This window comes from Methanococcoides methylutens (assembly GCF_000765475.1).
In the GTDB taxonomy this organism is placed as follows: Archaea; Halobacteriota; Methanosarcinia; order Methanosarcinales; family Methanosarcinaceae; genus Methanococcoides; species Methanococcoides methylutens.
This window is the reverse complement of record NZ_JRHO01000010.1, coordinates 57490-115160: the sequence shown is the minus strand read 5'-3', so window position 1 is coordinate 115160 and position 57671 is coordinate 57490. Positions and strand designations below refer to the sequence as shown.

Here is a 57671-nt window from a genome sequence, read left to right as displayed (position 1 = left end):
CTTGGTTTTGATACATCAAAGCTTGAGGGAGCGGTCACCAATATTCGTACATCCATGGAAAAAGTGAACACCGCCACCAGTATGATGACTTCTTCAATGGATGCCGCTATGAACGGAGGTTCAGAACTCAGCGAAATACAGGATTCACTCAGGTCTGAGTTACTGGCAGAACTTAGCACTGACACATCATCCAAAGATGAACTATCAAAGAAGATCAAATCAGAAATGGCCGAGTCAGAATGATCCAGCAGGATCATACTGACCTACAGATACTTTGGAGGTGCAAATCTGGGATCTGCAAGTTCACTGGCAGCACAGGCAAGGGGTTATGCAAAAGCTGCTAAGACATTGGAAGAAGAGAATGAAAAAGAGAGAGCAAGGGAACTTTATCTCAAGTCTGCAAAGCTCTACAATGAAGCTTCAAAGCTCTCAACTGACAAAATCGACAAGAATACACAACATGACCTTGCAGAACATCTTTTTGCAAAGGCGCAGTCATTCAAAAGTTCAGGCGTCCAATATTCTGGCTCAGGCACAGGAACAAAAGAGGATACCGACGAATCATCATTATCAAAAGATGACCTGATAATGACAGAAAAGCCTGATATCGGATTTTCGGATATCGGAGGCCTTGAGACTGTGAAAGAGGATATCAGAAAAGCCATCATATACCCATTCACCCACAAGGAACTATACCAGATGTACGGACAGAAGGCCGGTGAAGGAATACTACTGCACGGACCTCCTGGTTGTGGAAAGACAATGATGGCAAAGGCAGCTGCAAAGGAGTGCGGTGCTGACTTCATCAGTGTAAAGACCAGTAGTATTGTAAGCAAGTGGGTAGGTGCTTCCGAGAAGAACATAAAAAAAGTCTTTGACACTGCCAGGGAATGTGAGAAAGCGATCATCTTTTTTGACGAGATCGATTCTATTGCAGGCAGAAGAAGCGAAGCAGAAGACTATGCCAAAAGGGTGGTCAACGAACTGCTTGCCCAGATGGATGGAGTGGATACAGCCGATGACAACCTGCTTGTTCTTTCAGCTACCAACGAACCATGGGCCATTGACCCCGCACTTCGCAGACCGGGACGTTTCAGTAAACTTGTATTCGTACCGGAACCTGACCTTCCTGCAAGGATCGCTATTTTTAAACTTAACCTTAAAAAAAGGCCGATCGATAATGATGTTAATGTCGATAAACTTGCAGAGATGACCGGATCATATTCCGGAGCAGACATTTCAGCAATCTGCAAAGAAGCTGCTGACATTCCTCTTGGAGAGGCACTTCGTGGTGCAGAGCCCCGGAAGATAAAGATGAATGATTTCATCAAAGTACTTGAGCAAAGGAAACCGTCCATCACTAGCTGGTATTCCGAAGCACAGCGTGAAATAAAGAAGAGCGGCGAAGAGGAAGTCTTTAGCGAGCTATTCCACTGATAACAGAGAGTGAACGATATGGATCTGGAATCCCATCCCACAACATTGCAGGAAGAGAACAGGAAAAAAGTGCATGAACTCTTGAAGAGCACGCATTCACGTATAGAAAAACTGATCCAGAAGACCTATCAACAAAAGGATTCAGCCGCGACATCACAACTTCGACAGCTTCGGACAAGAATAACAGGACTAGTATCAGAAGCTGAAAAGAAAGAACTTGACTCCTTCGGAAGTCACGAAGGCAATATTGATGATTTCTACGAGAATGAAGAAAGATTCGTAGAAACATCTAGGATGCTGCTTCAGGAAGTGGAGAATGCACTTGCTACCGGCGAGAGTATCGATGTTTTTACCATCAGTGACCTTGTGGATAAAATAGAGATGGGATTTAGCCACAGGATCGAACTTACAAGCAAGAACCTGAGCGAATATGAGAACAGGATCGTAAGTAAAAAGCAAGCTCAAAGAGAGGAAAGGGAAAGGCAGGAAAAGGAACTAAGAGAGCAGGACCAGAAGGAAGCTGAGGAAAAAGCCCCTGCAGAAGACAAAATCGAAATGTCTGAGACATCTGAAACATTCCCCTCCGAAACCAAGACCAATCCAGCTGATGATATTGAAGATGAAACATCAGCCCGGTATGACATACAGGCCCCTGCTAAAAAAAGTGAACTTGATACTGAAACCCTTTCAAAACTCTACCGTTACATTAATACCCTGGAGCAAAAATTTGAGAAACAACATCCTGAGGTATCTTATAATGGAGAATATATCGCAGACAAGCAATGGAAGGTCGAACTTTCAAAAAGAAGTGTCCGTGGTTCCATAAAAGAAGGCAGGTTCAAAACTCCAATGCTTATCGTAGACAATTATTGGAAATCCATAGACGACAAGAGAGAAATCATCGAGATGATACAGGCAAAAGCAAATACCATCGAACAAAACCAGTATATGAGCCTGTGTTTTATCAACAGTTCCTGGGATCAAAGTATAAAGGATTGGGCAAGGACATATTCACATCAGAGACTGGGATTTTTCCTATACGATCTAGTGGAAGACGATCTTATATACAATGAAACTGATGAAAATAATCGGAAATTCGCATTCTGGCATTCCTCAAATGGAACCCGGACCAAATTGACAGAGATCGTGGATCAACTCATTGAAGAGGAAGAATACTTTGACCTCGGCGAGGTTATGGAATATTCCGGGCTTAACTTGACCGGGGCTAAAAAATTCATAGATGGTCTTGTCAAGAAGAAAGTGCTCATCGATGTTGGGCTGGGCACACCAAAATATACAAGATCAAAATAATGCAAGGTCAGGCATAAAGAATCAATCAATAGAACATAACTATTGATGCTTTACTTTTTCTAACGAAATGAACTTGTTGATAGATTTAACTATTGGATTAAATGAATTAAATTAAACGAGTTAAATTCGATAAGAGCTAATAAATAAACTAAAATTAAAAAAAGATAAGAAAAGAGTGAAAGGATCACTCTTCTGCAGGTGCTTCAGCTTCTGCACCGCCACCGAGGATGTCCTCAATGGTCTTGTCACCGTATGCAGTAACCTTTGTGTTGATCTGGGTAATATCGGTTGCGACTTCCCTTCCACGAAGGAACTTTCGGCGGCGTACACCTCTTGCTTTTGGCGTGTAACCGACGCCTCTTGCAACAAGGACCTTCTGTCTCTTAGAACCAGGAAGGTCAGGGCTCATTACGAAACCACTGTCATCAGTACCGCCTGTGATTGTCAGGGTGTATCCATCCAGACCTACTGTTGAACCATCTACGGTCTGGCCAATAGCCTTACCGATGAACTGGTTTGATTCAGCACCAGTGATATCGAACTGGTAGGTCTTGGTTTTTGGATCTGAAACTACAACTTTAAAATCTGCCATGATTTGCCTCCAAATATTAGTAATATTTATCTATTGTTTAATTAATTTGATCTGGTATATGTCTAACAGACATATATATTATATTTATTTCGCCCAGAAGGGGTTGCCCCTTCTTTTGATCTCAAGAAATGCATCCATTGCGTCTAATTCGTCCGCCGAAAGTGAATCGTAAAGTTCATGCTCAAGGATCTTGGCATGTCTTTCAGGTATATTAGCATGCAGGACGTCGCCTTCGTGTATCTGTCGCCCCACTGTTGGGCCTTCGAGACTCATAGCAACTTCCATCCCAATACGTGCTTCGCCAACATTCTCCCCTCTGGATTGCAGGCCTTTTATAGTACCAACAACAATGCCATCTTCATTGGTTACATCTACCTTGGTCTTTACAACACCGCCAATGACCCTTACACCTACAACAGCCGGTTTGCTCTGCCTGAATGTACAATCAGGCATGATAGTGAACATTCCGGGCTTGATGATGGTCTCGGAGATCGTTTTCTCAGAAAGTGCACGCTGCTCTTTCACCCAGTCCTTATAATCGTCAATAAGACGATAGATGACATCGTTCATGAACAGTTTGACATTTGTAGATTGTAACTTCTCCTTTGCATCAGGAAGAATATTAACATTAAATCCAACTATCACAGAGTGGAATGGGTCTTCAATAGCTGAAACTTCCACAATATCCCTGTTGGAGATATCACCCACATCTGCTTTGCGAATAGGAATATCTTCTTTCTTCAACTCATTTACGAGAGCTTCAAGAGATCCGATAGTATCTGCTTTGATGGCTATACCGCTCTGGTCAGTATCGATCTGAACATCCTCAACCTCACTGCGAACTTCCTCAACAACCGTCTCAAGGGTCTCAGGAGTTGCTACTCTCACAGACCCGCCTGAAAGGGCTCCATCAAGATTAGGAGCTGAGATCTTTACACCTATAGCGGCTGTTACTTTGCTGACCTGTTTGAACTTGTCCTCCACATTGATCTCGGAAAGGACACGAGGTTTCAGCACCGCACGCACTTTTGTCTGTATAGGCTCATCCAGGCTTCCAACTACGATAGTATCGCCTTTTTTCAGCGTTCCGTCATAAAGTATAAGATCAACAGTGGTTCCAAGACCGCGTTCTTCCTTTACTTCAAGCACGGTTCCGACACCCGGACCAGTTGCATCGTAATGGAGGTTGGATTCCAGAAATCTCTGTGCCAGTCCCAGAAGCACCATCAAGAGGTCAGGTATTCCTTCCCCGGTGATAGCACTGATAGGTATGACACCAATATTATGCTGGAAATCGGCCACCCGATCGTATCGGTCCGAGCTGAATCCATGATTATAAAGCTCACCGATAACCTCATAGAACTTGTTGTCCAGACTGGTCCTCACATGCTCGCTTTGCTTGTTGTAGGATGCCATGAAAGGAGAATCCTTTTGTGGATTCCAGCCGTGTATCTTGTCGATCTTATTGGCAACCACTACAAAAGGAGTTTTGTGCTGCTTCAATATATGCAGGCTTTCAATGGTCTGGGGCTTGAAACCCTCATTAATATCCACTATAACAACAGCAAGGTCCGCAAGAGCTCCGCCACGACTCCTAAGGGTCGTAAAAGCATGATGCCCGGGAGTATCAATGAACAAAAGACCTGGAACAACAAACTGGTCCAGTAAACCGGGATTTCCACATTTCTCCACAATGGATCCTATAGGAACCTCGGTTGCACCGATATGCTGGGTAATAGCACCAGCCTCTCCGGACACAACCGCACTTCCGCGGATGTTATCGAGCAGTGAGGTCTTTCCGTGATCCACATGCCCCATTACACATACGATAGGGGTCCTTAAGTCATCCTTTACAGCCATAGTGCAGCTCCCTTTGGAATTATCTTATTGATCAGATCAGTGATAAAAAATATATTCAGGGCCAATATGACCCTTTGAATATGACGTCCACGACAGGCCGGAGCTGGTCCGACCTGACGCTTCAGAATATCATTCATTTGTTGATGGTTCGATCCTTTTAGGCTTACTCGTAAAGCTGCCCTTCATCGATCCTGGAATAGCCTGTGATCTCAAACTCTTCAAAGTGAAGAGCGATCTCACGCTCTGCTGATTCAGGAGCATCTGATGCATGGACAACGTTCCTTCCGGTCTCGATAGCAAAGTCACCACGGATGGTGCCAGGTACTGCTTCTACAGGATTTGTCGCACCGTTGACGGCACGCATGATCTTGATAGAATCCTTGCCTTCTACAACCATTGAAACGGATGGCCCTGAGGTCACATATGAAACGAGGGAACCAAAGAATGGCCTCTCTGAGTGTTCTTTATAGTGCTCCTTTGCAGTAGCCTCGTCCATTACGTTCATCCTCAAAGCTGCGAGCTTAAGGCCTCTCTTCTCGATCCTTGAAAGGATCTCTCCGACAAGACCGCGCTGAACGCCATCAGGTTTGATCATAACATAAGTTCTTTCCATCAGAAACACCCGCTTATGCTTTCTTCAGGTATATCCTACCCTGTTCTGTCCAGACAGTACGTCTTGGAAGTCTTCCAAGATCGAAGTTGCCCTTGCACTTTGAAGAACAGAAATAATAGGAAGAACCATCTTTCTTTGCGAAGAGTAAGCCGGTTCCCGGCTCAAGTGGCTCACCACAGAATGAACATTTTCTCTGTTCCATTATCATCACCTGGTAGTTAATTTCTTAGCCTCTCTTGATGTCTCCATAAGCATGAAAACATCGCCTATCCTTACCGGACCGACACAGTTTCTTGTAATGATCCTGCCCTTGTCACGACCCTCAAGAACCCTGCACTGGATCTGGCTTGCTTCACCATGCATACCAGTGTTACCGATAACATCGATAACCTCGGCTGCAAAGCCCATATCATCATCTGCCATTTGAGATGCCTCCGGTTACCGTTTATTTGAGTGCACTGATCTTCTGTGCAACGTCTTCTACAAGTTCGCCGCCCTTTCCTGCATCAGTGATCACAACAGCTGCACAGCCGACACCTATGCCACAGGCTGCACCAAGCTCTTTCTGCTGTTTTACAAAAATGTATGGTGTGTTCTTTTCCTCGCAAAGAGCAGGAATGTGAGCAACAACTTCTGCTGGCTCAATGTCATCTGCAATGACAGCGAGCTTTGTAATGCCTCTCTCGATAGCTTTTGTTGCTTCGTTTGTACCTTTCTTGATCTTTCCGGTGTCTCTTGCGAGTTCGATTGCTTCAAGTGCTTTATCTGCTAATTCGTCAGGAACGTCAAATTTTGCCATATTAAATTCTCCTTCGAAACCGCTCCTTATGTCGCGGCTTGTCATTATTCATTGTAATTCACTTAAACGCAGCAAGCTATTTTTCCCAAATGGAACAACACTTACATACGCCGAAGTATTTGGTATGAATCGCCACAGTCACATATATAGCTTGCGCCAAACCCCAGCGCATATTGCAGAAAAGATATCAATAAAGAAAAAAAGGTGAGAAAGGATCTCACCATTGAGGTTCCATAGCCAGAGAATAGATGTTCGAAGCATCGGAACTTACAGTAACTTTCAGTATATCATCCTCTGAATAGACATCATAGAAGAGAGCGCGTTCTGAACTGTTAGCTGCAAGAGAGGTCACGTTATTAATGGTACCTTCTGTTGGGTTCAGATAGACCGTGGTCCTTGAGTATGACATATCATCCTCAAGTTTCATCTCGAGATAATATTGGTCAGCAAAACCATCTTCCACTACAAGCAAACGCTGCATTTCTGCCCCAGGTTCTACGAATTCAAGTATCCGGTCAAACTCGGAATTTGGTGCAGATTCACCTTCAATTGCATCCAGAACAGATTCCAATTGAGCTTTCTCACCGAATAACATTGGTTCACCGACCACATTGTACACATCGTTACCACGAGATAGAATCTGGTACCCATTGTATAGGTCCGGTGACAGGTAATACTGGAAAGCAACGACCTGCGGAGAGATCTCATGCATATTAAACCAGGTTCCGTCAAGATATTGTGCAGTATACACCTTATTAACCTGTGAGCCATAGATGCCATCAAGCTGGGACGTGTTTCCCATTATCAGCTCAAGAGGAGTTCCTCTGACCGCCTGTGCATCATAATACTGAACAGCAACAGCACCATCTGAAGTCACTGCAAGCCCATCAGCAACAGAGTTCAATTCATAATCTACGTGTTTGCCAGGTATGGAATCAAAGCTGGATGATTCTATGGATGAACTGTCCCCATTTGCCTTATTCGAATTTCCAGTGAAAAAGAAAGGCAGTATGGACATTACCATAATGACCGCCAAAAAGATCGCTATATATTTCTGATTCATTTATACACTCCAGGATAAATATTAGAGGTGCTTTAATAAAAGCACTTTTTAAAAAGTTGGAACATCCTATCTACATACTCATATATAAGGTTCTTTGTTTTGCCCCAATACAAAAAAATAAGTTTGAAGTTTATTCTATCGCCATATAGATCAAAACTTAATCCAGAAAACGTGATGTTGCCATCACACAAGGGTGACCTGACCATTCACCACACATCAGTCTTGTCTCAACTCTATGCAAAGAACCTTTGGCACCAAGCATGGATGTCTCGAAAACTATCGTTTTCCCAACCTTCACTTTCGACAAGATCGAATCCAGCCGATCCCATTCAGAATCCGGGTGCAATTCCAGATAATGCATACCAGAAAGATCATCTTCCAAAAATCCCAGGTAGTCCACTACTGCCCTATTGGCATAAAGGACATAACCTTCCATATCCGTCACTACCAATAACTCATCCATCATATCAACGAGAGACCGAAGATCTTTATATTTCTGAGCAATACCGGATGAGGATCGCATTTTAGAGATGGCAATACCGATCTGGTTAGCTATCGTTTCAAGGGAACTACGCGAATTATCAGGGATCTCATATTCACTGTGTGATGAAAGACAAAGCGCTGCTATCACATTACCTTCATGCTTCACAGGAATGATGGCAGTACCATGAAGGCCTTCGTAACGGAGTTTCTCCCCGGTACCAATAGCATTCAACTCGGAATGATGTTTGTAAACAGGCTGCCCGGTCATGACCAGACGGTTCTGGACAGAGTTCCTAGGGAAAACGGAAGTATCTTTAACAAATCGCTCCGACAGGCCTTCGTGTGCAACAAGCTTCAGGTCACCCGTTACATCGTCCAGAAGATAAAATCTGCCGGAATCCACCGGATCAACCTTCAAGCTGAAGCTCAGCATCTGCTCAAATGTTTCCTCAATTGTGTTTGCAGAACTAAGGACCGTATCAAGGTCAAGCTGCACATGCATGAAATCATCTGAATGTTTCCGGTCAGTTACATCCACAATAATACCCTGCAAGTACCTTACATTTCCCGCCTCATCATGTTTTATGAATGTCCTTTCATCAACCCAGCGTACGTCCCCGAACTTAGTAAATATGCGATACTCCTGATTAAAGTCCATGAAGCCTGCATCCACCCTTTTGGCAAGCTCTTTTTGCACACGCTCCAGATCATATGGATGGACTATATCTCCATATACAAGCTTCCCCGAAATAAAATCATCAACCGAATAACCAAACTGAGCAACATTCTCGGATACGAACTCAACAGGCCAGTTTTCCTCAGCACGCCACAGGAACACAACTGCAGGACTGCTTTTGATCACATCACCCAGGATCTTCTGAATGTCAAGAGAGCGACGAAGTTCCGCATCCGCCTTTTTGTGTAACAGAATATTCCACATCCCATTCATTAGAAGTGATACCTGCCTCACATCCGAGAGGTCATAATCCTCGACTTTATTGCCCAGACCAACAAGAGCAACAACATGATCCCTTTCAAATATTGGAATACTCAGGAACCTTGTGATATTCATGTGTCCTTCAGGATAGCCTCTTTTGGAAGGATTCTCTGCAGAATAATCATTGATGATAATAGGCAGTTTCTGCTTTAGAGATTCAGTCCAGAGACATTTATGATCAAAATGGGATCCTGGCTTCTTATCTTTGAGGGAGCATTCCCCCATCACTTCCCCGGACCATGAGTCTATCGTAACTGTAGTTTCATCCACATCCACAAAAGCAAGATATCCAACATGGCTTCCGGTCAGCTTTACGGCTTCTTCCAGCGAAAAATCCATGATCTCCTGAACGGATGAATCGGTCATCTGATAAAGGTTCAACACTGCCTCGATACGCATCTCCTCGGTGTGCAGCACATTTTCGATCTTCTTACGTCCGGTGATATCAACGATAATACCCTGGAGATATGTGACCTCACCCTTTGAATTGTGATGAAGATGTGTCCTCTCGTCCACCCACCGGACTTCACCCGATCTTGTCAATATCCTATATTCCTGGAAGAAATCAGAGTAACCGCCTTCAGTAGATTTCGAAACCCCTGCACGAACCCGACCGATGTCTTCAGGGTGTACAATGTCAGCATAAACAAGCTCCCCCGAGGTGAACTCTTCCACAGAATACCCGAACATATCAATGTTCTTCGAGACAAACTCAACGGGCCAGTCTTCTTCAGCACGCCATAAGAAAACAACCACAGGACTGGAATTTATGACAGATTCCAATGTGTTCTTCATTTCCAGTGCACCATCAAGCAGTGCAATATCACCCATTCTCTGTTCAGTTATATCAACAACAATCCCATGATAGAACTTGAGCTTACCAGAATCATCATAATGGACAGATGTCCTTTCATCTACCCACCTGACATCCCCTGATCTGGTGAGAATACGATACCTTAGATCAAAGCTTGTATCTTCCTTGCTAACATGCCGGGATGCTTCGGACATGACCATGCCTGCATCATCAGGATGTAAAATATCAACATATCGGACCTTACCGGAAGTAAACTCATCCGGATCATAACCGAACTGAGAAATGTTCTCTGAAACAAAATCCACAGGCCAGCCTTCATCTTCCCTCCAGATAAAGACAACTGCAGGACTTGAGTTGACCACGGATGAGAAGACCTCTTCCATAGATTCTGAATCAAGAAAAGGCATTTTTGCCTTATTTACATTCGTTTTTCCTGCAGTAATGTAATCAACCCCAAAGGTTTGTAACTATCAATTAGAGATTGAACCTATTTATACATTAATACAAAGAAGATACAAAAATTCATTTTGTTCTTTATAAGTATGTTGTATTTTAGAAAACAATTTGCCTTAACCGGTCAAAATTGGATAACTGGTACAATAACTACAGATAACACAATAATTACAACACAAGAGAAACAAGAATCGAACAATAACTAATACAAGATTACCAAGGACAGAACAATGACTAATACAAGATTACCAAGGACAGAACAATGACTAATACAAGATTACCAAGGACAGAACAATAACTAATACAAGATTACCAAGGACAGAACAATAACTAATACAAGATTACCAAGGACAGAACAATGACTACAATAAAAGATTACCAAGGATAACACATTAATTACGATTGATACAATAAACATAGCCAACAAGACATAAAACAAACACTATTCTGCAAAAACTATATCAACAGACATATTCTAATTTAATGTATGGGAATTTTCAAGGATATCTTTAGTCAAACATCTGACAAACGAAAACTAAAGCAGATGGAAAAAACAGCAGACAGCGTATTTGGAAAAGGTTACGTTCTTTTTGAAATGGGACGCTACGAAGAAGCACTGGAAAGATACGATGAAGCTGCATCCATGTTGAAAGAAACACAGCAGATGTTGCTTGAAAGTGACATGGAAGATGAATCAAAAAGGCTCGAGAAAAAAGCAAGAGATGCCCGGTTCAACAAATGTTTTATTCTTTTCAAACTTCAACGATATGAAGATGCACTTGAGATAATCGATGAGACACTAATTGAAACTCCCGAAGACCCAAAGATCATTTTCAGCAGAGGCTTTGTTCTTTTCAGCATCAGCCGATATGAAGAGGCACTAGAGGTACTTGATAAGGCCATTGAGATGCAGCCGGAATTACCTGATGCATGGTACTGCAAGGCGAATGCTCTCTACCAAATCGAACGTTTCGAAGATGCGCTTGAAGCATATGAGAAAGCCATCGAATATGCAGGCATAATGAATTTTGAGTTCCCACGCTATTCCCTCCTGAACATAGATCCCGACCCCACATTAAAGACAAATGCTGCCGGAGTGTGGTATGCCAAAGCAAATACCCTTGATAAGATGGGAAGGCAGGAAGAAGCTATCGAAGCATACAAAAGCGCTCTTGAAATAAAAAAAGCATTCCCTGATGCATGGTATTGTCTTGGCAACTGTCTTGCAGAGTTAGGAAGGAATGAGGATGCATTAACGGCTTTTACTAATGCAATTCATATCGAACCGGATTTCAACGCTGCACGTGAGAACAAAGCAGAGATACTCTTAAAACTTGGAAGGGCGGAAGAAGCAAAAGAAACGCTTGAATATGAGCCGAAAACCGATAGATGATCAATACATCATCTTATCCGGTTTTTCCTCCCATTCATCCAGCAATTTACGGCAGCCTTCGCATTCGACATTGGTTTTTTCCAATACGGATGGGGAAGCACCTTTTTTTAATATGTCATAGATCATGCCATCATCAAAACCTATGGAAGCAACTTCATCGGTGCTGGTCCCATAATATACTTTCCTGATGCGGGCCCAGCATATAGCTGAAAGGCACATTGGACATGGCATGGTGGTAGCATATAACTCACAACCTGAAAGATCGAAGTTCTCAAGAATTGAAGAAGCTTCCCGTATCGCAACAATTTCAGCGTGTGCAGAGGGGTCATTGGTGCCAAGCACCTTGTTGTGTGCCTTTGACAGGACCTTTCCATCCTTTACAATAACAGCCCCAAAAGGCCCACCTTCATTATTTTGCATGCCTTTGCGTGCTTCCTCCACAGCAATTTCCATGAAGTTATCAGACATACGTTACTTTTTCCCCTCAAGGTAATTTAGAAGAAACTTCATTGCATCCTTTTCAGCTTTACCACCACATTTGTTCACAGTGCAGGAATAAGCCTTGATGAGCCTCATATATTTTTCATCATTTGTCAGCTCATAACGTGTCGCATGCACACAAGATTCAATAACGAGATTGAAACCGCGGTTTACCGATCTAAAAACATGTTTGTTCATCCGCGCATGGAGAGGTTTTAATTTTGCCACCAGAGCTTCAGACGTTTCCCTTATGTCAACACATTCAAAAACAGCCCATGAGACGGCATCCTTGAGTACTGCAAACCCTCGTTCATCGTGAGTGAAAACATCGAATTCGGAATCATCGAGATCACCAAACGTTGTACGCACAAAAAGCAGAGGATCATAGACAAGATTTGCCACGAGCCTGTGCTCTGCCAGAACATTGCTATATGTTGTAGAGCCTTTAAAAAGTCGCACAAGCAACTCATCATCCTTACGAATGATACCCATCGGAGCAGCATTTGGAGACCAACCCTGATAGGTAGTAACTATCATTTCACTAATGCCTTCATTTATACCAAACGTATCAAGATCAATTTTTGCCATTAGAATCTCAAACCCCCAAGCAACGCTATGAAAATGCCTGCTATTACCATATCTGCTGTAGACCCGGGATTTAATCTGCAATCAAGTAAATCCTCATCGAAAGTTTCGATGTCTCCCCAGAATAAAGACATTTTGTAATCGTTATTCTCTATTTTTGAAATAATATACTTTGCTTGCATAGAAACATTTTCCGCTGTTTCTATATTAGTCTTTGTCTGGATGAACGTGTCCGGAGTTTCCGAAAGCAACTTCAAGAATGTGTAAACGATGGCCTGATTTATGTCAGGGATCGAAAATTCACCATCCTGAGCAGTCATTAAGCGAGTGATGGTCTGTGCACAGTATGCACATGTTTTAAAACCATTGACCCACTCATTCGCGATCTGGTCATACCCCTGTGATATCACCATCAGGTCGTATAATGTAACTCCTTTTTCCTCCAATGAGCCCAGGGACCCTTCATCCTGAAGGTCGAACTCATCTACATCATTCACTCGCACGCCCGCGGAACTGAAACATTTGTAGAAATCCAGGGCATCCTCTGTGCCCGTTGACATTACGATCTCATGGGCGCGACTGATAAGCTGATCCACATCGAAAGAACCATCCTTTTCCAGAAGTTCCCCTGCAGCCATGGAAAGCGGTATAAGGAGAAGAAATGCACCAAAATGTGTGTTACCGCCAGCCTGCCAGGAATTGCTCTGGCAAACAGCATCCTTTAAGCTCTCACCAATACCTGTGCATCCCCTGGTCGCATCTTCAATTACAGGAGAGATGCTTACAGCAGATGCAAGAAAATGCTCATACCTGGTGTCATCGTAATCATGATGACGGTCTATGTTTCCCGGCTTGGGAGAAGCTGAGACCTCCAGGATCATTGCAAGTTGGGCACAACGCGCAATATATGATGCTACAGACTTCCCGCTGCAGCTCAGTCCATTGGATGTTGTACCTTGATAATTAAGATTCATTCACAGGTTTTTTAGCATTATCTAATATATAAGTTGCAAGGTCTTTCTTCAGTTTCATGTAATCTGATGCAGAAAGATCAAGCAAATCAAGAACTCCATCCCTTAAATAACAGGGTTTTGAGATTTTACAACACCAAACAAGACTGCCAAAACAGGTACTATCCCCGAACTCAAGAGGGGTGCCTTTTGCAAATTCCATCTTGACATTGGCAAATTCCTTAGGACTGTATCCAAGCTGTCCTGCCTTGTTATGAACAGCACACGGCTTAACAGGCAAACAACAGAATGCAAGTCCCCGAAGGTCCCCTTCGCCACGGCAAACATGCTTGGGTGAATTGTACCAGCCCATCTGCTCCTGAAGCAGGGTAACTTCCTCAACAAGATGATCAATAAGATGCGCGTCCTGAAGCACGCCTCTTGAGACAGAGACCATGTCAGCACCTTTTGAGAACATCTCTTTAGCATCATTAAAATCAAGAATAGAATTGTTTCCTATGAGGAACATCCTTGTAGAATCACGTACACGCAATATAGCACCAAGATCCGCACCTGCACCTTCCATCATAGCATCCAGATGAAGTATATCGGCACCAGCATTTTCAATGGTCCTTGCAAGAGCAATATCGTCGACCACATTTGCCCTTACCTTTACAGAAAGAACAACACCCGTTTCCTTGATCTTAGAGATCCAGTCTGCAAGCCTTGGCATGTCCTTCATCAATGCTTCACCAACACCGATGGATACCATTTCATCCTGCCTGCAATGAGCATCCAGCTCAAGGATCCCACCGGCATTTTTTATGATCTCAGCAGCTTTGAGCAATGGTTCGAGAGTCGTACTTCTTACATTGAAGGCTACAGCACCGTCAATATTGATAGCTTTAGCCTCATTTTCCAAAAATTCCAGTGGAGTATCGGTTATGAACTCATCCCGACCGTTCTCAACAAGCGCCTTAGCCGCTATATTAGTGTCCCCATCCAGATTATAGCCGCCGATCACAGCAAGACCGGCATTCTTTGCATAATTGTTTGCAAATTCACTGTTAGTAACACCTGCCATTGGTGCAAGAGCTATAGGGTTGCTGAATTTGACATAACCAATCTGCAGATCAAAAAGTTCATCACTCACAATAATAGCCTCATTAGAATTTATTTAGCTTAATTTGGGCTGTAAAAGAAAGTAGTTCCATATTAATGTAACGTTACAGAACAAATTGATATATACAGAGAGCAAGAGAATCAGTCTAAAAGTAAGAGAGGATATCAAGTGAAACCTATAAAAGCCGCAGCCATCCAGATGGACATTTCCCATTGCAAAAAACAGGACAACATCAACAAAGCACTCATGCTGTCTGAAAATGCAATATCACATGGTGCAGAGCTCATAGTCCTTCCTGAAGTTTTCTCTACCGGATTCTGCTACGAAGAACTTGACAACTCAGGAGAATCAGAACCCTTCCCTACCATCGAACAGCTGAGAGATTTCTCAAAGCAGAACTCCTGTGTTATGATCGGATCCATAATACAGAAACACAACAATGAAGAAGTACAAGAAAGTGAAAAAAGGGAAAGAGAAGGAGGAGAAGGAGAAGGAGAAATTGATTTAAAAGGAAAAAGGAGAGAAGGACGGGGAAAAAACAACTTCACGAATATGGGTTTCTGTATCGAGAATGGCGATATTGCAGGAACATACACCAAAACACATCCATTCGGAAAGGAAAAGAACTATTTTACACCCGGCGACCAGATAGAACCGATCAACCTTAAAAGCTATGACCTTACCATCGGACTGGAAATTTGCTATGAGATGCGTTTTCCGGAAATTGCACGGAAGTTAGCGATCGACGGTTCTGATATACTTGTAACCATTGCAGAATTCCCAAACCCAAGAGAATACCAGTGGAGGTCACTTGCCACAGCACGTTCTGTTGAGAACCAGATATATCATATTGCCTGCAACAGAACTGGTGCAGACCCCAGCTCTACGTTCTTTGGAGCCAGCATGATCCTTGACCCCCTTGGAAACGTTCTGGCAGATGCAAAAGATAAAGAATGCTTCATCATTCACGAGATCGATCCTGAAATGATGAAAGATACAAGAAAAGCAATACCAGTCTTTGATGACCGGAGACCTGAACTTTACTAAGATCAAGATCAGAAACTAAAATTAACATCAAGTCCGAGTATGCGACCTGCACCACCGGCAATATCACGGGCGATCTCTGCACAGCCAATAGAAGCACTCCATTTGCCAAGTACAGCAGGTGTAACGCCCATATGCCTTCCGATCCGGCCTACGACATGATCCTCTTCACCCATGGAACCAGCAAGGAAAACCTCACCTCTTGCCCCATGGTCCTCCATCAGGACCTGCATTGCAGCGATCTCCATGGCTGCAAAAAGTGAAATACGGTCCATTGCAAGTACAGCCTCGTCCTCTTTGCCCTTCAGAGCCTCGAGAAGCTCATTAACACTTGAATAGGGGCTACGGCTCAATACACCGGCATTCATGAAAGCATCATTTGCACTGCATTTGCCTGCATCGACATCCCTGATAGCTTCAAGGTCAAGGGGTCCATGTTGAGTTCCCGGAGCAAATATGCAGGCATCGATCGCACCTACAAGCTTTCCTCCACAGACACCTACGGTCACAGTATTGGAACTGATATCAGAAACTACAAAATCATCCACGCCTCTACAGTAAGCATTGTATGCGATCCCGATCTTTTCCGGGCTCGTTGAATGTGAAAAAACGTTCATGCGGGGGTCAGTGTTGCTTTTAGAATGAATACCGGGAATCAACACTGCAGGTATTACGGACTCCTTGATAGCATCAAAAATACGAGTACCTGCACCGGTCTTTTTGCCGACACCCTCAATACTGATAACTCCTCGGGATGATACATCCTTAAGGTCTTCAATGGCAGCTATGCCATCACCCATAGAATAGGTAACAGCAGCAAGTTCAATATCCGAAATATCAACACCCAGATTGGAAGTGAACGAATCAAGGATCTCCGGTCCGGACATACTTGCTACTTCTGAACGCGGGAGTTCAAAAGTTTTTACATCGCCTTTACCGACCCCGGCAAAACGCATTGCATTGGTACCGTGATCAACCCCGATGAACATTATTAACACCTTGAAATATTAGATATCAAAAAGCATGGCGTTAAGCTCTTCCATCACACGCTCACCTTCATCGTGAGTAGCAACTGTCGTAACGATCCTTATTTCCTGTGAGGAAGTACCGTGGGACAAAAGCATGCGCAGGTTACCCCTTTCATCAGGACGCAGGACCTTTGCAGCAAGATTCCCCCCAGGTGAGCTCTTTCCTTTGACAGTTATAACGGATGGAATAATGCTTTTTACCTCTTCGTGCTGGCTTATGATACCGAGGATCTTTTTCCCCTGACGTTCACCTATAACAGTGGAATGAGCACCATGAAGTTTCCCTTTTAACGATGCTTCCCAATTTTTAATCGAATTATCTTCCATGCACGAAATTTGAAAAGCTGATATAAAAACATTACTGACATATATAAGTCAAGAATAAATAGATGGGGAAAAAGTAAGTTAGAGTGAACTGAAAGAAAAAAAGAAATAAAAGGGATATGCACCGTTCGGTGCCTTAATCCACTTAAATATCATGCACGTCGCCCATATCGAGCAGACGGACTTTTGCGTCATCAAGAGCCTTGACAGCACCCCTGATATCATTTACGCGTATGATAAGGAATGCTTTTTCGGTCTTTGTGACAAAGGCATAAGCATAATCGATGTTGATGTCCTTTTCACTGAGAACATCTGCGATCATGGCGAGCTGCCCGGGTACATCCTCCATTTCAACACCAAGAACATTTGTCTCGGACACAGTGAATCCTGCATCATGGAGCACTTTATGAGCTGAATCGGGATTATCTACAACCATCCTAATTATACCGAAGTCTCCGGCTTCGGCAATAGTAAAAGCGCGAATGTTGATGCCGGATTCCTTAAATTTCTCAGCAATGTTTGCAAGCCTTCCCGGCTTGTTCTCTGCAAATAATGAGATCTGTTTGATCATTTTCTCTTCCATGAGATCAACCCCTTAAGTTCTATTAGAATGACTCCTTCTAAAGTTTTATATCTTTCTGTTATCGATAACTTTCTTTGCCTTGCCCATTGAACGTGGCAATGACCCATGCTCGACAAGCTCCACTTTGACAGCAAGGTTCAGCACGCCTTTAAGAGCTGCACCTACCTTCTTTTCAAGGTCTATTATATCAGTGACCTTGTCGCTGAAAGCAGCGTCATTCATTTCGATCTGCACTTTCATGATATCCAGTTCATTGACCCTGTCAACGATGATCATGAAGTGCTCGCCAACCTCAGGGATGTCCATCAGAACGGATTCTACCTGTCCCGGGAAGACATTGATGCCACGAACGATAAGCATGTCATCAGCACGACCCAGTACACGCATGATACGTGGATGTGTACGACCACATTCACATTCATCCCAGTTCAGAACAGTTATGTCACCGATCCGGTATCTGATAAGCGGCAATGCTTCCTTCACAAGTGTTGTGATCACAAGCTCACCGCGTTCACCATTTGCCACAGGTTCACCGGTATCAGGGTTGATGACCTCTACAAGGAACTGGTCTGCCCATATGTGGATACCATTCTGAGACTGACATTCAGTGAAAAGAGGACCACTAAGTTCGGACGTTCCGAATATATCATAGGCCTTGATGCCTGTGGAATCCTCGATCCTTTTGCGCATCTCTTCTGACCATGGCTCGGCACCCAGTACACCTAGACGAAGCTTTGTATCATTCTGGAAGCTGATGCCGGCATCCCTTGCAGCCTCGATCATGAACAAAAGGTATGATGGAGTGCAGGCAATGACAGTGGACCCAAGATCCTGCATAAGTTCGATCTGCCTGTCAGTATTTCCAGAGCTTGTCGGAAGAACAGTACATCCGGCTTCCTCTGCACCATAGTGCATACCAAGGCCACCTGTGAAAAGACCATAGCCATAACCTATCTGCATGACATCATCTCTTCCTACACCAATGGATGTCAAGGCACGTGCAAGGGAAGTTGACCATGCTTTAATGTCATTATCAGTGTAACCGACCACAGTAGGCTTACCCGTAGTCCCTGATGAAACATGGAAACGTACAAGCTTGTTGTTAGGAACACAGAACATACCTGTCGGATAGGTATCCCTCAGGTCTTTCTTGAATGTGAATGGTAGCTTTGTAACATCATTCAGTGTCTTTATGTCCTCAGGTTTTACACCCGCATCATCGAATCTCTTTTTGTAAAAAGGAGAATGCTCATAAACATATTTTACGAGCTGGCACAACTTCTGTTCCTGTACTTTTTTTAACTCATCAACAGGCATTCTCTCGATCTGTGGATTCCAGTATTCTATCATATTTATCACGCTATTGTTGATTAATATTGATGAGGATTCGTCATAACCACTTATAAACTCAACGGGTTTTTCTTATCCTTCAAAATTTCTCTAACCGACTCGACACATTCGAAAAGAACAGTGTCCATATCGGCAATGACATCGATGCCTGCTGCACCTGCATGGCCTCCACCGGTACCTTCATAGTGACCGCTGATCTCTTCCATGATCTTTCCAAGATTTACCCCTGCATTTACAGCATCACGTTTTGCACGACCACTAACCCTAATGTTATCGCCACGGGCAGTACCAACAAAAGCAACATCCCCGCCAATATTGATCAGCATGGATGATGCAGAGCCGCCAAAGGAACTTACATTAGACGTTACCACAAGCCAGTCATTGATACGTTCTATACTTGCACGTGAAGCAGACTTGAGCATTGCGATCCTCATTGAGACATCCTGAGGAGTTGAAGCCATCAGGTCAAGCACTTCTGCATACTCCACACCACTTGACTCGATTATCTCACCAAATGTCTTGAAGGTCTTGCTTGTAGCATGCTTGAAATGACCGGTATCCGTAACGATCCCTGCCATCAGGCCCAATGCAAGTCGATGCATGATAGGAGCACCCATGCAGGTTAGTACATCGTAGACGATCTCCGCCACAGATGTTGCATTGCGGTGAAGGTAAAAAGCAGCATTTTCCGTAAGTGCAGTAGTTGCATGATGATCTATCACGCAGTAATTAGAAAGTTTGATATCATTTAGCTGTGCGCTGGTAGATGTATCTACTACCACTACCAGATCATAATCTTCTGGATTTGGACTTTCTACTACATCGATATCCAGCTTATCAACAAGAAGGGATGCAACTCTGTTGCTACCATCTACCAGACCTACGGTCCCCCCTATTGCTTCAGAGAGTGCAAATGCACTACTTATAGCATCGGGATCGGCATTGCGATGGCATAGATATAAGATGTTGTGATAATCCAGAAGTCGATTGTAAAAGCCAACTTCATCAACCTGCATTTCTACCTCTCATCTTTCCCAAAGAACATCGATTCTTTGAAAAGATAATCGGTGGGTTTACAAGGATTACTGTCCCTGCGTACCCATTGCCTGCTGAAGTTGTTCCTGGAGCTGGGTAAAACGCTTTGAGATGCGCTCTTCCTGACGGGATAGTGACTGAAGTCTCAATGAAAGTGTATCAAGTCTCTCTTTGAGCTTTGTTACGGTCTCTTCCTTGGTGGACTGGATCTGAAGGTCTCCTACAGCCCTGTAAACAACAGCATCATCTGAAAGCTTTTCAAGCTCCTCAAGCGCCATTTCGGACTCTTTCTGCATAGAAGCCATCTGGTTCTTCTGCATTGCAAGAGACTGCGCCTGCTGCTGAACCTGCTGCAATTGTGCAAGCTGGTTCTGTACTTGTGGGGGTATTTCTGAACTCATTTTGGTTTCACCTGACCAGTCAATAAACCTGAAATGATTTTAATGTTTCTATCATGAAACAAGGTAAAACAAAAAGCAGGCATCTCATATACCTTTACAGGCATTCTTGCCGACCACACAGATATCATGTGCGATCTGCACAAGGCGGAGCCACGTATTCAATGTGGAACGCATGGAAATTATATCATCGGCACTTACGCGCATCACGAGAGAAGAATTCCTGACCCCTACATTGACAGAAGACCTGTCAGTTACAGTGGTCTCCAGCTCAGGCAGAATAGACCGGTAGACAGCTTCGGCATCATCCATCATTATAACAGATTCCGAAAATAGCTTCAATCAGCTACCTCCGGTACCCTGTAGCTCTTTACGTTGAGTCTGAATAGTAAACTGCCTGAATAAAGGAACTCCATCCTGTCATCTTCCACACGGATGCACTTTGCTATCCCATCACATTCATACTGAGGAATGCCAAAGTAAAATGACAGCATATTTCCAAGTTCACTATCCCCCATTAGAACAGGTTCCATGGATTTTAGGTTAGAAAATTTGTAGCCATCCGGATAGAAAATGCTCAAACGAATGGACAAAAGCTCTGCTCCATCTTTATCGTAGAACATGAGGCTTCCGGGACTTCCATGATAATCACCAACGACTAATACATTACTATCGTCGGAACATGATATAACATCAGCAAGACCCATTTTACCCCGGGTCAAATATGCACAATTAAAAAATGATGCCAAATACTTACACAAAGTGCGAGTATTGGCAGAAGGTTTGCGAGAAGAAGTTATCAACATGACTTCTTACTCGGCTTTGACTGTTTTGATCGATGCCTGCGGCCTTTCCTTTACAAGGATCCTGTGTCCACAATAAGGGCAGCGGATACCTGTATACTCATAGTCGATCTCGACTGGGCGCTTGCATCGAGTGCACTTGTAGTCCATATGATTACTCAACCTGTTCAGTGGCTTTCTTAACAGACCTCATTACAGTACTACCTACTGTAGTAGTTGGAAGGTATGTGCCACCTGCAAAGGTATATCCACACTTTTTACATTTCCAGATGCCAGTCCCAACTCTCTTTACAGTCAGGCGTGCACAGTTTGCACACTTGTGTGGCATGTGCATCTTTTCTTCAAGATCCGCAACCAACTTACGGTCTCTTCTACCATAGCGTGTGCCGAACCTTCCTGCAGACCGGGACACACGTCCTTTCTTCGTGTATTTTTTTGCCATTATAATCGTCTCCTTGATGTGGATTCCTTAATAATCGAGCTTATAATGATCGGATAAATCGTCATGAACTGCTACGATGAGCATCGATCAAACTCATATGTTAAGGAGGTATTCCTCCCTTATCTTAGCGCCTATTTCACGTGATTTTTCAACAGCTTCCAGGAACTTTGCCTCTGAAAGTGAGCCTGCGCCGCTCTTCTGCATTGCACAGATCGAACCATCCTGATTGGAAACGATAGTGACCTTTGTATCACAGATCGACTCCTCGTTGTTGCTTGCATCAATGAAATACTCACCACCAACATTAACGAAGGTAAGTGATACAGGCATCTCACGAATAGGCATCTTCGTATCCTCTCCACGGCCTTCGCGTTCTGCCGGGATTGTTGCTGTCATGAGAGCTGCAATTGCACCAAGTGATGCTGCATCCAGCAGGTTTCCGCAGTCGTTTAAGACATGGACGTCTAAAAAGACCATCCAGACCTCTTCTCCTTCCGTAATACACAACTTGTTTAAATCAATTGCGCCTGATTCACGGATACCACGGTCGACCACGCGTGCCATTTCAATAGCTTTAGGCCTTGGAGGACCTGCCTCAAAGTCTGGTGAAGCGATCGGGTTCAATTCCATGCTGGTGATTATGACACCTTTATCAGCAGAATCCGGGAAAGGTGTACCGACCTGAAGCTTTACACCTACAATAACCTGGGTATCGCCGTAGCAGACCTTTGCAGAACCTTCTGCTTTGTCTATAACATTGGTCTCAAGTTTGATGTCACGCATCTCATCGAATGCACGACCGTCCTCACGCTGACCCTTGAGAGCCAGATTGAAAATAAAATCTTTTTTCAGCCTTGATACAGCTTCATTGCTCATATTTGTCACCCTCTTCCTCATTGGACTCAATGTCCTCTGACTCTGAAGTGATTTCTTCTTCACTTACTTCTGTCACTACTACTTCGAGCTCTTCTCCGTTCTCTTCCTCATCATCTTCAAATTCAGCGACGTCTTCTTCGAACATGGTTTCAGCTTCTTCGACCTCTTCGTCTTCAGGGACTTCGGTCTCCTCTGCAGCAGCCTCTTCTACAAGCTCCTCTACTTCTTCAACAGCTTCAGAAACATTTTCCTCGGAGGATATCTCAGCCTGAAGCCCAGCGTCTTCAAGGACCTCATCCTCTTCAGCAGTTCCGAACTTTTCCAGAAGAGCAGCTTTCTGTATTGCAAATATCTGCTCACAGCCTGCCTTGACCATCTCGACACCCTTGTTGATCTCCTCAACAGTCAGGTTTCCGTCCATCTGTAAGAGAGTTATCTCACCATCTTCAGTCATTGCAATAGGCAGATCAGCGTCACCATAGTTGTCCTCAGGTTTATTAAGATCGATCACAAGCTGACCATCCACCTTACCGACAGCACAGGCAGCCACCAGTCCCTTCATAGGGATACCGGCATCCACCAATGCAAGTGTTGCAGCATTGATCGCAGCTGTTCTTGTTCCGGCATCGGCCTGAAGGACCTCTGCGAACACATCAATAACAGCTGATGGGTAAAACTGTTTCATAACAACAGGTTCGAATGCCTCTCCACTTACTTTGGATATCTCGGTGCTCCTCCTGCTTGGACCAGGACGTATGCGGTCCTCAACAGAGAATGCTGCCATATTGTACCTGTACCTTACAAGCGCCTCACCTGGGCGCTGAAGCCTGCGTGGGTGAAGTTCCCTTGGGCCATAAACTGCAGCAAGAACCTTATTATTACCCCATTCAAGATAACATGAACCATCTGCCCTTGAGAGTACGCCCATCTCAACAGTCATGGGGCGAATCTCATCAACACGCCTACCATCAAGGCGAATCCCGTTTTCATCAATAAATTTTTCCGGTTTATCACTCATATTCAATCTCCAATTTCATCTCTTTTCTCCCATAGTTCAGCAGGTCCTGTTCATGCCTCATCCACTTCATCATCAAGAAGGGCATCGACCTTACGACAGGTTTCTTCTGTAACGTTGTCTTCTTTTGCGGGCAGAGTTGACCTTTCTTCCTCTATCAGCTCATCCGCATCCGACTCCGCAACCTTTTCCGGTTCATTTCTCAGGAACCTGCCCACTTTATCCGTCAAACCGGATATATGAGATTCACGTTCGATCATTTCAATAGCATCCGCCAGATGATCCATATCACCGGATCTTCCGTTGATCCAGATACGGCCGTTCTTTCCTACGAACACATCACAGTTCGACTCCTTCTTAAGGATCGAGACCATGGAACCACTATGACCGATCACACGAGGGACCTTTGCAGGTGCAACATCGATGATACGACCTTTTGTCAGCACTCTCGTACCAGGCTCACGCATGGTAAGTTCCACTTTCATGGACTTGCTGACATCTTTTACACGAACAATTACGCAATCCCCGATGCTCATACATCCCCTCATTTCTGAGGAATCTACGCGCTTTGGATATTCGGAAACATGAAGCAATCCGTCATAAGGAGAACCAGTTTCCATTATCCAATTCGAAGGAGTTACATCAATTACAGTACCGATTATGAAATCCTTGCGTGAAGGATAATACTTTCCTGAAAAAGGTACAACTGAAACTTTGTTCTTGACGTTTGCAATTCCATAAAGCAAGGAATAGACCTTGCCGTCCTTTACATATGTTCCCGGTCCCGCCGTTTTCTCCTTATCAGAAAGGAGTTGTCCGGGGATTACGATTTTCCGATCCATGAATTTACCTCTTACAAAAGTTTGGTTTCAGCGTCCCCTTTTGTCAGATGGTTTACAAGACCGTAAAAATCATTCTGCAATCCGGCAGGCATCTTGACCACAGCAACCCATGATCCATCATTCTCCCACCTATCTTTGAGCATAGTGCCGAACTTTGCAATATCCCCATATGATTTACCAGCATAGTCTGCAGGAATCTTGACCTCTACCTCCACTTCTTCAAAGCGAATTGGTATAATTGGCCTGATTGCCTTCATCACAATGGTGACCTGTTCATCGACGCTTTTCAATGGGTCAATGTGGACCTTTGCCTCTTCCATAGCCTTCTCGATACGTGCCGGTGGATGAGGAGTCCTTGTCTGTGGATTTATCGCATTCTGTGCAATAGTGGAAATTACCTGCTTGGTCTTTTCTTCAAGAATGTGTTTTCTCTGCTCTTTAGTAAGCTGAAGTTCACCGTGCTTTATAATATGTGCTGCGATCTCGAACACATCAGTGGTCTCGAATGCATTGGACAGATCGGACTCAGACGCGTGGTATCCTTTGCCAGCATCCTCAAAGATGGCCTCAACTGCAAGAATATCCTCGATCTTTACCTTGCCACCTTTCTTGAACTCCAATGCTCCATCAGGATCCACAAGTACTTCATACTGTACGCTGCCTTTCTTTAACCTTGCAACCAATGATTCATCAAGTGATACCATACTCTACTCCCTCCTGTTTACTTAGCAATGCTGAAAATACATTACTCTTCCTGCTGTCCCTCTGACTCTTCCTTTTCGTCGTCTTCTTTGTGCTCTTCAAGAATGCGTTCCACAAAGGATGCGACCTCTTCTTCAGGACATTTTCTGAACTGGTGGTCTTCAAGAGTTACCATACCCACTTCAAGTGTGGATGCATCCAGTTTCATATCTGTTGCTCTGTAAAGTGCTTCCATTCCAAGCATAACAACTTCATCCATGGTCATGTCATCGCGGTGTTTTTCCTCGAAGGTTTCCATGAAGGTATTCCTGCCTGCTCCAATAGCAGTTGCCTTGTACTCAAGAAGTGCGCCGCTTGGATCACTTTCGAATAACCTTGGTTTGTTGTCATCAACGCCTGCTATCAAAAGAGCGGTACCGTACGGGCGAACTCCGCCATATTGAGTATAGGTCTGCTTATGGTCGCAGATCTTCTTGGAAAGGACCTCTACACCTATAGGCTCGTCATATGTGACCATATTGACCTGAGCTTCGACCCTTGCGCGGTCTACAAGTGCACGTGCATCTGCAACAAGGCCTGATGTTGCAACACCTATGTGCTCATCTATCTGGAAGATCTTCTCAATTGACTCTGCCTCTATCAATCTGCTTGTGATCCTCTTATCTACCAACAGAACCACACCGTCCTTTGCTTTTATGCCAGCTGCCGTAGTACCTCTCTTGACAGCCTCCCTTGCATATTCTACCTGGAAAAGCCTTCCATCAGGACTAAAAACAGTAATTGCTCTATCATAACCCATTTGTGGTGCCATTTGCATGATCTTTTATCTCCTAATATTTACTTTCGTGATGCTAAAAAACGTATGAATAGAGTTTCTGCACATTCACCTAGTTCACTTATAACTTATTTAAATTATTCTATAAATGGATGTTCATGGTTTTTCTTCAGGACTATATACCGTGCATTCTTCTAAATACTTTTTTGTTGCCCCATGAACAGTACCCGATATACCCAGAACATGAACAATAACTGGTTTACCATTGACTGAACTCACAGAAGCAAGAACTGCACGTGTCATATCAGTCCTTTCCCTGAGGCAACGTACAACGCCTTTGGAATCCTCAAAATCAAGTAACCTTATATCACATTCACTTGACCCCTGATCACCGATAAGCGACCCTGCACACGAAAATATTTCGCGAAGGAGGTCACTCCGATCCACACCAGCCCCACCTATAAGTTCAAAAGCAAAGTACCTTTTATTAGTACGCTGTGTGGGAGGAAGTATCTTCATTTATCCTCACCTTCCATACATGAAAGATCATCTTCAAGTATCTCCACACCTTCGCAGATGAAGTTATTACCACGACGAACTCGCCTAATGATCTCTGCCGGAGTATCGCTCAAAGCCATTAAGGTCTCGTCGCGCTCCATTCCAAAAAGTGTTGCCAGAGCCATCATCTCTCGCGGAGCACGCATACCATAAGATAATGATGCATTATTCGTAAGCAAGAAAGGAACATCATATTTCCTTGCAAGTGACAGGACCTCCCTAAAATGGGAAAGAGTGTGCACGCGCCGGCCTCCGCGTAACATTATCAGGGAAGCCATATCGAATGCAATTGCGACATTATTATCACTTGCAGACTTTGCAAGCACATGGTTCAATCCACAGCCCTTTGGAGTGCCGGGATGTAAAAGTATATCCACATTTGGATTTTCCACCGCTGCACGATTTATTCCATCATCGCCGCCATGTACAGCAAGTATCTCCACTTTTTTGCGATATTTTCCCACAAGCCCATGAAGCTTTGAAGGATTGGAGGAGACCAGCTCGACGCCTCTTAAAATATCAAAGCCTTTGTCTGAACTGCCTTTTGGAAGGGAATCAGAATTTGAATGATTAGTTAGTGCAATGCCACCAAAACCCAGATGTTTTGCCATTGCAACCATTTCTTCCTGAGTACTTTTGCCATCTGGTGCGCAATGAACACAAAGATCATAGAACACAGGATCAGCCAAATAATTCCTCCACGATATTTCCAGCCTGCTGGCGGTCCTTTGGGTATGTTTCGATCTTCAACTTCACAATAATAGCATCAGAAGAAGAGGAAAGTTTTACCTTGCCATCATATGCCGCCTGCTTATCGAACCTTAAGTGGAACATCTGGTCTTCATCCAGCCTGTCAGGCATTTCACTTCTAAGCAGTTCCACGTCCTCAGGAGACATGTTACTACGAACAAATGTTGCAAAAGCACGTGTATCGGGTTTTCGTTTGATGGTAGCGCTCAAAAGGGAAATGGGGTTACCATGATAACCTTCGACATTAAGTACCTCAACATACTTCCCAGTATCAGTACATTTGCCTTTGTCAAATGAATTTAATAAAAATAGGTCCAGAGCATTTCTTACTCTGGACTCATCCTCAGTAGCATGTGCGGTTACACGCACAGAGATATAGTGAATCACTTTCTGCTGCTGTTGATGTTTGATCTGATGCTTGGCCTGGTCTTCTCGGTACCAGTACCTCGGCTCCTCATACCTCTGCCTTTGCGACCTGCACTGGTCTTTCCACGGAATGCCCTTCCGCTGTGAGCCTTGTCACAGATCCAGTTGAGATTCTTGTCGCTTTTGATAACAGGGTGGCTTGGGTCAACAAGGATAACTTCGTACCATTTCTGTTTACCGTCTTCGCCAACCCAGTAAGAGTTAAGTACTTCCATGTTAGGGAATTTCCTGCTTGCACGCTCTTCAGAGATCCTCTGGATGCTCTTGCCGACAGTTATCTTGTTCTTACCTGTGTGCTGAGTACGCCTACCACGGATGTAGCGTGACTTTCTCATGCTACCCCTTCGTACCTTTACACGAGCTACTACGATACCCTGCTTTGCCTTGTAACCAAGTGCTCGTGCACGGTCGATACGGGTTGGGCGCTCGATCCTTGTAACTGAGCCTTCCTTTCTCCATACCTGAAGTCTTTCCCACCTGAGATCACGAACATATGAATCTCCGGGGTTCTTCCATGCGTCTCTTACATATCCATAAAATGATTTTGACAATTTATTCACCTTGTTTCACGTTAGTTTCACGGTTCAGCCAAAGTTACTTCGGCCACACTCCTACGGGACTCTCATCCCGACAATGAAACATCGGTTAGTACATACAACATAGCATTTAAAGCTTTGTATGGAAAGAAAACCAAAAGATGCAGAGCTACTCGATTTGAAAATTAAGAAAATAGAAAGAAAGGACGTGGGGCTGGTGAGATTCGAACTCACGATCGACGGGTCTCTCCGAACACTGCCATTACGACAGTAAATGTTCTTAAAGAACACACATCAGTGCTCCAACGGTTCCTCACCGACCTACCCCGTCGGGTAGATCTCAGCAGACCCGTTGTTCATCATTTATCCGCTGGAGCCCGTCGCCATTCCTGGCTAGGCCACAGCCCCGCAACCTTGCGATTGCAACCCTCAAATACATCTCATTAATGATATAGGTATCGGTATGAGGGGCTGATAAATCGGATTTAGAATGTACCGAAATACATTCACAACCACGATACTATCAATTATTCTGCATTTATGAGATCAGCAAGCTCGACACAAATGTTCTCGATCTCTTCACGAATGCTGTCCACAGATACACCCAGAAGGCCTGCAAGGTAAAGTGCACCACCTGCACCGACCCCTTCCTTGACATACCCAAGCTCATACTGCCTCAGGCCCTTGTGGGAAGAACGACCGAATCCGGGATCAACAGCATGCATATCTGCACCAAGTGCTCCAATGATCTCTGTGAAATTAGCGCTTTCATCGTCTGCAACATAACTGGTTGTAACAATGGAAACGTTGCTGAGGTCAGTACCCATGTGTTTCATGAAAGCATAAACGGCTGCCATCTGAGTACCACCTGCAAGGATGACACGCTTGCCTTTAAGACCCTCCACAAGACCTGCAGTTGCAGGCATCATAGGATCGCCAAGACAGGAAACCGCCCGTAGAGGGTCTGACTTCAGGCATCCTTTTGTAATACCGGATACAGCCATTGCCTCACAGACAACTTTCTGCTTTAAGTCAACAGGGTTCTCGCAAGAACTGCTGCTCACATGACCGTCATACCCAAGTGCATTGAGTACGCCCATTGCAGTAGTGGTTCCGGCAGGAGTACTTTCTCCGATCACGAACATATCATGATCATCACGTACTTTCTCACCCACCTCACGTGCACGCTCAATAATAACCTCAACATCATGAACCGCGATCTCCTTACGGATATCCTCACCAGGCTTTGCCTTAAGGTCCTCAAATGGAACCTTAGGAGCGATCTTTAAACCGGAATTAACGAATAGATGAGGAACATTTGAAAGCTGTAAAGATGCACGTGTGATAAGACCCGGAGTCGGAGTATTGTACGGAGGGGTCATTGGGATCACCGGAGTACTGATGATGCCACCGGTCTCCACAAGTTCTGCATCCCCTGTCGGAGTATAGTCCGTCAGTTTGGCAGTCTTTCCTGCTGCAGATATCTTTTCAATGTAGGCAGTTTCAGTATTTGCCAGCACACAAATGAAAAGTGGCTTTTCAGGTTTCTTATCATTAGCTATCAGAGATTCCATTATTGATCACCCTCCCATGTATTTACAATATTAGTAGGTCTTTGCAACGTAAACCCTTATACTGGTATCTTTGCCACACATAGGACACTTATAGTTCCCTTCTTCATCCTGATCTGTAGGAATTCCAAGTATACCTGCACCAACCTCTTCATCCAGTTCAAGTCCGCATTTCTCCTCGCCACACCAAGGGACATGTGCAATACCTTCAGAGACCTTCTCTTTTATCTCTTCTATAGTATTACAATCGAATATACGTGCTTTAAGGTTCTCTTTTGCATTCTCCAGGAGAGAGAACTGGATGACAGCGAACCTCTCGATCACTTCATTAGCAATAGATGAAAGAGGTACCTGTTCTTTCTCACCAGTATCACGCCTTACAAGCATGGCAGCTTCCTTCTCAAGGTCCTTAGGACCGATCTCGATCCTTAAAGGAACACCTTTCATTTCCCATTTATAGTACTTGGAGCCAGGACGCTTGTCACTATCATCGATAGTAACACGGACACCTGCAGCTTCAAGGGTTTCCTTTACATCATTACATGCAGCCAGAACAGCTTCAGGTTTCTTGAACAGGATAGGAATAATCACTGCCTGGACAGGTGCAACCTCAGGCGGCATGATAAGCCCCTTGTCATCACCATGGATGGAGATCAGAGCAGCAATGCAACGTTCAGAAACACCATAGCAGGTCTGGTGAGCATAGACCTGTTCCCCAGCAGCATCCTCATATTTGATATCGAAGGTCTTTGCAAAATTGTCACCCAGATGATGAGCGGTTCCAACCTGCAATGTCTTGCCATCAGACATCAGTGCATCCACTGCGATCGTATAATCAGCACCCGGGAACTTATCCCAGTTAGGTCTCTTTGAAGGCAGAACAGGAACTGCGAGCCTCCTGTAGAACTCAGAGTAGATCCTTATGGCCTCATCCACCTGTGCCGCAGCATCGTCCCATGTAGCATGTACCGTATGTGCTTCCTTGAAAGATGTGATCTCACGAAGGCGTATAAGTGGACGGGTATGCTTTGTTTCATATCTGAAAGTGTTGACGATCTGATACAATTTTAATGGAAGATCAGCATGTGAGCGAACCCAGAGACGGTACATAGGGTAAATTGCGGTCTCACTGGTAGGACGAAGTGCAAGCTTCACATCCAGAGGAGTTGTGCCTCCGTTCAATACCCAGTAAACCTCATCCTCGAAACCCTTAATGTGCTCAGCTTCCTTCATGAACTCATTTTCAGGTATCAAAAGAGGGAACATCGTTTCCTGATGGTCCTTGTCGAGAAGTTCACGAATTATTCCATACACGTTCCTGCGAATGGAAAAACCAAAAGGATACCATACGTATGAGCCCTTCACAGGATAACGTACATCCATGATCTCTGCTACCTGGAGCAGGTCGTTATACCATTCACTGAAGTTCTCTTTTGGAGGAAGCGCTGCTTCTTTTTCTTGTTCGGCCATAATGTCACCAATAAGATCAAAATGATTCAATTAGAATATTTAGTTAGAATTGTCTCAGCTAATACATGCATCATTTATATTCATTTCCAATAGGCTGGATCTTGTCAGAAGAATCGACTTCCAGCTCGGAAGAATCGACATCAAAGATCACCATGCCGCTATGGAGATTAGCTGCCTCTTCACTAGAAAGAGTGCGAGATGTAGCTTTTTCAGAAATGATAGCACTGTTCCCAAGAGGATCTTCGATAATTACCTTTAATGGAAGTTCGCCCTGAATAGCTTCTTCGAGCATCTTCTGTAGCTCTAAGCCACGTTCATGTGCTTCAGGTTCATCCTTTACCCACTCAGTGGCGGTCACGACAACAGCTCTGACCCTTTCCAGGATACCTTCAATATTTGTCACATAGGACTCTGAAACTGAACCCGGCTCAACGTCAATTCCCAGATCAGGAATGCGGATAGTACCTGAAGTGGAACGAATTACCCTTGCATTAAGATCTTCCAGGCCCTCTACCATCATTTCGAAACGCACTGGTTCTTTTTGGGTCAGGATCATAGTGTCAGTGAACCTGAAGCTGCAGTTAGAACAAGTAGTCGAAATATACATTACTTCCCCGAAATAGGGAATCTCATCGTTATTCCACTTAATAACAAGCTCCTCATGGCAAAGAGGACATGATGTTCGTGTTTCAAAAGAATTCCGGGATTCCCCCCCGGAATTGTTCTCTGTGTTCAATACCTTCCACCAACTATCTTTGACCTGTCTATCTTTACGCCTGTTGGTGTGACAAGTACCTGATCATCCTTGATACCTGCAATATCACCATGCACATCGATGACTACATCCTTCAGGTCCTTGAGTGCCCTGTCAAGCATGAGCTTGTCAGCTTTGATATTGGAGATATCGATCATGAGGATATTGCCATCATAGACCTCTTTCTTAAGACCTGGAAGCTCATTCAGGTTCGTAAGTTCTGCCACTCTAATGTAGGTTTCTGCAGGTTCATCTGCCATTTCCTGTTCGAACTTGCCGAGATCAAGCTCGGTATATTCGTCAGCATCTGTTGCACCCTTTGATCCGCTTCCAAATAATTTGTCCATGAAATTTGCCATAGTCCGCACCTTTGTGTTAAAATTTTATTGAATGGATATAGAATATATCTTTATTAAGTCTTTTAATATTTAAGCCATTAGCCGTTTTAGGAATTTTTAGCTTTGCAGCAATGTTAACAGATTTATTATGCATGGTCATCATATTTTAATGATGGCTTTGCATGCATAAAATATCACAGATACATTACGCTTCAAGATTCCACAGGTCGTCCCCGACATGATGAATGGATTTTACTGCCTTTCCGGACTTTCCGACCATCTCGCTTGCAGGTACCAGTGCACGACCAATAGCAAGCGGTTTGCCATGAGCCTCTTCGGTGATAATAACAAGGTCATTCGCCGCAATTTCAGGATCAGCACTTACGATACCCGGACACATTATATCTGCACCGTTGACAACGAACTTCACTGCTCCGGAATCCACTGTCACTTTACAGCAATCAAGCCCAAGCTCCAGTACACCCCTGACAGTTGGGAAAGGATCACCCTCCCCTTCCTGGAAGAAAAGGATATCCCCATCCACTATTATGATCTTAAACCAGTCAGCCGTAGCACTTTCTAATTTTCGCTCTTCAATCTTGTCAATGACATCGCCAAAGGAGGACCTAAGGGAAGTCAACAATTTGTTCTTTGCAGATTTTCGTAGTTGAACTCTGGACTTTATTTTCAACTTACCACCTTTGATAAGAAAATATTAGCTTGCAACACATTAAGCATCATTTACCCTTAAACGTTTCGCGCAGTCGCTATCGAAAGGAACAAGTAATGAATCGAGATCATAATTTAAGGTAATCTTCCAATTCCTTTCGATCATGACAAAAAAGAACCATCGCTTATATTATATGATTGAAATACCTGAACTGCTACAATCAACAAGAAACATTAGAGATCGAAAATGTTTAGCACAAGTGGTCGAATGATACATATACTATATTACAATTACTTCACTGCAATTAGCATTAACTAAAAAACTCAATAGAGATATATCATAATAACTACATTATAACCGTTCAACTTTACTGTTTTCTAAAAAACGAATTATGGAGGCCATAGCATAAGTGATGCTGAGAGAAAGAAGTATTCTGCATATACCCTTTCGAATTACAAAGACATTCCCCAGATACAGGATCTAAGCCAGCAACATCTGGAAGAGATAGAAATTGCTGCACGGATACTTCCATTCCGTGTTAATAATTATGTGGTAGAGGAACTTATCAACTGGGATGATGTACCAAATGATCCGATGTTTACACTGACATTCCCAAACAGGGATATGCTTCTTCCACAGCATTATGAAAAAATGGCAACTCTTTTAAGAAATGATGCGCCGGAAGAAGATATACAAAGTGAGATTCAGAAAATACGCCTTAGCATGAATCCCCACCCTGCAGGACAACTGGAGAAGAACGTTCCGGAACATGATGGAAAGATAATCAGTGGAATGCAGCACAAATACGATGAAACGATCCTATTTTTCCCTGCACAGGGCCAGACCTGCCATGCATTCTGTACTTTCTGTTTCAGGTGGGCTCAATTCATCGGCATGGATGACCTGAAATTTGCCAGTCGTGAGATCGAACTACTAATATCATACCTGCAGGAACATCCGGAGATCAAGGATGTACTTTTCACCGGCGGAGACCCTATGACCATGAGTGCAGGCCTTCTCAAAAAATACATTGAACCGATCCTTGAAGCCGATATTCGCAGCATTGAGAACATAAGGATAGGCACCAAATCATTAAGTTACTGGCCCCAGCGTTTTGTTTCTGATAAGGATAGCGAAGACATCCTATCCCTTTTCAGCAATGTTACAGAACACAAAAAGCACATGGCACTTATGGCCCACTTCAACCACCCCAGGGAACTTACCACTGATACTGTAAAGAAAGCGATACAGAACATCCGTGCAACAGGTACACAGATACGAACCCAATCACCTCTGATAGCACATATAAATGATGATCCTGCACTATGGGAACAGATGTGGAGCGAGCAAGTTCGCCTGGGCTGCATACCGTATTATATGTTCATGGTGAGGAATACGGGTGCAAAACATTATTTCGACGTACCTATGACAAGAGCTTGGGAGATCTTCCAGAACGCATACCAGAACGTCAGCGGGCTTGCAAGAACTGTTCGCGGACCAAGCATGTCCACTGACCCCGGAAAGATCAATATTCTCGGTGTTCAGGAAATTAACGATGAAAAAGTATTCCTTCTGGAGTTCCTGCAGGGACGGGAAAGTAAATGGGTACGCAAGCCATTCTTTGCAAAATATTCCCCTACAGCTTCATGGCTTACAGATCTTGAACCCGCTTTGGGAGAAGAGAAGTTCTTCTTTGAGTAAGAGGAACTTACCACTTCCTTATCGAGATTTAAACGCACACGATCTGTGCGCACACGATCTGTGCGCACACACTTTTTGTTTTAATTTTCATTGTGGCAGCATCATACAATAATATTTAAATTGGTTACTGCATTAGGATGGTATCTATAACGTAGCCAAGAAACTGGACCTATCCGGGAGGCCACCAGCATGATAAAAGAAGTTACTGATCAGTACAATGCTAATGAGATCGAAATGAAGGTTCACGAGTTCTGGGAAGCAAATAATGCATACAGAGCAGTACGTGAGCACAGAAAAGGCGCCAAGAAGTTCTATTTTGTGGACGGACCACCATATACAACAGGCCACATCCACCTCGGCACTGCCTGGAACAAGATAATAAAGGACTCCATCCTGCGATACATGTCCATGAACAACCATGACATCCTTGACAGGGCAGGCTGGGATATGCACGGACTCCCTATTGAAGTAAAGGTAGAGGGTGCACTTGGTTTTGAGTCAAAGAAAGACATTGAGGCATATGGTGTCGGCAATTTTATTGAGAAATGCAAGGAATTTGCACTTCGCCAGAAGGATGACATGACCGGCCAGTTCCGCACCCTTGGCGCATGGCTTGACTGGGAAGATCCATACATGACACTCAAGGATGAGTACATCGAAGCTGCATGGTGGACATTGAAACAGGCACAGGAAAAAAATCTGCTTGATACCGGAAAGAGAGTCGTCAACTGGTGCCCCAGATGCGAAACAGCTATCGCTGATGCTGAGGTCGAATATGAGGACCGCGACGATCCTTCGATCTACATCAAGTTCAAATTAAAAGATGAAGAGAATGCATTCATCGTTATATGGACCACCACCCCGTGGACAATTCCATCCAACATTGCTGTGGCAGTACACCCGGAGTTCGAGTATGCAAGAGTAAAAGCATACAACGCCGAAGGTGACACTGAAACACTGATAATGGCTACTGAACTTGTAGAGAACGTACTAAGAATAGGAAGGTACGCAAACTACGAGATCCTTGAGACCATGAGCGGAGAAGATGTTGCAGGCATGGCCTATGAACATCCTCTTGCAGACCTCGTGCCACTTCAGGCAGAGATCGAACACAAAGTTTACAATGCAGATTATGTTACAGCAGAGAACACCGGTTGTGTCCACATTGCTCCCGGACATGGTGTTGACGATTTCGAAGTCGGTGTCAAGAACAACCTGCCTATCTTCTGCCCTGTTGGTTCAAACGGTAGCTACACAGATGAAGCAGGAAAATACGCCGGCATGAACATCCGTGACGCAAACCGCGTTGTTATGGATGACCTCCTCGAGAAAGGACTGCTTATCTCCGAGAAGACCATCAGCCACAGATATGGTCACTGCTGGAGATGTAAGACCCCCATCATATACCTTGCAACCGAACAGTGGTTCCTGAAGATCGGTGATCTCAAAGAAGCTATGCTTGAAGAGATCAAGAAGGTCAACTGGACACCCGACTGGGCAGGTTCTGCAAGGTTCAAGGACTGGATCGAAGGTGCACGTGACTGGTGTATCTCCAGGCAGCGCTACTGGGGTATCCCAATTCCTGTATGGAAATGTTCAAAGTGTGCAAAGATCGATGTGATCGGCACAAAGGAAGAGCTTGTAGAGCGTTCAGGTGCAGATGCAGATATTGAATTGCACAGACCGTATGTTGACAAGATCACCATACCCTGTGACTGTGGCGGCACCATGAAACGTGTGGAAGATGTTTTCGACGTATGGTTCGACTCTGCAGTGGCATCCTGGGCTACACTCAGATTCCCGCAAACAAAGGAACAGTTCGATGAGTGGTGGCCTGCTGACTTTATCACCGAGGGACACGACCAGACCCGCGGATGGTTCTATTCACAACTTGGCGCCAGCATGGTAGCATTTGGCAAAGCACCATACAAGAACGTGCTGATGCACGGTTTTACCCTTGATGGCAGCGGAAAGAAGATGTCAAAGAGCATTGGTAACGTCATACAACCTGCTGAGGTAATCGAAAAATTCGGTGCTGACACCCTAAGGGCATATGTACTGGCCTCCAGCGCACCATGGGAAGATCTGAAGTTCAACTGGGACGAGATCGCAACCATACACAGGACAAACAACATTCTGTGGAATGTCTATCGTTTCCCGCTTCCATACATGGCACTTGACAAATTCGACCCACAGGAAGTTTCCTACGAATCCGTTGAAGCACACTTAAGAAGCGAGGACAAGTGGATCCTTTCACGCATGCAATCCGTCATTGCGGATGTCAACAAGGCAATGGATGAGAGATTATTGCACAAGGCAATGCGTGCTGTTAATGAATTCGTTCTTGAGGACCTTTCAAGATGGTATATCCAGCTTATCAGGCCAAGGACATGGACCGAAGCAAACGATCCTGACAAGCTTGCAGTTTACAGGGTGCTTTACGATGTATTCGTGACAACTGCAAAGGTGATCGCACCATTCATGCCACACCTTGCAGAAGAGATGTACCAGAACCTTGTAAGGAATGTCGATGAGAATGCTCCTGCAACCATCCACCTTTGCGACTGGCCAACTGTCAACGAGGCACTTGTGGACACTGACCTTGAAGCACATATGAAAGCGGTACGCTCCATGGTAGAATCCTCATCAAATGCACGCCAGAAGGTTGGACGCAAGCTCAGATGGCCTGTATCACGTATCGTGGTCAGCCCTACCGATGAGAACACCGTTGCAGCCGTTGAACAACTTCGCTATGTTCTCATGGATCAGACCAACGCCAAGTATATCGAACTTATTGAGATAGGCGAAAGCTGGAAGGAACTCGGAGTCGAGGCTGCACCAAACCCCGGAGCAATCGGACCTGTCTTCAAGGGAGATGCCGGCAAGGTGAATGCAGCGATCGCTTCAATGGATGACATGGAACTAAAGAAGGGACTTGCAGACGGAGAAATGGAGATACCTCTTGCAGATGGCACAAATATCACCATCACAGAAAAGATGGTTAACTTCAGCGAAACCCTTCCGGAAGCTGTAGCAAGTGCTGAATTTGCAGGCGGAGTAGTCTTTGTGGATGCAAACCTTACCCGCGAGATCGAATCCGAAGGATACTCAAGGGAAGTTATCCGCAGGATACAGGACATGCGCAAGGAGCTTGACCTCGATGTTGATGACAGCATAAAGGCACACATCCAGATCGATGATGAAAGGGTTCTTGACCTTGTACTTGACTTTGAGAACTACATCGCAAAGGAAGTGCGTGCAAAGGTTCTTGTGATCGGTTTAGATGTCGATACCACCGGTGAGCTTGCAAAGGACTGGAATGTCGAAGGTATTCCAATGCACATTGCAATCTCAAAGGAAGAATGAAACCGAGGGAGAATCATGGATTTTAAAAAGTGGGAGCCGATCTATGAAGCGATTCTTGAGGATTTCGGCTTCTCCAGGGAGGATGATGAGAATTCCGCCATCCTCCTTTCCAATCTATTGATAGGATCAGGTACTGCTGATACGAACACACTTGAGGAGCTTATCAGCGGAAAGGACGTCCTTGTTTGTGGCAATGCGCCAAAGCTTCTGATCGACCTGAAGGAGGTCAACGTAGAAGACTACGTGATCATAGCAGCCGACGGCGCCACAGCACCCCTGGTTGATAAGGGTATTGTCCCACATGTAATTGTAACAGACCTTGATGGTGATGTGGAAAAAGAGATCCAGGCAAACCAGAAAGGTTCAATAATGGTCATCCATGCACATGGCGACAATACTGAAAAACTGCTAAGATACGTGCCACAGTTCAGAAACGTTATCGGCACCACCCAGGCAGCACCTTTTGCAAACATCCACAACTTCGGTGGTTTCACAGACGGAGACAGATGCGTCTTCCTTGCGTCCGAGTTCAATGCTGAAAGCATAACCCTTGTTGGTTTTGATTTCTATGACAAGGATGTTACGCCTATGAAGGAAAAGAAGCTCAAGTGGGCACAGAGGCTCTTAGGGGCTTTCTGAAACTTTCTTTTTTTGAATTTGATAATATAGGTTTTATTGCAAAACCAATGCATTTTCTTAATAGACAATACAAAGAGATTATTGGCCAGCTTTCAGTGTAGCAATCCGCCACATATTAAAAACTACAAATAATCGACATCAATATAGCTTACAGAGTTTATTGCCAGACCCTGCTTACAGAATAGATAAATAAGATGTAAGCATAAATTTTGTATCAGACAATTGGGGGCAAACTGTCTGAACATTAGAAATTCGAAAGCGAAAAATTACTGAATACTATGAGCGGTGAGCATCGGTTTGCTCACCATATATACTCGAAAAAAACGGAAGATTTCGAGATCATATTATTCTTTCAAAAAAGGCGAAGCATGAGAGAGATCTCCAGCTACATCTTGCTACACCAACGTAAGCAGTTAAGAAAGATAAACAAAGGAGAAAACATTATGAATGAAGATAACAAGAAGCCGGGAATGGGATCCACTGCAGGCGGTGCCACGTCGATCCGGGACTGGTGGCCGAATCAGTTGAACCTTAACATTCTGCACCAGCATTCTTCCAGATCCAATCCGATGGGCGAAGAGTTCAACTACGCTGAGGAATTCAAGAAACTCGACCTGGAGGCTCTGAAAAAAGACCTCAATGCACTGATGACCGACTCGCAGGACTGGTGGCCGGCCGATTACGGTAACTACGGAGGGCTCTTCATCCGGATGGCATGGCACAGCGCAGGTACCTACCGCATGGGCGATGGCCGGGGGGGCGGAGGGGCAGGCAACCAGCGCTTTGCGCCTCTCAACAGCTGGCCGGACAATGTGAACCTCGACAAGGCACGCCGTTTGCTCTGGCCGATCAAGCAAAAATATGGCAGAAAGATCTCCTGGGCCGACCTGATGATCCTCGCCGGTAACTGCGCACTTGAGTCCATGGGATTCAAGACCTTCGGCTTCGGTGGCGGACGCGAAGACATATGGGAGCCGGAAGAAGATATTAACTGGGGAACCGAGAGTGAGTGGCTTGACGACAAGCGCTACTCCGGTGATCGGGAGCTCGAAAATCCCCTTGCCGCCGTGCAGATGGGACTCATCTACGTGAACCCGGAAGGACCGAACGGCGAACCGGATGCAGTAGCCTCCGGCCGTGACGTCCGAGAGACCTTCGCGCGCATGGCCATGAATGACGAAGAGACCGTCGCTTTGGTCGCCGGTGGTCACACGTTCGGTAAGTGCCATGGAGCTGGCGATGCAGCACATGTGGGACCAGAGCCGGAGGGCGCCCCCATCGAAGAGCAGGGACTCGGCTGGAAGAGTAGCTTCGGCAGCGGTAAGGGCGACGATACGATCAGCAGTGGCATTGAAGGTGCCTGGAACCCGACCCCGACCAAATGGGACATGGGCTATTTCGATACCCTGTTCGGCTACGATTGGAATCTGGTCAAAAGCCCTGCTGGAGCTTACCAGTGGGTTCCCTCCGATCCGGTTGCAGCGAAGGCCGTACCGGGTGCACAGGATCCTTCCAGACGACAACCACCCATAATGACCACTGCGGACCTCTCGCTGAGAATGGATCCGATCTATAAACCGATTGCAAAGCGCTTTCACGAGAACCCGGAAGAGTTCGCGGATGCCTTCGCACGCGCCTGGTTCAAGCTGACTCACCGCGATATGGGGCCCCGCTCGCGCTATCTAGGCCCGGAGGTACCGGAAGAGGAACTGATCTGGCAGGACCCGATTCCTGCAGTGGATCATGAGCTTATCGACGCACAGGATATCGCAGACCTCAAGAGCAAGATCCTTGCCTCGGGACTGTCTGTCTCTCAACTGGTCTCGACCGCCTGGGCATCGGCTTCCACGTTCCGCGGCTCCGACAAGCGCGGTGGGGCGAATGGGGCTCGCATTCGCCTTGCACCACAAAAGGATTGGGAGGTCAACCAGCCTGAACAACTTGCGACTGTGCTTGAGACCCTTGAGGAAATCCAAAAGGAGTTCAACAACGCTCAGTCAGGCGGGAAGAAGGTTTCGCTTGCCGACTTGATCGTCCTGGGTGGATGTGCAGGTATCGAGCAAGCGATAAAGAATGCCGGTCACGATGTGACCGTTCCCTTCACGCCGGGACGCACGGATGCGTCAGATGAGCAAACCGATATTGTGTCATTTGGTGTACTCGAGCCGAAAGCAGACGGGTTCCGCAACTACCAGAAAACCAAATACGCTGTATCGGCAGAGGAATTGCTGGTGGATCGGGCCCAACTACTGACACTGACCGCTCCTGAGATGACGGCTCTCATAGGTGGTATGCGCGTCTTGAATACCAACATCGGACAGTCACAACATGGCGTTTTCACCAAACGGCCGGAGACGCTCACCAATGACTTTTTCGTGAATCTGCTCGACATGAACACGGAGTGGAAAGCAACCTCGGACGATGTTTTCGAGGGCCGTGATCGTACAGCAGGCGAACTCAAGTGGATCGGCACCCGTGTCGACCTCATCTTCGGTTCGAACTCCCGGCTCCGGGCTTTGTCGGAAGTCTACGGATGTGAGGACTCCCAAGAGAAGTTTCTGAACGACTTTGTGGCGGTGTGGAACAAAGTCATGAACCTTGACCGTTTCGATCTCGCCTGATCGTAGCATCAACGTCTTCGAGGGCTTCTGAACGTGCAAAAGCCACTGAAGAGTAAGACTGCATTGCGATGAAATGTTTAATGCCCACCGTGAAACTGAAATATCCTGATTTCCAATCAATTCTGGTTTCACGGTGGTTACTACTACACTGAAAGGAACTACAATTTATTTCAATTTTAAGACCCTTTTAAACATGATCGGGAAGTACACAATTGCTTCGAGATAACCTCATTATTCTATTCAAGGCAATTGATCAAACTGCTAAATATCTTAACCCGGGCATGATTAAGTGACATAGTGAACTTCACTAGTTGGATTTCTAAGGCTTATTTACTGGATAAAGAACTAACAAAGAGATCAAGAAATTACAGTATTAGACAATAATGCAGTTAGATAAGAATACAACATCAGATGCAATAATCTCAAAGCCTAGATAGCATCCTTTATATTCTTTTAATTGTAATACTTCTGTGATTACGTACTGCATTTTGACATCGCGATAGGAAAAAGGATGTATTCGTACTAATTTACAATATAAAGAGGTTTCATGCAAACTTTAGTCATATGCATTGACAGAGACAATGATCTTGGTGAAAAAGCAGATGTTACCACTCCAATCATAGGACGTGAAGAGAACATCGATGCAGCAGTGAAACTTGCAACTGCAGATCCGGAGGATTCCGACAGCAATACAATATTTGGCGGCGTGAATGTTCTTGATGAACTGCTTACAAAGGGTCTTGATGCCCAGATCATCACATTTGCAGGTGACAAGAATGTGGGAGTCATATCAGACCAGAAAATATCTGCCCAGCTGGATGCTTTCCTGAGCGAGAATGAGATCACAAATGCAATATTCATATCCGATGGAGCAGAGGACGAGACACTCCTGCCCATAGTTCAATCCCGTATTAAGATCGATTCTGTCAAGCGTATCGTGGTTAAGCAAAGTGCAAACCTCGAGAGTACTTACTATATCCTGAAAAATGCACTGAACGATCCGAAAATTTCACAGACCTTCTTTGTTCCGCTGGGACTTGCAGCACTTATCTATGCAATTTTCCTGCTGGCAAGATATCCGGAAGGCGCAATTATAGGTATTTCAGCTGCGATCGGAATGTACATGCTTTACAGAGGATTTAACCTCGACCAGCCTTTCGCCCTTTTAAGAGAAAGAATGAAGGATTCTTTTTATGAAGGCCAGATGACCTTTATCACTTACACAATAGCTGCTATCCTTGGAGTGATCGCTACAATGATAGGAGCTGTGACACTCTGGCAGTATCACATTACCGGCGGTAGCTGGTACTATGGAATAGTCACCCTCATTACCGTTTTCATTAATGTTACCATCTGGTGGTACGTTATAGCCATCCTTTTTGCAGACATAGGGAAGATGGTCGACCAGAAAATAAGCGAAACTTTCACAATAAAAGAGATATCACCGGCTCTTTTCATAATAGCAGTCGGTCTGCTATTCTGGGGTGCAAGCACTTATATACTCTCAGTTAGTGCCCTTGCAGGTGAGACTGCAAATGGTGAACTGAGCCTGCAGTATTTTGTTTATTCTGTGGTAGGCGCTATAATGATCGCACTTCTTGGCATCAAGATATCCATGACCAATCCATCCCCCGAAAAACTTCCGAAAAAAGGGAAGCATAAAGCTAAAAACTAAACAGCCCTATTACCACGCATGAAAATCGATGCAGCAATACTTGGTGGTGTCGGATTCTCATCTTTTATAGAAGGATCTGCAAAGATCGTCAATACACCTTACGGAGATGTTGGCGTTTACATTGGCAAACTGAATGATAAGACCATAGCCATAGTACCCCGGCATTCAGGAGCTGCTGAACATGTTCCCCCACATATGATCAACTATCGTGCCAACATTTGGGCGATAAAGGAACTTGGAGTGGAGAAAATAGTAGCCACCAATTCCGTGGGAACCATGAAAGATCATGCCATTGGCAGTTTTGTCATCCCTGATGATTTTATCGACCTTACCAAAAGCCGCATATCCACTTTCTATGACAAGAACACAGTTCATGTTGATATGACAGAGCCATATTGTCCGGAGATAAGTAAGTGCCTTATGGATACGCTTGAGAAGAAGGGAGTTGATTATACCAGAGGGACATACGTTTGTACCGAAGGGCCACGCTTTGAGACCCGTGCAGAGATAAAGATGATGAGCATGATCGGAGATATTGTGGGTATGACAGGGTTGCCGGAAGTTGCCCTTGCACGAGAACTGGAACTATGCTATGCATCCATTTGCACCATAACGAACCAGGCATGCGGACTTACCGAGAACAAAATAACAGCCGATGAGGTCGTGGTCGAGCTTGGCACTACACAGGAGATCCTGCTGGAAGTCCTAACCAATGTTATTGACTGCATTCCTGCAACACGTGAATGTGAATGCATGAACGCTACGCAAGGAGCACGGCTTTGAGCTTATTCTGATCGAATTCCAAGCTTAAGGCTAATTAAATAGAATTTAAAAAAGAAGAAAATAAAAAGGAAATTAAGCAATATCCTTTGATGTATCAATGTTGATGCCTTCTGAGACATTGAACTTGATAACATCTGTTTCAGGTGCCATTCCACGTATCTTTGGGATCGAAAGCTTGCTCATGAGCTTATCAGGATGTTTTTCAACATCTACATCAAAAATAACATCTGATGCATTGAGAATCTCGTTTTCCGCCCGTTCATCATGGCTTCCTTTCAAAGAATAGAGGAATGTAATGCTGTTTGCTTCCTTTGTGGTCTCATAGAGAAGATTGAGCAGACGCTTGAGAAGTCCAGGATTCACATTGAGGTTCATGAAGAACGAGAAATTATCAAAAATAATATTGATCTCTTCACCTTGTGAATCATTCAGGATGGTGTGCAAATTATATTCGGCATACTCTATGATCTTGGAATCAATGTGCCTATTACCCAGATTATCCACCATGTCCCCCATGGAAGTAAAATAATACTCACTGTAGATGTCCACAAATATGATATTTGAAGTATCCAGATTCTGGTTCATAATATCCTGGCGTACATATTTCGGCCTGCGTCCAGTGGTAAAGTAATAGGTTTTACGAGATTGTGTAAACTCGTAAAAGAATACTTCTGACATAGACCTTGGATCTGCAGAGAAATAGACCATGGAATTAAGAGGGAGGCCTCCCCCAAGAGTTCTGTCCAATACATAGATGCCAGTTGGAACGACAACAGGACCATTGCAGACATTCTTTTGGACGCCTCTCACCTCATTTTTTACGGGGATCTCACCGACAGCCTTTGTTTCAGTTACAGGAGCAGTTTCCTTCGTGACAGTACGCAGCTCAACCTTCCTCTGGACATGGGCATCTTCTGTAAGAGATAACTCTGGTTCCGCCGCTACTTTATGTTGCGACGTTCTTGGAGTTATTATTACCTCCGTACCCACAGAAAGTTGACTTGACATTTTTTTACACCCCATGTCGATTACACGATCAGATTCGGCATACTTAATTAAATGTAGGCATGTACATGCATATAAAAGGTATGAACACATGTGAACACACAAAATACATCCAATTGTTAGATCCCTAAATAAACATGATTTATATACAAGTACATCTCTTTGAAACCCGAAAATGACTCTGTGGACATTTCTCAAGGCCGAAAAGGCCAAGGTCATTGTAATGGCCATTAAGGACAGGAAACGACTCCCCCAGTTCACCGGAGAGCTTATCCTTAGAAAAACAGACGCAGGCCCACGTCCACATAAGTTCCGTATATTCAGGGATGAAAAGGACGAACTCAGGCCACCTCAAGAGTTCATAGACCTGCTAAGGATGTCAGAACGTATTCTCATCGACATCGAAAGCGAGAAGAAGGGAGCAGAGGATGTTAAGGAGCTACTTGCAGGTTTCCATCTTGATTGGGAGCATGCACATGTGTGCAGGTTCTGCCTTTTGAAAAAGAGATTCAACTTTATTAATAAAAAATCCATCAAATACCATCATGAGCTTATTTGTGAGGAATGTGCAAAAGAAGAACTGGACCGTGCACTTCGAAATGCACATAGCTATTTCGGAGATGAAGCAGCAGAACGGATCCAGCAGATCATGCTCACCACACGGGACCTTGACCGCACAATAGGCATGTTAAGCCCGGAAGACCTTGACCTTGAGTACACACGTTTTGATACGATAGAAGCTCAGACTCAGTTCACGCAGATAAAGATAAAGGACATACCTCTGTCAAAGAAGTTTAAGAAGATATTACTAAAGAAGTCCGATACACTGCTGCCTGTACAATCCCTCTCGGTGGAAAAGGGACTGTTAAAGCGCAGAAATCAGCTTGTGACATCGGTAACTGCTACCGGAAAAACGCTCATTGGAGAGATCGCCGGCATTGAGAACATCATACGTGGTCAGGGGAAGATGCTATATCTCGTACCACTTGTGGCACTAGCGAACCAGAAGTATGACCAGTTCAATAAGAGATATTCTGAACTCGGCCTTAAGGCATCCATAAGAGTAGGAAGTTCCAGGATACGGACATCGAAGACAAAGTCCATGCGAAGAACACTTGATTCGGACATAATTGTGGCCACATATGAGGGTCTTGACTACATATTAAGATCCAAGGATTCCGACCTTCTGGGTCAGATAGGGTCTGTTGTTATCGATGAGGTCCACATGATCGAAGATGCAGAGCGTGGCCACAGAGTGGACGGGCTTATCGGAAGGCTGAAGTACGTTGCATCTGGTGCACAGTTCATATATCTTTCAGCAACCGTGGCTAAACCGAAACTGCTTGCAAAAAGGCTTAATGCCGAGCTTGTGGAGTATGAATACAGGCCTGTGCCTATTGAGCGGCACCTGTTATTCTGCCCGGAGAGCAACAAGATCAGACTTATGTCAAAGCTTGTGCAGGATGAGTATGCCAAAACATCATCCAAAGGTCACAAGGGACAGACGATCATTTTTACAAATTCCCGAAGGAACTGCCATCGAATAGCTCAGGCACTTCCAATATCTACTGCTCCATACCATGCAGGCCTTTCCATGCAGGAGAGGAAGAAGGTAGAGAGACGTTTTGAGAAAGGAGAGCTACCCGTCGTGGTCACAACCGCTGCACTTGCAGCAGGTGTTGATTTCCCTGCATCACAGGTTATATTCGAATCCCTTTCAATGGGTATCGAGTGGCTTACCATGCAGGAGTTCCTGCAGATGCTGGGACGTGCAGGAAGGCCGGATTTCCATGACAGGGGCGTGGTAGTGGTACTTGCTACTCCACAGAAGAGCTATACAAGCGAGCAGACCGGCACAGAGGAGGAGGTTGCCATCAAGCTCCTTAACGGAGAGATGGAACACACCGATGTGGAATATGGCGAAGAGGAACAGATGGAGGAGATCCTGGCCACTGCTGCAGTGACATCATCAAAGCGTGACCTGGAGGCGATACATAAGGGCATGCTTGCAAATTATTCTTTGAAGGCACTCCTTTCAAGGCTCCAGAAAAAGAAGTTCCTGACCATCAAAGGGGACAACATAGCACTTACGAAGTTAGGAAGCATTGCTGCCGGGCATTTCCTTTCTGTTTCAAAGGCATTCCTGATAAGAGATGCAGTACTTTCCGATCACCAGCCAGTGGAAATAATAACCAACCTGGAGTTCTTTGAAGCGGTCTATTTCAAGTACGCAGCGCAGATATCCACTGCATTGAAGATCAACATGCCTTCAAGGGTGTTCCAGGGAGCTTCCATGGACATTGTGCTTGAGGGTGAGAACCTTTCCAGGCTCGAGATGAAGATGCAGGACCAGATCCTGAACTTTGCTACTGATTTCCTGACCTGCGGTTGTAAGGAAAGTCCTTATTGTGGTTGTCCTGAGAGATTGTTCTCAGAGAAGATCATTAACCTGAGGGTGGATGGTTATGACCCCATACAGATCGTGAACTACCTTGAGGACAAATATGGCATTACTGCGTACCCGGGAGACCTGCTTGGATACCTGGATGATGCGATACGCAACCTTGATGCTGTTGAAAAGATCGCAAAGGCTTATTCAAAGAAGGACCTGGCAAGTTCAGCGAAGCACCTTAAGAAGCTTATCGTGAGATGAAGACCGCCCTTTGGATCAATAATAACAAAACCTTTTAATGTATGGTAACAATTACTTTTCCAAATTAGGTATGGCTTTTGAAGGATACATGACCATGACAGAAGAGAAAAAGAATCCTGAAGGTAAAGTGGCAAAGAAGTTGAAGATCGAGATCAGGAAACCTGAGGACTTCAAACAGGTTTATGCAATCGGTGCACTTGGAGGACATAGCCCATATGACTTCAGGATCGGCTTCTACAATGACAGCCCAAAGGGATTCGACAAGTCATCTAATTCACAGGTGGTCCAGAGAAGCATTGAGACAGAAGTGATATTATCCCCTCTTGCGGCACTGGAGCTTTCCCACTGGCTTGAGCAGCACATCCGCGACTATGAGGCAATGTTCGGACCGATCACCAGAGTGCAGAAGCAGCCACCAAAAATGAAGCAGCCTGAGGATACATCCGAGATACAGGGATATATCTAAAACTAAATTAAAATTAAGACTAAAATTAAACTTGAAGAAGTTAGCTGCATATCTACTATAATAATAGCATAATGGAAGCTTATTCGGCTTTCTAATCGGTAGTAATAAATAGTAGGTTGGACAGTTTACTTTTTCCAATACGTAGTAATACATATTGCAGATCATATTGTTAATTATCTTTGAATAATACGTGTGAGGATACGATCTTGTTCCCAAATAAGAAAGTTCAGAAATTGGTAGGATCTAAGGTCCAGGTAGAGATGAAAGGTAACCAGCATATTCTTGAAGGTACATTAGAAAGTGCTGACGATTACCTTAACCTTCACCTTGTGGACACTGTTGAGATAGCTGACGGACAGCGCCTGCGCTCTCTTGGTTCCGTTGTATTGAGAGGAAACAACATAATCCTGATCGTACCTGTAGAAAACTAAAACTTTTATTTTCCGGACATAGACCATGGAAATAGAAGAAAAAACTCTCAAACTGATAGGCGACAGCAAAGACGGTGTCTACCAGAACGAACTCTGGAAGATGCTGGAGATCGACAGTCGCAAGTGTTCAAGGGTCATCACCAAGTTGATGAACGCAAACCTCATATATCGTGAGTCTGCGGTCAACAACGGTGCCAGGACCTATTTGATCAAAGTAGTTAAACCGGAAGAAGAATCCTTTGACCTTCTTCTAGCAGGAGAGATGTTCTCACCCTGCGCAGGCTGCAGATTAGCCTGCCAACCCGAGATCTGCGAACTACTCTCCACCTGGATCAACCAGATAAAAATGGAAGACGAGGTAGAAAAAGACGAAGAATGACCCACGGGGCGAAAGGTTTATATTCTAAACCTGCCTACTAGGGTCGCTTCAAGGTAAGCAAAAAACAGCGTGCTCCGGTAGTGTAGTCCGGTCAATCATTCCAGCCTTTCGAGCTGAAAACTCGGGTTCGAATCCCGGCCGGAGCACCAAACATTTTCTTTTGTGGATAACGGTTTTACTAACAATTCTACCTGCTTTTCGAGAGATTTTAACCGATTTTCAAGAGATGAGTGCACACTAGAATGTATTTGAGGTGCCTATTCACACAAATAACTCAGACGTTTCAAGATCTTCGGATAATTGTCTATAAAAGTTTAAGTTTTATTAAAGCATAAACATGAATGATGAACCCATACGAGATATTACTCATTGTTAAATTGGGAATGGGCGGAATAGCAATTGTAGGCTTATTACTATTGCTTGCTTTGTTGATTCGTAGATTCTCCCGGTGAGATCAATAAAGCCTGCCAAAGTAAAAGGAGTTCGGATCTTAGGTCCTTTCGACTATGATAAGTGGTTGCAAACATTGAAAAAGATTACCTCAGGAATATTAGAGGTTTGTTTCTGGTCAGGTATGCGATACGTAGAGGTTTAAAGGCTCTATGCTAACCCCAATGGATTATGAAGGAGAGACGGACCAGACATTTGCCAGAGGAAGCTCAGAGGAAGGCTAAACGAAAGCAACTTGAACGATACATCCACCCACAACTTGAATCAGTACTTTGACATTTCTCCAAGGTAAGAAACCACCACCTCAACAGGCCCGGAACAACAACTTAAAACGGTGGATGGAAAAGCAAGCTTTTACCCTAATCTAAATATAGAGATGCATCCAAATAATCGCTGTATCAGTAAATATTGCATTGAGCATGCAGATAGTCCCATACGTCATTTCCGTGAAACGATTTAATGCACTGTTCAGTGTGGTATTCGAGACACTGATATTCAAAGAGACGAACGTTCGGAGAAAAGGATTTGGAGCCGCTACGATAGCACTTGGTGCAATTAAATATTCTTATTTTGAGCGTGAAGAGTAACAATGTTCCGGGATTAAGGGCCATGTTGACCCTACACAATGGCCAATGACCATTTTCCTGTCGGAATTTGTTATCTGGAAGTTTATCGATAGCATATATTTAAAGTAAATTCTGCAAACCCATTTGAAAAACTCCCACATTACTTCCAAACAATAATAAATACTTGAAGTTGACATATCATATATTTAGAATATCTGTGGGAGATAGGGATATGCCAACAATTGTAGAGAAAGGCAATTCGAACGGGGATAGCATCAAACTAAAGGTAGCTGAGGCAACTCAGGAAGATGTTGGAAAAGGTATCGTGCGCATCGATCCAGTGTACAGAGAGAAGATTGGTATTGAAGAATACGGAGTTGTAGAGATCGAAGGAGATCGTACAACATCTGCACTTGCGATAAACACTAATCCTGCAGATTCCGGGCTTGATATTATCCGAATGGACGGGCTTATACGTGCCAACGCGAAGATTAGCATAGGAGATTATGTCGAGGTCAGAAAAGCAGACTGGAAGGAAGCAATTAATGTAAGTCTCGCACCTGTGAGCAAAGGGATGCACATTTCAGCCTCAAGTAACATCCTTGCATCCGTTTTCAGGAACAGGACAGTCTCAAAAGGAGATTTCATCTCTACCACACATTTCAAGAGGTCAAAGGAAAGCCCTGCACGAAGCATGATGCTTGAGGACATGTTCAGTGACATTTTTGACCTATCGTTCGGTTTGGGCGAGATCAAGATGCAGGTAGTCTCAACATCCCCAAAGGGCATTGTCAAGATCACTGAAATAACAGAACTTCAGTTACTACCCGAAGCTGTAGAGCTCCCTCCAGAGCAGTCGATACCTACTGTAATGTATGAGGATCTTGGAGGCATTAAACCGGCTATTTCCAAAGTAAGGGAAATGATCGAGTTGCCATTAAAGCACCCGGAGCTATTTGACCGGCTGGGAATAGAACCACCAAGAGGTGTGCTGCTGCATGGCCCGCCCGGGACCGGGAAGACAATGCTGGCAAGAGCAGTGGCCAATGAATCAGATGCTTATTTCGTATCCATCAACGGTCCCGAGATAATGTCAAAATACTATGGTGAATCCGAACATCAGATTCGTGAGATATTCGATGATGCCGAGAAGAATGCACCAGCCATCATATTCCTTGACGAGATCGATTCCATCGCACCGAAGAGAGCAGAAGTTACCGGAGAGGTCGAAAGGAGGGTAGTCTCACAGCTTCTTTCATTGATGGACGGCCTGAAGGAACGTAAAAATGTCATCGTTATTGGTGCAACCAACCGTCCGGAAGCTTTAGACATGGCACTGCGCCGTCCCGGAAGGTTCGATCGTGAGATAGTGCTACATGTACCTGATCAGGACGGACGGCTGGAAATATTCCAGATACATACCCGCGGAATGCCACTTGCAGATGACGTGGACCTTAAAACACTGGCTGAAACCACCTATGGTTTTGTGGGAGCCGATATTGCAGCACTTTGTCGTGAAGCGGCAATGAGCTCGCTCAGAAAGATACTTCCCCAGATCAACCTTGAAGAAGAACACATCCCTGCCGAGATCCTTGAAAAGCTGAGTGTTACCTCAGAAGATTTTAAGTTGGCACAGAAAGATGTGGAACCCTCCGCCATGCGCGAGATCATGATCGAGACGCCAAATGTAGGATGGGAGGATGTCGGAGGACTGGAAGATGTAAAGGAGCTACTCAAGGAAGCTGTAGAATGGCCTCTTAAAAATCCGGAATCATTCCAGCGTATCGGAGTGGAAGCTCCAAAAGGAGTATTGCTCTATGGACCACCTGGAACCGGGAAGACCATGCTGGCAAAGGCTATTGCACATGAATCCAATGCTAATTTTATAACCTCAAAGGGAAGTGACCTGCTTTCAAAATGGTATGGAGAATCTGAAAAGCACATCTCAGAAATGTTCGCCCGTGCACGTCAGGTAGCACCATCCATCGTTTTCCTTGATGAGCTTGATGCACTTGCACCCATACGCGGAGGAGCAATGGGAGAACCACAGGTTACTGAACGTATCGTGAACCAGTTACTCTCGGAACTTGACGGTCTTGAAGAACTCCACGGTGTTGTGATCGTGGGTGCTACGAACAGACCTGACATCATCGATCCGGCACTTCTCCGCCCGGGAAGATTTGATGAGCTCATACTTGTCCCTGTGCCTGACCTGCCCACACGGCGTAAGATCTTTGCGGTCCACACCAAAAAGATGTCACTTGCAAGTGATGTCAATATAGAGGAACTCGTGACTTCAACAGACAAATATACCGGAGCTGATGTTGCTGCGGTCTGTAAAAAAGCAGGACGCTTTGCCCTTCGTGAAGACCTCATGGCAAAAGAAGTTTCACAAAAACACTTCCTGAAAGCTATTGCTGAAACGGGAACATCTGTCACCTCTGACACCATGAAATATTACGAGGATCTTAAAGGCGACCTGAAGACAAAGAGGTCCAGAGAGATAGAAAGCCCGGTCTATGGTTGATGATAGATACCTGATACTACTTGATGGTAATAGTTTTCATACCAGATAGCTGGCGGAAGGTAGCTGATGTTAATGGAACATCAGTTCAGGTTATAAGTTCTAAGAACAATAAAATATTGTACCTATTGGAAATTACCATAGGTCACTGCCAGTCAGAGAATTGATATAATACTGGCCATTCCATTTTGGTAAAGGAAAACGATTACTCGAATTTAGCATAAGGGAAGATCAGGAAGTGCAATTTTGATAGAAAATAAAATCGAAAGGTTCCATGCGGATAGTGCAATGACCTGTAAACTGTGCATGCAGGAAATGGAATACCTCTATGATGACCTTGCCATGTCAAGAGAAGAGATCGACCTGCTAGACCTGCCAAAACGTTCTTTTACAGTACATTTCCCTGTTCGCATGGATTCCGGAAGAATGAAGATGTTCATCGGCCACAGGGTTCAATACAATGATGCCCGAGGTCCCACCAAGGGAGGAATAAGGTATCATCCAGACCTTACCATTGAATATCTTCAGGACCTCGCTTTTCTGATGACCATAAAATGTGCTCTTGTTGACATACCATTCGGTGGAGCAAAAGGCGGTATCGTGGCCAATACCAAAGAACTTAGCCGAGGTGAACTTGAAAGGGTCACCAGAGCCTATATTCGAGAGATCGCTGACTACATCGGACCATTGAAAGACATCCCTGCACCTGATGTGTATACCGATGAACAGATCATGGTATGGATACTTGACGAGTTCGAGAGGATCAAAAGAGAGCACACGCCTTCAATTGTTACCGGTAAACCAATAGAATTAGGAGGAAGTCAGGTCAGGAAATATTCCACAGCCCTTGGAGGTGTCTACATACTTGAAGCAGCCATGGAAAAAGCCAATCTTGACAAGTCCAGACTTTGTGTTGCCATCCAGGGATTCGGAAAAGTGGGATTGAACGCTGCACGCATACTCCATGAGAAAGGATTCACAATATGTGCAGTAAGCGACTCCAGTGGTGGAATATTCAAAGAGGAAGGTCTTGACATTATGGAGGTCATAGACCACAAATACAGGACCGGAAGTGTGATCGATTTTCCGGAAACACGGAATATAACAAATGAAGAATTGCTGGAATCCGATTGTGAAATACTCATCCCTGCAGCTCTTTCAGAACAGATCAAACGCGAGAACGTTCATGAAATTAAAGCAAAAATAATCCTTGAGCTTGCCAATGCTCCTATTACAATGGAAGCAAGCCGCGTATTACTTGACAAACATGTGATAATTATACCCGATATACTTGCTAATGCCGGTGGCGTTGTGGTAAGTTATTTTGAATGGATACAGAATCTCAGCCAGGATTACTGGGAAGAGGATAAAGTTCTGGAAAGGCTACAGCAGAAAATGATAACTGCGTTTGATAAAGTATATGAGATCTGCATGGAACAAGATTGCAGTATGAGGCGAGCAGCATTACAATTCTCAGTTCGCAGGGTACTGTACGCTGAGAGACTCCGTGGAAATCTTTAATTACATTCATCCCACATTCATTTTTGATATTAAATTCCATTGTTTTTTCCACTTTTTTCTCCATACACTGCAATTAAATACAAATAAAGACCATTTAGAGTGAAAGATCGTTAACTCATTCAATTAAAATGATCGAAAACTTGAAGCAGCCGGTTCCAGTTAATGAACAAGACTTCGAACTAATGACCGAATTCATGGATGATCAATTATGGGAATAATCGACAAAAACCAAAGTATTATAAGTGAGATCGCAGGATTTTTATTCTTCATTGCCAGCATAAGCAATTTCCTTGGTATTAACATACCAGTCCTGTCCAACAGTGGTCTTACACTCACTCAAAATATAATATTATTAATTCTTGGAGTATATCTGATGACATACAAGATACTTTCAAGAGGACTTGCTTCACGAGCCAAAAATAAGTAAATTAATCCATTTTTCTACAAACCGGCAATGATACTCAGAAAGATAATTCCATGAGGATCATTTCCTTTTTCCAAATGAATTCGGTATTGATATACAAGTTTCAATAGAAATTGATGCTTTGGAAAAACTATTTTTTAAATAAAAGCAATTAGGTCTTTTCAAAAAAATCGATAAATACCAAAAAAATAAAATGGAAGATTTCTTATTTTCTACCTACAAAGTAATATACAGCTGCACCAAGGATACCGAATACAAGTGCGACAAGTATCCATACAACTTTCATTACATCGCTTAATCTCTTATTCTGTGTCACCACATCATAGATAACCCAGATAACTGACAATAGTACTAAAAGGCCCCATATGGCTTCAAGCATTTTTTTAACCTCCACAATTAGATGGACGTGATTAATATATAATATTTTGCTAGAAAAGTTCTCAAAACCCATAGCAAGATACAAACCTACTTCCTTTTATACCATACATCATAAATAAATGAATATATGGCACCTTCGGACCATCCAATTAAGAGCCAGCTTTACGTCCTTTCCATATCCAAACTATTCAAGGACCTTGCTACCGGAATGCTGGTGTTCATAATACCTTTGTACGTTGCGAATATGGACACCCTGATACTGCAGGATATGCCGGCAGTTCTCAAAGCAGGGCTTGCAACAACTGTATTCGGACTGGCGAACTCCATTTCCCAGCCATATATGGGAAGATTAAGCGAACGGCTTGACAGGAGAAAGCTTTTCCTGACCATTGGTTACATGGTCTTCGCAACTATCTGTTACACCTATGCCATCTCAGGCTATTTTGAATCAATACTTTTCTTCAGGATAGTTCAGGGAATTGCAATAGGTGCAACCATTCCTGCCATCGTTACAATGGTCACACACTTGTCAGCTTCAACGGCTAGGGGGCAGGCAATAGGCATATACTCCAGCCTCAGGGGTGCATTCTTTGGAATAGGTTCAATGGTCGGCGGTGCTGTTGTGACCTACTATGGATTCGTTGCCGGTTTCTACATCAGTGCAGCCCTTGTTCTGTTGAGTACTATCCTCATAGTCCTCTTTGTGAAAGAAACAAGAGCACCTGAGACCAAATACCCGGAAGAGGAATCACCTGACGGACCTGCTATCATCAGGATACTTGCTATTGCCATGTTCATGATGCTCGTAGGAATAATGCTCATCCTTTCCCTCCTGCCTGCCTATCAGACAAGGCTTGAAGCAAGCGAATTCCTGCTCAGCATAGCACTATCTGCCTACGTGATCTCAAGGATAGTATTCCAGGTACCCATAGGTATCTTCTCGGACAGGTTCGGAAGAAAGCTTCCTATAATTGCAGGCATATTCTTCAATTCAATCATAGTATATGGCCTCGGACACGTTGATACCATAAACTCTCTGATCCTGCTGAGATTACTACAGGGTATAGCCATGGCAGCAGTTGAAACACCCCTGCTCGCCCTGGCAGTGGAACTATCAGGCGAGAAGAAGGTTAGCAGCAAAGTGAGCACCATAACCAGTGCACAGGCTGCAGGAGTGGCAATGGGACCTCTGATAGGGGGAGTTTTTGGAGGATATGTCAGTTTTGAAACACCATTCCATATCAGCAGCCTGCTGATCATCCTATCAGGAATATTAGTATGGGCTGCATTAAGGAAGAGCAGTTATAATACTGGAAATGCCGGGATCAAGTAAAAACAGAAAGCTCAGGAAATATCTTCATTTACTTTTAAATGAGCCTCAAAAGTCCTCACGACCAATGGGTTAACAGGAATACCTTCCAATCCGATCTCTTCCAGAACCTTTTCCCATGAAACCGATGAGAATTTCTGAACAGCCTCATGGACCTTTTTGACATATTCAATTCCCTCATCGATAGCTTTGTAGGTACCTTCACCCTCAATTGGATCATCCCAAGAGGACAAAAGTACCTTCATATCAGATATATCCCGAAGTTTCCTGAGGGATGAGAGAACTTCCGTAACATCATCATAGATCGGAATATCTCCCACCAGAGGAATAGCATCACCGGAGAACAGAACATTATCAGGAGATAACAGTAATGAGATCGAACCTTTAGAGTGACCCGGAGTGTGAATTACTTGCAGGGACATACCCTCACCAAGATCGAACACATCCCCATCTTCAAGCACACGATCCACTTTCACAGGACCACCGGTAAGAGTATTAAAATTTGGAATTGGACGTTCACGTAACTGTATATCAGGATGCTCTATCCATCCTACAGCATCCCCGTGAGCAGCAACTTCACATCCTGTTAATTCCTTTATCGCAGGAGTAGAACCTATGTGGTCCGCGTGGGAATGAGTCTGCACTATAAGTGAAATGTCCTGCGGATCCCTGCCTGTCTTTTTCATGTAGTCGAATATGACATCCTCTGAAGATGCAACACCACAGTCCACAAGGCAGACATTCTTCCCACAGATAATATAGGAATACACGAACCTCTCGACCACAATACCTGATTCGGTGGTGAGGCTAAACGGTATCTTTATGGCATGTACGTGTTCTGTTACCTGCATGTTTGACCTCTGTTCATTTCTTTGCAATAACAGTTATCCAGTTGTTTTCCGGAACTTCATCGACCTCAACGGAAGAAAAACCGGCACTTTCAAGCATAACCCTGTAATCTTGAGGTGAGAATATGTTCATGCCAACTACTTCAGTGAAAGGTGTGTTCCTTTCCTCAAAGTTGCTATGCTCGTACATCTCATTGACTATCAGAAGTATACCACCATCTTTGAGCACACGCCTTACCTCTTTGAGGTCCTCCAGGATATCCGGCCAGAAATAGCATGTCTCAAAAGCTGTGACAATATCGAACATGTCATCCGAAAGCGGCAACTCTGAAACAGAGGAATGTATTATGGTGACATGTTCACTATCAACCGCATTCTTGTTCAGTTCGGTGGCAAGCTCTACCATCTCACTGGAATGGTCGACACCATAAACTTTACCAGCCTCAAAAAGATCCGCAAGGATACTCACAGCACGCCCTCCACCACAGCCAACATCAAGTATCCATGAATCCGGTTCAATGGAAATATGGCCAATGCCCCATTTCCATAGTTCATAATGGTGCTCGTTCATCTCAAGACCAACTTTTTTCCCATCTTCACCTGAAGGATTTGCATGAATCCTCACAACGTCCTCGATATTCAATCACATCAACTCCTTATAAACAATC

Annotated in this window: 60 protein-coding genes and 2 tRNA genes (1 of these 62 running past the window's edge); 21 read left to right on the top strand and 41 right to left on the bottom strand. The window is 44.4% G+C overall.

Going from position 1 to position 57671, the window contains the following annotated elements; genetic code table 11:
• The 3 genes from LI82_RS05595 to LI82_RS05585 form a co-directional block, all read left to right on the top strand.
• Window positions 1–243, top strand: the 3' portion of a protein-coding gene (locus LI82_RS05595; protein ID WP_048194011.1) for a hypothetical protein. The gene continues 327 nt to the left of window position 1, outside the view; the window shows 243 of its 570 coding nt (coding positions 328–570); its start codon lies beyond the left edge, outside the window; it ends in the stop codon at window positions 241–243.
• Between the two features lie 105 nt (window positions 244–348).
• Entirely contained in the window at window positions 349–1437 is a 1089-nt protein-coding gene (locus LI82_RS05590; RefSeq protein ID WP_052402752.1) for an ATP-binding protein, read from the top strand.
• 18 nt (window positions 1438–1455) lie between these two features.
• Window positions 1456–2748 (top strand): hypothetical protein, encoded by a 1293-nt coding sequence (locus tag LI82_RS05585; protein WP_135607243.1) that lies wholly within the window; start codon window positions 1456–1458, stop codon window positions 2746–2748.
• Between the two features lie 184 nt (window positions 2749–2932).
• Here the strand turns inward: LI82_RS05585 and LI82_RS05580 are convergent, their stop codons facing one another.
• The 8 genes from LI82_RS05580 to LI82_RS05545 form a co-directional block, all read right to left on the bottom strand.
• Window positions 2933–3340, bottom strand: coding sequence for a 30S ribosomal protein S6e (locus LI82_RS05580; RefSeq protein ID WP_048194009.1), 408 nt, complete (start codon window positions 3338–3340; stop codon window positions 2933–2935).
• 84 nt (window positions 3341–3424) lie between these two features.
• Window positions 3425–5200: a translation initiation factor IF-2 gene (infB, locus tag LI82_RS05575; protein ID WP_048194008.1), complete on the bottom strand. Its 1776-nt coding sequence runs from the start codon at window positions 5198–5200 to the stop codon at window positions 3425–3427.
• 163 nt (window positions 5201–5363) lie between these two features.
• The gene (gene ndk, locus LI82_RS05570) at window positions 5364–5813 is read right to left on the bottom strand and encodes a nucleoside-diphosphate kinase (RefSeq protein ID WP_048194007.1); all 450 of its coding nucleotides are present in this window, start codon (window positions 5811–5813) and stop codon (window positions 5364–5366) included.
• A gap of 13 nt (window positions 5814–5826) precedes the next feature.
• On the bottom strand, window positions 5827–6015 hold the full coding sequence (locus tag LI82_RS05565; RefSeq protein WP_048194005.1) for a 50S ribosomal protein L24e: 189 nt from the start codon (window positions 6013–6015) through the stop codon (window positions 5827–5829).
• A 5-nt stretch (window positions 6016–6020) separates the two neighbouring features.
• Window positions 6021–6236 carry a 30S ribosomal protein S28e gene (locus LI82_RS05560; protein ID WP_011498392.1) on the bottom strand — a complete coding sequence of 72 codons (216 nt, stop codon included), beginning with the start codon at window positions 6234–6236 and terminating at the stop codon, window positions 6021–6023.
• A 22-nt stretch (window positions 6237–6258) separates the two neighbouring features.
• The gene (gene rpl7ae, locus LI82_RS05555; RefSeq protein WP_048194001.1) at window positions 6259–6612 is read right to left on the bottom strand and encodes a 50S ribosomal protein L7Ae; all 354 of its coding nucleotides are present in this window, start codon (window positions 6610–6612) and stop codon (window positions 6259–6261) included.
• Window positions 6613–6829: 217 nt separating this feature from the next.
• Window positions 6830–7675, bottom strand: coding sequence for a hypothetical protein (locus LI82_RS05550; RefSeq protein WP_048194000.1), 846 nt, complete (start codon window positions 7673–7675; stop codon window positions 6830–6832).
• A 157-nt stretch (window positions 7676–7832) separates the two neighbouring features.
• A complete protein-coding gene (locus LI82_RS05545; protein WP_052402751.1) occupies window positions 7833–10376 on the bottom strand; it encodes a PAS domain-containing protein in 2544 nt (847 codons plus the stop codon).
• Between the two features lie 533 nt (window positions 10377–10909).
• Here LI82_RS05545 and LI82_RS05540 point away from each other — a divergent pair.
• Complete coding sequence (locus tag LI82_RS05540; protein ID WP_081955746.1) at window positions 10910–11815, top strand: tetratricopeptide repeat protein; 906 nt, start codon at window positions 10910–10912, stop codon at window positions 11813–11815.
• Here LI82_RS05540 and LI82_RS05535 read toward each other — a convergent pair whose 3' ends face one another.
• Genes LI82_RS05535 through LI82_RS05520 form a run of 4 tightly spaced genes read right to left on the bottom strand, consistent with a single transcriptional unit; the run spans window position 11816 to window position 14983 of the window.
• The gene (locus LI82_RS05535; RefSeq protein WP_048193996.1) at window positions 11816–12283 is read right to left on the bottom strand and encodes a nucleoside deaminase; all 468 of its coding nucleotides are present in this window, start codon (window positions 12281–12283) and stop codon (window positions 11816–11818) included.
• 3 nt (window positions 12284–12286) lie between these two features.
• A complete protein-coding gene (locus tag LI82_RS05530; protein WP_048193994.1) occupies window positions 12287–12883 on the bottom strand; it encodes a DUF447 domain-containing protein in 597 nt (198 codons plus the stop codon).
• On the bottom strand, window positions 12883–13854 hold the full coding sequence (locus LI82_RS05525) for a triphosphoribosyl-dephospho-CoA synthase (RefSeq protein ID WP_048193993.1): 972 nt from the start codon (window positions 13852–13854) through the stop codon (window positions 12883–12885). The genes LI82_RS05530 and LI82_RS05525 overlap by 1 nt, the downstream gene beginning before the upstream one ends.
• Window positions 13844–14983 carry a methanogenesis marker 9 domain-containing protein gene (locus LI82_RS05520; RefSeq protein WP_048193990.1) on the bottom strand — a complete coding sequence of 380 codons (1140 nt, stop codon included), beginning with the start codon at window positions 14981–14983 and terminating at the stop codon, window positions 13844–13846. Before LI82_RS05520 ends, LI82_RS05525 begins: the two co-directional genes overlap by 11 nt.
• A 147-nt stretch (window positions 14984–15130) precedes the next feature.
• On the opposite strand from LI82_RS05520, the gene LI82_RS05515 reads away from it, so the two are divergent.
• Entirely contained in the window at window positions 15131–16000 is an 870-nt protein-coding gene (locus LI82_RS05515) for a nitrilase-related carbon-nitrogen hydrolase (protein WP_167879780.1), read from the top strand.
• An 8-nt stretch (window positions 16001–16008) separates the two neighbouring features.
• Here the strand turns inward: LI82_RS05515 and LI82_RS05510 are convergent, their stop codons facing one another.
• The 25 genes from LI82_RS05510 to LI82_RS05400 all read right to left on the bottom strand — a co-directional run bounded on the left by LI82_RS05510 (window position 16009) and on the right by LI82_RS05400 (window position 33264).
• Window positions 16009–16986: a methanogenesis marker 12 protein gene (locus LI82_RS05510; RefSeq protein WP_201770299.1), complete on the bottom strand. Its 978-nt coding sequence runs from the start codon at window positions 16984–16986 to the stop codon at window positions 16009–16011.
• A gap of 18 nt (window positions 16987–17004) precedes the next feature.
• On the bottom strand, window positions 17005–17352 hold the full coding sequence (locus tag LI82_RS05505) for a DUF2103 domain-containing protein (RefSeq protein WP_048193988.1): 348 nt from the start codon (window positions 17350–17352) through the stop codon (window positions 17005–17007).
• A gap of 142 nt (window positions 17353–17494) precedes the next feature.
• Window positions 17495–17932 (bottom strand): ACT domain-containing protein, encoded by a 438-nt coding sequence (locus LI82_RS05500; protein WP_048193986.1) that lies wholly within the window; start codon window positions 17930–17932, stop codon window positions 17495–17497.
• Window positions 17933–17977: 45 nt separating this feature from the next.
• Window positions 17978–19282 (bottom strand): phenylacetate--CoA ligase family protein, encoded by a 1305-nt coding sequence (locus LI82_RS05495; protein ID WP_048193984.1) that lies wholly within the window; start codon window positions 19280–19282, stop codon window positions 17978–17980.
• A 50-nt stretch (window positions 19283–19332) separates the two neighbouring features.
• On the bottom strand, window positions 19333–20298 hold the full coding sequence (locus LI82_RS05490; RefSeq protein WP_048193982.1) for a DHH family phosphoesterase: 966 nt from the start codon (window positions 20296–20298) through the stop codon (window positions 19333–19335).
• Between the two features lie 66 nt (window positions 20299–20364).
• Entirely contained in the window at window positions 20365–20718 is a 354-nt protein-coding gene (locus tag LI82_RS05485) for a prefoldin subunit beta (protein ID WP_048193980.1), read from the bottom strand.
• A gap of 84 nt (window positions 20719–20802) precedes the next feature.
• Complete coding sequence (locus LI82_RS05480) at window positions 20803–21057, bottom strand: KEOPS complex subunit Pcc1 (RefSeq protein ID WP_048193978.1); 255 nt, start codon at window positions 21055–21057, stop codon at window positions 20803–20805.
• A complete protein-coding gene (locus LI82_RS05475; RefSeq protein WP_081955745.1) occupies window positions 21054–21521 on the bottom strand; it encodes an rRNA maturation protein in 468 nt (155 codons plus the stop codon). Before LI82_RS05475 ends, LI82_RS05480 begins: the two co-directional genes overlap by 4 nt.
• A 6-nt stretch (window positions 21522–21527) precedes the next feature.
• On the bottom strand, window positions 21528–21668 hold the full coding sequence (locus LI82_RS12725) for a DNA-directed RNA polymerase subunit P (RefSeq protein WP_081955744.1): 141 nt from the start codon (window positions 21666–21668) through the stop codon (window positions 21528–21530).
• A gap of 4 nt (window positions 21669–21672) precedes the next feature.
• A complete protein-coding gene (locus LI82_RS05470; RefSeq protein WP_048193974.1) occupies window positions 21673–21960 on the bottom strand; it encodes a 50S ribosomal protein L37ae in 288 nt (95 codons plus the stop codon).
• Between the two features lie 93 nt (window positions 21961–22053).
• On the bottom strand, window positions 22054–22836 hold the full coding sequence (gene rrp42 / locus LI82_RS05465; protein ID WP_048193973.1) for an exosome complex protein Rrp42: 783 nt from the start codon (window positions 22834–22836) through the stop codon (window positions 22054–22056).
• A complete protein-coding gene (rrp41, locus tag LI82_RS05460) occupies window positions 22826–23854 on the bottom strand; it encodes an exosome complex exonuclease Rrp41 (protein ID WP_048193972.1) in 1029 nt (342 codons plus the stop codon). Before rrp41 ends, rrp42 begins: the two co-directional genes overlap by 11 nt.
• 50 nt (window positions 23855–23904) lie before the next feature.
• A complete protein-coding gene (gene rrp4, locus LI82_RS05455; RefSeq protein WP_048193971.1) occupies window positions 23905–24693 on the bottom strand; it encodes an exosome complex RNA-binding protein Rrp4 in 789 nt (262 codons plus the stop codon).
• A gap of 11 nt (window positions 24694–24704) precedes the next feature.
• Window positions 24705–25397, bottom strand: coding sequence for a ribosome assembly factor SBDS (locus LI82_RS05450; RefSeq protein WP_048193970.1), 693 nt, complete (start codon window positions 25395–25397; stop codon window positions 24705–24707).
• A gap of 41 nt (window positions 25398–25438) precedes the next feature.
• Complete coding sequence (psmA, locus tag LI82_RS05445; RefSeq protein ID WP_048193968.1) at window positions 25439–26212, bottom strand: archaeal proteasome endopeptidase complex subunit alpha; 774 nt, start codon at window positions 26210–26212, stop codon at window positions 25439–25441.
• Window positions 26213–26326: 114 nt separating this feature from the next.
• Window positions 26327–26689: an Rpp14/Pop5 family protein gene (locus LI82_RS05440; protein ID WP_048193966.1), complete on the bottom strand. Its 363-nt coding sequence runs from the start codon at window positions 26687–26689 to the stop codon at window positions 26327–26329.
• Window positions 26686–27417: a ribonuclease P protein component 3 gene (gene rnp3, locus LI82_RS05435; RefSeq protein WP_048193964.1), complete on the bottom strand. Its 732-nt coding sequence runs from the start codon at window positions 27415–27417 to the stop codon at window positions 26686–26688. Before rnp3 ends, LI82_RS05440 begins: the two co-directional genes overlap by 4 nt.
• Entirely contained in the window at window positions 27410–27865 is a 456-nt protein-coding gene (locus LI82_RS05430; protein WP_048193961.1) for an RNA-binding protein, read from the bottom strand. The genes rnp3 and LI82_RS05430 overlap by 8 nt, the downstream gene beginning before the upstream one ends.
• Window positions 27862–28455: a 50S ribosomal protein L15e gene (locus LI82_RS05425; protein WP_048193960.1), complete on the bottom strand. Its 594-nt coding sequence runs from the start codon at window positions 28453–28455 to the stop codon at window positions 27862–27864. Before LI82_RS05425 ends, LI82_RS05430 begins: the two co-directional genes overlap by 4 nt.
• A 194-nt stretch (window positions 28456–28649) precedes the next feature.
• A tRNA-Trp gene (locus LI82_RS12895) sits at window positions 28650–28848 on the bottom strand.
• 119 nt (window positions 28849–28967) lie between these two features.
• Window positions 28968–30014 (bottom strand): nicotinate mononucleotide-dependent phosphoribosyltransferase CobT, encoded by a 1047-nt coding sequence (cobT, locus tag LI82_RS05420; RefSeq protein ID WP_048193958.1) that lies wholly within the window; start codon window positions 30012–30014, stop codon window positions 28968–28970.
• A gap of 30 nt (window positions 30015–30044) precedes the next feature.
• Entirely contained in the window at window positions 30045–31481 is a 1437-nt protein-coding gene (gene proS, locus LI82_RS05415) for a proline--tRNA ligase (protein ID WP_048193956.1), read from the bottom strand.
• A 70-nt stretch (window positions 31482–31551) separates the two neighbouring features.
• Complete coding sequence (locus LI82_RS05410; RefSeq protein WP_048193954.1) at window positions 31552–32217, bottom strand: ZPR1 zinc finger domain-containing protein; 666 nt, start codon at window positions 32215–32217, stop codon at window positions 31552–31554.
• Window positions 32214–32594: a cell division protein SepF gene (locus LI82_RS05405; protein WP_048193952.1), complete on the bottom strand. Its 381-nt coding sequence runs from the start codon at window positions 32592–32594 to the stop codon at window positions 32214–32216. The genes LI82_RS05410 and LI82_RS05405 overlap by 4 nt, the downstream gene beginning before the upstream one ends.
• A 184-nt stretch (window positions 32595–32778) precedes the next feature.
• Window positions 32779–33264, bottom strand: coding sequence for an RNA-binding protein (locus LI82_RS05400; protein WP_048193950.1), 486 nt, complete (start codon window positions 33262–33264; stop codon window positions 32779–32781).
• Between the two features lie 528 nt (window positions 33265–33792).
• Between LI82_RS05400 and LI82_RS05395 the strand changes: the two genes are divergently transcribed.
• The 6 genes from LI82_RS05395 to LI82_RS05370 all read left to right on the top strand — a co-directional run bounded on the left by LI82_RS05395 (window position 33793) and on the right by LI82_RS05370 (window position 44028).
• The gene (locus tag LI82_RS05395; protein ID WP_236622674.1) at window positions 33793–34944 is read left to right on the top strand and encodes a KamA family radical SAM protein; all 1152 of its coding nucleotides are present in this window, start codon (window positions 33793–33795) and stop codon (window positions 34942–34944) included.
• Window positions 34945–35133: 189 nt separating this feature from the next.
• Window positions 35134–38310, top strand: coding sequence for an isoleucine--tRNA ligase (gene ileS, locus LI82_RS05390; RefSeq protein ID WP_048193946.1), 3177 nt, complete (start codon window positions 35134–35136; stop codon window positions 38308–38310).
• A 15-nt stretch (window positions 38311–38325) separates the two neighbouring features.
• Entirely contained in the window at window positions 38326–38949 is a 624-nt protein-coding gene (locus tag LI82_RS05385; protein ID WP_048193944.1) for a 6-hydroxymethylpterin diphosphokinase MptE-like protein, read from the top strand.
• 443 nt (window positions 38950–39392) lie between these two features.
• Entirely contained in the window at window positions 39393–41570 is a 2178-nt protein-coding gene (gene katG, locus LI82_RS05380; RefSeq protein ID WP_048193943.1) for a catalase/peroxidase HPI, read from the top strand.
• A gap of 547 nt (window positions 41571–42117) precedes the next feature.
• Window positions 42118–43245 carry a DUF373 family protein gene (locus LI82_RS05375; protein WP_048193941.1) on the top strand — a complete coding sequence of 376 codons (1128 nt, stop codon included), beginning with the start codon at window positions 42118–42120 and terminating at the stop codon, window positions 43243–43245.
• An 18-nt stretch (window positions 43246–43263) separates the two neighbouring features.
• A complete protein-coding gene (locus tag LI82_RS05370) occupies window positions 43264–44028 on the top strand; it encodes an MTAP family purine nucleoside phosphorylase (protein ID WP_048193939.1) in 765 nt (254 codons plus the stop codon).
• A gap of 72 nt (window positions 44029–44100) precedes the next feature.
• Here LI82_RS05370 and LI82_RS05365 read toward each other — a convergent pair whose 3' ends face one another.
• On the bottom strand, window positions 44101–45036 hold the full coding sequence (locus tag LI82_RS05365) for an RAD55 family ATPase (protein WP_052402750.1): 936 nt from the start codon (window positions 45034–45036) through the stop codon (window positions 44101–44103).
• Between the two features lie 172 nt (window positions 45037–45208).
• On the opposite strand from LI82_RS05365, the gene LI82_RS05360 reads away from it, so the two are divergent.
• The 9 genes from LI82_RS05360 (at window position 45209) to LI82_RS05325 (ending at window position 54450) form a co-directional block, all read left to right on the top strand.
• Complete coding sequence (locus LI82_RS05360) at window positions 45209–47686, top strand: DUF5814 domain-containing protein (protein WP_048193937.1); 2478 nt, start codon at window positions 45209–45211, stop codon at window positions 47684–47686.
• Window positions 47687–47780: 94 nt separating this feature from the next.
• Window positions 47781–48152, top strand: coding sequence for a DUF3467 domain-containing protein (locus LI82_RS05355; RefSeq protein ID WP_048194191.1), 372 nt, complete (start codon window positions 47781–47783; stop codon window positions 48150–48152).
• Between the two features lie 179 nt (window positions 48153–48331).
• Window positions 48332–48583 (top strand): LSM domain-containing protein, encoded by a 252-nt coding sequence (locus LI82_RS05350; RefSeq protein ID WP_236622673.1) that lies wholly within the window; start codon window positions 48332–48334, stop codon window positions 48581–48583.
• Window positions 48584–48608: 25 nt separating this feature from the next.
• Window positions 48609–48962, top strand: coding sequence for a helix-turn-helix transcriptional regulator (locus LI82_RS05345; RefSeq protein WP_048193935.1), 354 nt, complete (start codon window positions 48609–48611; stop codon window positions 48960–48962).
• 71 nt (window positions 48963–49033) lie between these two features.
• Window positions 49034–49111: transfer RNA gene (locus tag LI82_RS05340), tRNA-Glu, on the top strand.
• A gap of 720 nt (window positions 49112–49831) precedes the next feature.
• Window positions 49832–49999 carry a hypothetical protein gene (locus LI82_RS13065; protein ID WP_160174949.1) on the top strand — a complete coding sequence of 56 codons (168 nt, stop codon included), beginning with the start codon at window positions 49832–49834 and terminating at the stop codon, window positions 49997–49999.
• A gap of 211 nt (window positions 50000–50210) precedes the next feature.
• The gene (locus LI82_RS05335; RefSeq protein ID WP_048193933.1) at window positions 50211–52505 is read left to right on the top strand and encodes a CDC48 family AAA ATPase; all 2295 of its coding nucleotides are present in this window, start codon (window positions 50211–50213) and stop codon (window positions 52503–52505) included.
• Window positions 52506–52748: 243 nt separating this feature from the next.
• The gene (locus LI82_RS05330; RefSeq protein ID WP_052402746.1) at window positions 52749–54023 is read left to right on the top strand and encodes a Glu/Leu/Phe/Val family dehydrogenase; all 1275 of its coding nucleotides are present in this window, start codon (window positions 52749–52751) and stop codon (window positions 54021–54023) included.
• 208 nt (window positions 54024–54231) lie between these two features.
• The gene (locus LI82_RS05325) at window positions 54232–54450 is read left to right on the top strand and encodes a hypothetical protein (protein ID WP_048193932.1); all 219 of its coding nucleotides are present in this window, start codon (window positions 54232–54234) and stop codon (window positions 54448–54450) included.
• Between the two features lie 202 nt (window positions 54451–54652).
• Here LI82_RS05325 and LI82_RS12720 read toward each other — a convergent pair whose 3' ends face one another.
• On the bottom strand, window positions 54653–54826 hold the full coding sequence (locus tag LI82_RS12720; protein WP_081955743.1) for a PLDc N-terminal domain-containing protein: 174 nt from the start codon (window positions 54824–54826) through the stop codon (window positions 54653–54655).
• 126 nt (window positions 54827–54952) lie between these two features.
• Between LI82_RS12720 and LI82_RS05320 the strand changes: the two genes are divergently transcribed.
• Window positions 54953–56158 (top strand): MFS transporter, encoded by a 1206-nt coding sequence (locus LI82_RS05320; protein WP_048193931.1) that lies wholly within the window; start codon window positions 54953–54955, stop codon window positions 56156–56158.
• A gap of 11 nt (window positions 56159–56169) precedes the next feature.
• Here LI82_RS05320 and LI82_RS05315 read toward each other — a convergent pair whose 3' ends face one another.
• Entirely contained in the window at window positions 56170–57006 is an 837-nt protein-coding gene (locus LI82_RS05315; RefSeq protein WP_048194189.1) for an MBL fold metallo-hydrolase, read from the bottom strand.
• 13 nt (window positions 57007–57019) lie between these two features.
• Window positions 57020–57646, bottom strand: coding sequence for a class I SAM-dependent methyltransferase (locus LI82_RS05310; protein WP_052402745.1), 627 nt, complete (start codon window positions 57644–57646; stop codon window positions 57020–57022).
• Between the last annotated feature and the right edge of the window lie 25 nt (window positions 57647–57671).

What these genes read in the sequence shown, in the direction of transcription:
- LI82_RS05585 (WP_135607243.1), top strand. Translation starts at nt 1,456, where the DNA reads ATGGATCTGGAATCCCATCCCACAACATTGCAGGAAGAGAACAGGAAA.
- LI82_RS05580 (WP_048194009.1), bottom strand. Translation starts at nt 3,340, where the DNA reads ATGGCAGATTTTAAAGTTGTAGTTTCAGATCCAAAAACCAAGACCTAC.
- infB (WP_048194008.1), bottom strand. Translation starts at nt 5,200, where the DNA reads ATGGCTGTAAAGGATGACTTAAGGACCCCTATCGTATGTGTAATGGGG.
- ndk (WP_048194007.1), bottom strand. Translation starts at nt 5,813, where the DNA reads ATGGAAAGAACTTATGTTATGATCAAACCTGATGGCGTTCAGCGCGGT.
- LI82_RS05565 (WP_048194005.1), bottom strand. Translation starts at nt 6,015, where the DNA reads ATGGAACAGAGAAAATGTTCATTCTGTGGTGAGCCACTTGAGCCGGGA.
- LI82_RS05560 (WP_011498392.1), bottom strand. Translation starts at nt 6,236, where the DNA reads ATGGCAGATGATGATATGGGCTTTGCAGCCGAGGTTATCGATGTTATC.
- rpl7ae (WP_048194001.1), bottom strand. Translation starts at nt 6,612, where the DNA reads ATGGCAAAATTTGACGTTCCTGACGAATTAGCAGATAAAGCACTTGAA.
- LI82_RS05550 (WP_048194000.1), bottom strand. Translation starts at nt 7,675, where the DNA reads ATGAATCAGAAATATATAGCGATCTTTTTGGCGGTCATTATGGTAATG.
- LI82_RS05545 (WP_052402751.1), bottom strand. Translation starts at nt 10,376, where the DNA reads ATGCCTTTTCTTGATTCAGAATCTATGGAAGAGGTCTTCTCATCCGTG.
- LI82_RS05540 (WP_081955746.1), top strand. Translation starts at nt 10,910, where the DNA reads ATGGGAATTTTCAAGGATATCTTTAGTCAAACATCTGACAAACGAAAA.
- LI82_RS05535 (WP_048193996.1), bottom strand. Translation starts at nt 12,283, where the DNA reads ATGTCTGATAACTTCATGGAAATTGCTGTGGAGGAAGCACGCAAAGGC.
- LI82_RS05530 (WP_048193994.1), bottom strand. Translation starts at nt 12,883, where the DNA reads ATGGCAAAAATTGATCTTGATACGTTTGGTATAAATGAAGGCATTAGT.
- LI82_RS05525 (WP_048193993.1), bottom strand. Translation starts at nt 13,854, where the DNA reads ATGAATCTTAATTATCAAGGTACAACATCCAATGGACTGAGCTGCAGC.
- LI82_RS05510 (WP_201770299.1), bottom strand. Translation starts at nt 16,986, where the DNA reads ATGTTCATCGGGGTTGATCACGGTACCAATGCAATGCGTTTTGCCGGG.
- LI82_RS05505 (WP_048193988.1), bottom strand. Translation starts at nt 17,352, where the DNA reads ATGGAAGATAATTCGATTAAAAATTGGGAAGCATCGTTAAAAGGGAAA.
- LI82_RS05500 (WP_048193986.1), bottom strand. Translation starts at nt 17,932, where the DNA reads ATGGAAGAGAAAATGATCAAACAGATCTCATTATTTGCAGAGAACAAG.
- LI82_RS05495 (WP_048193984.1), bottom strand. Translation starts at nt 19,282, where the DNA reads ATGATAGAATACTGGAATCCACAGATCGAGAGAATGCCTGTTGATGAG.
- LI82_RS05490 (WP_048193982.1), bottom strand. Translation starts at nt 20,298, where the DNA reads ATGCAGGTTGATGAAGTTGGCTTTTACAATCGACTTCTGGATTATCAC.
- LI82_RS05485 (WP_048193980.1), bottom strand. Translation starts at nt 20,718, where the DNA reads ATGAGTTCAGAAATACCCCCACAAGTACAGAACCAGCTTGCACAATTG.
- LI82_RS05475 (WP_081955745.1), bottom strand. Translation starts at nt 21,521, where the DNA reads ATGTTGATAACTTCTTCTCGCAAACCTTCTGCCAATACTCGCACTTTG.
- LI82_RS12725 (WP_081955744.1), bottom strand. Translation starts at nt 21,668, where the DNA reads ATGGACTACAAGTGCACTCGATGCAAGCGCCCAGTCGAGATCGACTAT.
- LI82_RS05470 (WP_048193974.1), bottom strand. Translation starts at nt 21,960, where the DNA reads ATGGCAAAAAAATACACGAAGAAAGGACGTGTGTCCCGGTCTGCAGGA.
- rrp42 (WP_048193973.1), bottom strand. Translation starts at nt 22,836, where the DNA reads ATGAGCAATGAAGCTGTATCAAGGCTGAAAAAAGATTTTATTTTCAAT.
- rrp41 (WP_048193972.1), bottom strand. Translation starts at nt 23,854, where the DNA reads ATGAGTGATAAACCGGAAAAATTTATTGATGAAAACGGGATTCGCCTT.
- rrp4 (WP_048193971.1), bottom strand. Translation starts at nt 24,693, where the DNA reads ATGGATCGGAAAATCGTAATCCCCGGACAACTCCTTTCTGATAAGGAG.
- LI82_RS05450 (WP_048193970.1), bottom strand. Translation starts at nt 25,397, where the DNA reads ATGGTATCACTTGATGAATCATTGGTTGCAAGGTTAAAGAAAGGCAGC.
- psmA (WP_048193968.1), bottom strand. Translation starts at nt 26,212, where the DNA reads ATGCAAATGGCACCACAAATGGGTTATGATAGAGCAATTACTGTTTTT.
- LI82_RS05440 (WP_048193966.1), bottom strand. Translation starts at nt 26,689, where the DNA reads ATGAAGATACTTCCTCCCACACAGCGTACTAATAAAAGGTACTTTGCT.
- cobT (WP_048193958.1), bottom strand. Translation starts at nt 30,014, where the DNA reads ATGGAATCTCTGATAGCTAATGATAAGAAACCTGAAAAGCCACTTTTC.
- proS (WP_048193956.1), bottom strand. Translation starts at nt 31,481, where the DNA reads ATGGCCGAACAAGAAAAAGAAGCAGCGCTTCCTCCAAAAGAGAACTTC.
- LI82_RS05405 (WP_048193952.1), bottom strand. Translation starts at nt 32,594, where the DNA reads ATGGCAAATTTCATGGACAAATTATTTGGAAGCGGATCAAAGGGTGCA.
- ileS (WP_048193946.1), top strand. Translation starts at nt 35,134, where the DNA reads ATGATAAAAGAAGTTACTGATCAGTACAATGCTAATGAGATCGAAATG.
- LI82_RS05385 (WP_048193944.1), top strand. Translation starts at nt 38,326, where the DNA reads ATGGATTTTAAAAAGTGGGAGCCGATCTATGAAGCGATTCTTGAGGAT.
- katG (WP_048193943.1), top strand. Translation starts at nt 39,393, where the DNA reads ATGAATGAAGATAACAAGAAGCCGGGAATGGGATCCACTGCAGGCGGT.
- LI82_RS05375 (WP_048193941.1), top strand. Translation starts at nt 42,118, where the DNA reads ATGCAAACTTTAGTCATATGCATTGACAGAGACAATGATCTTGGTGAA.
- LI82_RS05370 (WP_048193939.1), top strand. Translation starts at nt 43,264, where the DNA reads ATGAAAATCGATGCAGCAATACTTGGTGGTGTCGGATTCTCATCTTTT.
- LI82_RS05365 (WP_052402750.1), bottom strand. Translation starts at nt 45,036, where the DNA reads ATGTCAAGTCAACTTTCTGTGGGTACGGAGGTAATAATAACTCCAAGA.
- LI82_RS05360 (WP_048193937.1), top strand. Translation starts at nt 45,209, where the DNA reads ATGACTCTGTGGACATTTCTCAAGGCCGAAAAGGCCAAGGTCATTGTA.
- LI82_RS05355 (WP_048194191.1), top strand. Translation starts at nt 47,781, where the DNA reads ATGACAGAAGAGAAAAAGAATCCTGAAGGTAAAGTGGCAAAGAAGTTG.
- LI82_RS05345 (WP_048193935.1), top strand. Translation starts at nt 48,609, where the DNA reads ATGGAAATAGAAGAAAAAACTCTCAAACTGATAGGCGACAGCAAAGAC.
- LI82_RS13065 (WP_160174949.1), top strand. Translation starts at nt 49,832, where the DNA reads ATGCAGATAGTCCCATACGTCATTTCCGTGAAACGATTTAATGCACTG.
- LI82_RS05335 (WP_048193933.1), top strand. Translation starts at nt 50,211, where the DNA reads ATGCCAACAATTGTAGAGAAAGGCAATTCGAACGGGGATAGCATCAAA.
- LI82_RS05325 (WP_048193932.1), top strand. Translation starts at nt 54,232, where the DNA reads ATGGGAATAATCGACAAAAACCAAAGTATTATAAGTGAGATCGCAGGA.
- LI82_RS12720 (WP_081955743.1), bottom strand. Translation starts at nt 54,826, where the DNA reads ATGCTTGAAGCCATATGGGGCCTTTTAGTACTATTGTCAGTTATCTGG.
- LI82_RS05320 (WP_048193931.1), top strand. Translation starts at nt 54,953, where the DNA reads ATGGCACCTTCGGACCATCCAATTAAGAGCCAGCTTTACGTCCTTTCC.
- LI82_RS05315 (WP_048194189.1), bottom strand. Translation starts at nt 57,006, where the DNA reads ATGCAGGTAACAGAACACGTACATGCCATAAAGATACCGTTTAGCCTC.